Source organism: Pseudomonas sp. Marseille-Q5299 (assembly GCF_943737035.1).
GTDB classification, from domain to species: domain Bacteria; phylum Pseudomonadota; class Gammaproteobacteria; order Pseudomonadales; family Pseudomonadaceae; genus Aquipseudomonas; species Aquipseudomonas putida_E.
The window spans coordinates 1-56,772 of sequence record NZ_CALSFR010000001.1 but is presented as its reverse complement, the minus strand read 5'-3'; the positions used below and the strand labels follow the sequence as shown (position 1 = coordinate 56,772).

At 59.9% G+C, this 56,772-nt stretch carries 51 protein-coding genes, 2 tRNA genes and 3 pseudogenes (1 of these 56 only partly in view); 30 read left to right on the top strand and 26 right to left on the bottom strand.

The annotated features are described in order from the left end of the window. Window positions 1-1,246: the 3' portion of an ATP-dependent Clp protease ATP-binding subunit ClpA gene (gene clpA, locus NGJ21_RS00280; protein WP_039601928.1), read on the top strand. The gene continues 1,025 nt to the left of window position 1, outside the view; the window shows 1,246 of its 2,271 coding nt (coding positions 1,026-2,271); its start codon lies off the left edge, out of view; it ends in the stop codon at window positions 1,244-1,246. A gap of 83 nt (window positions 1,247-1,329) precedes the next feature. Here clpA and infA read toward each other — a convergent pair whose 3' ends face one another. The 3 genes from infA to aat all read right to left on the bottom strand — a co-directional run bounded on the left by infA (window position 1,330) and on the right by aat (window position 3,095). Further along, entirely contained in the window at window positions 1,330-1,548 is a 219-nt protein-coding gene (gene infA / locus NGJ21_RS00275) for a translation initiation factor IF-1 (RefSeq protein WP_002553999.1), read from the bottom strand. A gap of 102 nt (window positions 1,549-1,650) precedes the next feature. Then, on the bottom strand, window positions 1,651-2,358 hold the full coding sequence (locus NGJ21_RS00270) for an arginyltransferase (RefSeq protein WP_046788264.1): 708 nt from the start codon (window positions 2,356-2,358) through the stop codon (window positions 1,651-1,653). 56 nt (window positions 2,359-2,414) lie between these two features. Beyond that, a complete protein-coding gene (gene aat, locus NGJ21_RS00265; protein WP_046788263.1) occupies window positions 2,415-3,095 on the bottom strand; it encodes a leucyl/phenylalanyl-tRNA--protein transferase in 681 nt (226 codons plus the stop codon). Window positions 3,096-3,475: 380 nt separating this feature from the next. Here aat and NGJ21_RS00260 point away from each other — a divergent pair, with 380 nt between their 5' ends. From NGJ21_RS00260 to cysG, 6 genes and pseudogenes are all read left to right on the top strand, one after another. Further along, window positions 3,476-5,935 (top strand): DNA translocase FtsK, encoded by a 2,460-nt coding sequence (locus NGJ21_RS00260; RefSeq protein WP_251961678.1) that lies wholly within the window; start codon window positions 3,476-3,478, stop codon window positions 5,933-5,935. Between the two features lie 62 nt (window positions 5,936-5,997). Further along, a complete protein-coding gene (lolA, locus tag NGJ21_RS00255) occupies window positions 5,998-6,633 on the top strand; it encodes an outer membrane lipoprotein periplasmic chaperone LolA (RefSeq protein ID WP_012315247.1) in 636 nt (211 codons plus the stop codon). Window positions 6,634-6,645: 12 nt separating this feature from the next. Then, the gene (locus NGJ21_RS00250; protein WP_115274336.1) at window positions 6,646-7,971 is read left to right on the top strand and encodes a replication-associated recombination protein A; all 1,326 of its coding nucleotides are present in this window, start codon (window positions 6,646-6,648) and stop codon (window positions 7,969-7,971) included. A gap of 5 nt (window positions 7,972-7,976) precedes the next feature. Beyond that, window positions 7,977-8,174 (top strand): annotated as a pseudogene (locus tag NGJ21_RS00245) (CrcB family protein); the annotation flags it as partial. 30 nt (window positions 8,175-8,204) lie between these two features. Continuing rightward, window positions 8,205-9,485, top strand: coding sequence for a serine--tRNA ligase (gene serS, locus NGJ21_RS00240; RefSeq protein ID WP_046788260.1), 1,281 nt, complete (start codon window positions 8,205-8,207; stop codon window positions 9,483-9,485). Continuing rightward, on the top strand, window positions 9,486-10,880 hold the full coding sequence (gene cysG / locus NGJ21_RS00235; protein ID WP_115274337.1) for a siroheme synthase CysG: 1,395 nt from the start codon (window positions 9,486-9,488) through the stop codon (window positions 10,878-10,880). A 117-nt stretch (window positions 10,881-10,997) separates the two neighbouring features. Here cysG and NGJ21_RS00230 read toward each other — a convergent pair whose 3' ends face one another. The 8 genes from NGJ21_RS00230 to NGJ21_RS00195 all read right to left on the bottom strand — a co-directional run bounded on the left by NGJ21_RS00230 (window position 10,998) and on the right by NGJ21_RS00195 (window position 16,788). Beyond that, window positions 10,998-11,954, bottom strand: a complete 957-nt coding sequence (locus NGJ21_RS00230) for a glutathione S-transferase family protein (RefSeq protein WP_046788258.1) — start codon at window positions 11,952-11,954, stop codon at window positions 10,998-11,000. A gap of 92 nt (window positions 11,955-12,046) precedes the next feature. Beyond that, the gene (locus tag NGJ21_RS00225; RefSeq protein ID WP_115274338.1) at window positions 12,047-13,051 is read right to left on the bottom strand and encodes a glycosyl transferase family protein; all 1,005 of its coding nucleotides are present in this window, start codon (window positions 13,049-13,051) and stop codon (window positions 12,047-12,049) included. Continuing rightward, window positions 13,048-13,383, bottom strand: coding sequence for a TusE/DsrC/DsvC family sulfur relay protein (locus tag NGJ21_RS00220; protein ID WP_174142242.1), 336 nt, complete (start codon window positions 13,381-13,383; stop codon window positions 13,048-13,050). Before NGJ21_RS00220 ends, NGJ21_RS00225 begins: the two co-directional genes overlap by 4 nt. Then, the gene (gene tusB / locus NGJ21_RS00215) at window positions 13,380-13,676 is read right to left on the bottom strand and encodes a sulfurtransferase complex subunit TusB (protein ID WP_119687450.1); all 297 of its coding nucleotides are present in this window, start codon (window positions 13,674-13,676) and stop codon (window positions 13,380-13,382) included. Before tusB ends, NGJ21_RS00220 begins: the two co-directional genes overlap by 4 nt. Beyond that, a complete protein-coding gene (gene tusC / locus NGJ21_RS00210) occupies window positions 13,676-14,035 on the bottom strand; it encodes a sulfurtransferase complex subunit TusC (RefSeq protein ID WP_174142241.1) in 360 nt (119 codons plus the stop codon). The genes tusB and tusC overlap by 1 nt, the downstream gene beginning before the upstream one ends. Before the next feature lies 1 nt (window position 14,036). Beyond that, window positions 14,037-14,429 (bottom strand): sulfurtransferase complex subunit TusD, encoded by a 393-nt coding sequence (tusD, locus tag NGJ21_RS00205; protein ID WP_174142240.1) that lies wholly within the window; start codon window positions 14,427-14,429, stop codon window positions 14,037-14,039. A gap of 85 nt (window positions 14,430-14,514) precedes the next feature. Continuing rightward, window positions 14,515-15,894, bottom strand: a complete 1,380-nt coding sequence (locus NGJ21_RS00200; RefSeq protein ID WP_251961677.1) for a nucleobase:cation symporter-2 family protein — start codon at window positions 15,892-15,894, stop codon at window positions 14,515-14,517. A gap of 222 nt (window positions 15,895-16,116) precedes the next feature. Beyond that, window positions 16,117-16,788 (bottom strand): Bax inhibitor-1/YccA family protein, encoded by a 672-nt coding sequence (locus tag NGJ21_RS00195; protein WP_012315235.1) that lies wholly within the window; start codon window positions 16,786-16,788, stop codon window positions 16,117-16,119. Between the two features lie 134 nt (window positions 16,789-16,922). Here NGJ21_RS00195 and NGJ21_RS00190 point away from each other — a divergent pair. Next, window positions 16,923-17,010: transfer RNA gene (locus tag NGJ21_RS00190), tRNA-Ser, on the top strand. Between the two features lie 128 nt (window positions 17,011-17,138). Here the strand turns inward: NGJ21_RS00190 and NGJ21_RS00185 are convergent. The 9 genes from NGJ21_RS00185 to NGJ21_RS00145 all read right to left on the bottom strand — a co-directional run bounded on the left by NGJ21_RS00185 (window position 17,139) and on the right by NGJ21_RS00145 (window position 25,253). Then, window positions 17,139-17,408 carry a DUF3077 domain-containing protein gene (locus NGJ21_RS00185; protein WP_012315232.1) on the bottom strand — a complete coding sequence of 90 codons (270 nt, stop codon included), beginning with the start codon at window positions 17,406-17,408 and terminating at the stop codon, window positions 17,139-17,141. A 150-nt stretch (window positions 17,409-17,558) separates the two neighbouring features. After that, complete coding sequence (locus NGJ21_RS00180; RefSeq protein WP_231386172.1) at window positions 17,559-17,801, bottom strand: hypothetical protein; 243 nt, start codon at window positions 17,799-17,801, stop codon at window positions 17,559-17,561. Window positions 17,802-18,240: 439 nt separating this feature from the next. Then, a complete protein-coding gene (locus tag NGJ21_RS00175; protein WP_012315234.1) occupies window positions 18,241-18,510 on the bottom strand; it encodes a DUF3077 domain-containing protein in 270 nt (89 codons plus the stop codon). A 150-nt stretch (window positions 18,511-18,660) separates the two neighbouring features. After that, window positions 18,661-18,903, bottom strand: coding sequence for a hypothetical protein (locus tag NGJ21_RS00170; protein ID WP_174142238.1), 243 nt, complete (start codon window positions 18,901-18,903; stop codon window positions 18,661-18,663). Between the two features lie 440 nt (window positions 18,904-19,343). Then, window positions 19,344-19,613, bottom strand: coding sequence for a DUF3077 domain-containing protein (locus tag NGJ21_RS00165; RefSeq protein ID WP_012315232.1), 270 nt, complete (start codon window positions 19,611-19,613; stop codon window positions 19,344-19,346). A gap of 150 nt (window positions 19,614-19,763) precedes the next feature. Beyond that, complete coding sequence (locus NGJ21_RS00160; protein ID WP_046788353.1) at window positions 19,764-20,006, bottom strand: hypothetical protein; 243 nt, start codon at window positions 20,004-20,006, stop codon at window positions 19,764-19,766. 400 nt (window positions 20,007-20,406) lie between these two features. Further along, complete coding sequence (locus tag NGJ21_RS00155; RefSeq protein WP_251961876.1) at window positions 20,407-22,164, bottom strand: OPT family oligopeptide transporter; 1,758 nt, start codon at window positions 22,162-22,164, stop codon at window positions 20,407-20,409. A gap of 535 nt (window positions 22,165-22,699) precedes the next feature. Then, window positions 22,700-24,025, bottom strand: a complete 1,326-nt coding sequence (gene aceA, locus NGJ21_RS00150) for an isocitrate lyase (RefSeq protein ID WP_012315229.1) — start codon at window positions 24,023-24,025, stop codon at window positions 22,700-22,702. Between the two features lie 493 nt (window positions 24,026-24,518). Beyond that, window positions 24,519-25,253 carry a secretin N-terminal domain-containing protein gene (locus NGJ21_RS00145; RefSeq protein WP_251961875.1) on the bottom strand — a complete coding sequence of 245 codons (735 nt, stop codon included), beginning with the start codon at window positions 25,251-25,253 and terminating at the stop codon, window positions 24,519-24,521. Window positions 25,254-25,394: 141 nt separating this feature from the next. Here NGJ21_RS00145 and NGJ21_RS00140 point away from each other — a divergent pair, with 141 nt between their 5' ends. Both NGJ21_RS00140 and NGJ21_RS00135 read left to right on the top strand, forming a co-directional pair. Beyond that, entirely contained in the window at window positions 25,395-26,549 is a 1,155-nt protein-coding gene (locus tag NGJ21_RS00140; RefSeq protein WP_251961676.1) for an ATP-binding protein, read from the top strand. 102 nt (window positions 26,550-26,651) lie between these two features. Further along, window positions 26,652-28,094 carry a SulP family inorganic anion transporter gene (locus NGJ21_RS00135; RefSeq protein ID WP_115274354.1) on the top strand — a complete coding sequence of 481 codons (1,443 nt, stop codon included), beginning with the start codon at window positions 26,652-26,654 and terminating at the stop codon, window positions 28,092-28,094. A gap of 50 nt (window positions 28,095-28,144) precedes the next feature. Here the strand turns inward: NGJ21_RS00135 and fusA are convergent, their stop codons facing one another. Both fusA and NGJ21_RS00125 read right to left on the bottom strand, forming a co-directional pair. Continuing rightward, window positions 28,145-30,256 (bottom strand): elongation factor G, encoded by a 2,112-nt coding sequence (gene fusA, locus NGJ21_RS00130; RefSeq protein ID WP_046785674.1) that lies wholly within the window; start codon window positions 30,254-30,256, stop codon window positions 28,145-28,147. Between the two features lie 73 nt (window positions 30,257-30,329). After that, entirely contained in the window at window positions 30,330-30,755 is a 426-nt protein-coding gene (locus NGJ21_RS00125) for a hypothetical protein (RefSeq protein WP_046785675.1), read from the bottom strand. A gap of 139 nt (window positions 30,756-30,894) precedes the next feature. Between NGJ21_RS00125 and NGJ21_RS00120 the strand changes: the two genes are divergently transcribed. Then, a complete protein-coding gene (locus tag NGJ21_RS00120) occupies window positions 30,895-31,197 on the top strand; it encodes a hypothetical protein (protein ID WP_012315223.1) in 303 nt (100 codons plus the stop codon). 3 nt (window positions 31,198-31,200) lie between these two features. Here NGJ21_RS00120 and NGJ21_RS00115 read toward each other — a convergent pair whose 3' ends face one another. Together NGJ21_RS00115 and NGJ21_RS00110 are read right to left on the bottom strand one after the other, a co-directional pair. Next, window positions 31,201-32,445: a 2-aminoadipate transaminase gene (locus NGJ21_RS00115; protein WP_251961675.1), complete on the bottom strand. Its 1,245-nt coding sequence runs from the start codon at window positions 32,443-32,445 to the stop codon at window positions 31,201-31,203. Between the two features lie 105 nt (window positions 32,446-32,550). Beyond that, window positions 32,551-33,447, bottom strand: a complete 897-nt coding sequence (locus NGJ21_RS00110; RefSeq protein WP_012315221.1) for a LysR substrate-binding domain-containing protein — start codon at window positions 33,445-33,447, stop codon at window positions 32,551-32,553. Between the two features lie 255 nt (window positions 33,448-33,702). Between NGJ21_RS00110 and NGJ21_RS00105 the strand changes: the two genes are divergently transcribed. The 9 genes from NGJ21_RS00105 (at window position 33,703) to NGJ21_RS00065 (ending at window position 40,832) form a co-directional block, all read left to right on the top strand. Continuing rightward, entirely contained in the window at window positions 33,703-35,085 is a 1,383-nt protein-coding gene (locus NGJ21_RS00105; protein ID WP_119687444.1) for an amino acid permease, read from the top strand. 104 nt (window positions 35,086-35,189) lie between these two features. Next, window positions 35,190-35,690 (top strand): PaaI family thioesterase, encoded by a 501-nt coding sequence (locus NGJ21_RS00100; protein ID WP_174142236.1) that lies wholly within the window; start codon window positions 35,190-35,192, stop codon window positions 35,688-35,690. Between the two features lie 73 nt (window positions 35,691-35,763). Continuing rightward, on the top strand, window positions 35,764-36,459 hold the full coding sequence (locus NGJ21_RS00095) for a glutathione S-transferase N-terminal domain-containing protein (RefSeq protein WP_174142235.1): 696 nt from the start codon (window positions 35,764-35,766) through the stop codon (window positions 36,457-36,459). Between the two features lie 134 nt (window positions 36,460-36,593). Further along, on the top strand, window positions 36,594-37,025 hold the full coding sequence (locus NGJ21_RS00090) for a GNAT family N-acetyltransferase (RefSeq protein ID WP_174142234.1): 432 nt from the start codon (window positions 36,594-36,596) through the stop codon (window positions 37,023-37,025). Between the two features lie 153 nt (window positions 37,026-37,178). Then, window positions 37,179-37,568, top strand: a complete 390-nt coding sequence (locus tag NGJ21_RS00085) for a helix-turn-helix domain-containing protein (RefSeq protein ID WP_012315216.1) — start codon at window positions 37,179-37,181, stop codon at window positions 37,566-37,568. Window positions 37,569-37,631: 63 nt separating this feature from the next. Next, window positions 37,632-38,270: a response regulator transcription factor GacA gene (gene gacA, locus NGJ21_RS00080; protein ID WP_012315215.1), complete on the top strand. Its 639-nt coding sequence runs from the start codon at window positions 37,632-37,634 to the stop codon at window positions 38,268-38,270. Between the two features lie 5 nt (window positions 38,271-38,275). After that, window positions 38,276-40,099 carry an excinuclease ABC subunit UvrC gene (gene uvrC / locus NGJ21_RS00075; RefSeq protein ID WP_012315214.1) on the top strand — a complete coding sequence of 608 codons (1,824 nt, stop codon included), beginning with the start codon at window positions 38,276-38,278 and terminating at the stop codon, window positions 40,097-40,099. Between the two features lie 33 nt (window positions 40,100-40,132). After that, on the top strand, window positions 40,133-40,693 hold the full coding sequence (gene pgsA / locus NGJ21_RS00070) for a CDP-diacylglycerol--glycerol-3-phosphate 3-phosphatidyltransferase (RefSeq protein WP_174142233.1): 561 nt from the start codon (window positions 40,133-40,135) through the stop codon (window positions 40,691-40,693). 63 nt (window positions 40,694-40,756) lie between these two features. Continuing rightward, window positions 40,757-40,832 (top strand) — tRNA-Gly (locus tag NGJ21_RS00065). A 272-nt stretch (window positions 40,833-41,104) separates the two neighbouring features. On the opposite strand, the pseudogene NGJ21_RS00060 reads toward NGJ21_RS00065, so the two are convergent. Continuing rightward, a pseudogene (locus tag NGJ21_RS00060) lies at window positions 41,105-41,431 on the bottom strand (ATP-binding protein); the annotation flags it as partial. Between the two features lie 103 nt (window positions 41,432-41,534). Beyond that, a pseudogene (locus tag NGJ21_RS00055) lies at window positions 41,535-41,740 on the bottom strand (helix-turn-helix domain-containing protein); the annotation flags it as partial. A gap of 528 nt (window positions 41,741-42,268) precedes the next feature. Here NGJ21_RS00055 and tssB point away from each other — a divergent pair. From tssB to NGJ21_RS00005, 10 genes are all read left to right on the top strand, one after another. Further along, a complete protein-coding gene (gene tssB / locus NGJ21_RS00050) occupies window positions 42,269-42,772 on the top strand; it encodes a type VI secretion system contractile sheath small subunit (RefSeq protein ID WP_012315105.1) in 504 nt (167 codons plus the stop codon). 34 nt (window positions 42,773-42,806) lie between these two features. Then, window positions 42,807-44,345, top strand: a complete 1,539-nt coding sequence (tssC, locus tag NGJ21_RS00045) for a type VI secretion system contractile sheath large subunit (RefSeq protein WP_115274363.1) — start codon at window positions 42,807-42,809, stop codon at window positions 44,343-44,345. A gap of 23 nt (window positions 44,346-44,368) precedes the next feature. Beyond that, entirely contained in the window at window positions 44,369-45,724 is a 1,356-nt protein-coding gene (tssK, locus tag NGJ21_RS00040; RefSeq protein ID WP_119687439.1) for a type VI secretion system baseplate subunit TssK, read from the top strand. Next, a complete protein-coding gene (gene tssL, locus NGJ21_RS00035) occupies window positions 45,721-46,401 on the top strand; it encodes a type VI secretion system protein TssL, short form (protein ID WP_168216545.1) in 681 nt (226 codons plus the stop codon). Before tssK ends, tssL begins: the two co-directional genes overlap by 4 nt. A 5-nt stretch (window positions 46,402-46,406) precedes the next feature. Further along, on the top strand, window positions 46,407-48,137 hold the full coding sequence (locus tag NGJ21_RS00030; protein ID WP_231386173.1) for an OmpA family protein: 1,731 nt from the start codon (window positions 46,407-46,409) through the stop codon (window positions 48,135-48,137). Window positions 48,138-48,153: 16 nt separating this feature from the next. Next, on the top strand, window positions 48,154-48,657 hold the full coding sequence (locus NGJ21_RS00025) for an Hcp family type VI secretion system effector (RefSeq protein WP_012315100.1): 504 nt from the start codon (window positions 48,154-48,156) through the stop codon (window positions 48,655-48,657). A 149-nt stretch (window positions 48,658-48,806) separates the two neighbouring features. After that, window positions 48,807-51,461 carry a type VI secretion system ATPase TssH gene (gene tssH, locus NGJ21_RS00020; protein ID WP_251961674.1) on the top strand — a complete coding sequence of 885 codons (2,655 nt, stop codon included), beginning with the start codon at window positions 48,807-48,809 and terminating at the stop codon, window positions 51,459-51,461. 2 nt (window positions 51,462-51,463) lie between these two features. Further along, window positions 51,464-53,968, top strand: a complete 2,505-nt coding sequence (locus NGJ21_RS00015) for a type VI secretion system Vgr family protein (protein ID WP_502943484.1) — start codon at window positions 51,464-51,466, stop codon at window positions 53,966-53,968. Between the two features lie 17 nt (window positions 53,969-53,985). Further along, window positions 53,986-56,256 carry a hypothetical protein gene (locus tag NGJ21_RS00010; RefSeq protein ID WP_251961672.1) on the top strand — a complete coding sequence of 757 codons (2,271 nt, stop codon included), beginning with the start codon at window positions 53,986-53,988 and terminating at the stop codon, window positions 56,254-56,256. Window positions 56,257-56,277: 21 nt separating this feature from the next. Beyond that, a partial coding sequence (locus tag NGJ21_RS00005; RefSeq protein ID WP_251961671.1) for a formylglycine-generating enzyme family protein occupies window positions 56,278-56,772 on the top strand: 495 nt, incomplete at its 3' end.

Below are 56,772 nucleotides of genomic sequence, written 5' to 3'. Positions count from 1 at the left end.
ACGGCGCTTCCAGAAGGTGGATGTCAGCGAGCCGTCCGTCGAGGACACTGTGGGCATTCTGCGCGGCCTCAAGGGGCGCTTTGAAAGCCATCACAACATCGAGTACAGCGATGAAGCCCTGCGCGCCGCCGCTGAGCTGGCATCACGCTACATCAATGACCGCCACATGCCGGACAAGGCCATCGACGTGATCGACGAGGCCGGTGCGTATCAGCGCCTGCAGCCTGAGGCGAATCGGGTCAAGCGTATCGATGTGCCGCAAGTCGAGGATATCGTGGCCAAGATCGCGCGGATTCCGCCGAAGCACGTCACCAGCTCCGACAAAGAGCTGCTGCGTAACCTGGAGCGTGACCTGAAACTGACCGTGTTCGGTCAGGACCAGGCGATCGATTCGCTGGCGACGGCAATCAAGCTGTCCCGTGCAGGCCTCAAGGCACCGGACAAGCCGGTCGGCTCGTTCCTGTTCGCCGGCCCTACCGGGGTGGGCAAGACCGAAGCGGCGCGGCAGTTGGCCAAGGCGCTGGGCGTTGAGCTGGTGCGCTTCGACATGTCCGAGTACATGGAGCGGCACACTGTGTCGCGCCTGATCGGCGCTCCTCCCGGGTATGTGGGGTTCGACCAGGGTGGCCTGCTGACCGAGGCGATCACCAAGCAGCCGCATTGCGTGCTGCTGCTCGATGAAATCGAGAAGGCGCACCCCGAAGTCTTCAACTTGCTGCTGCAGGTGATGGACCACGGTACGCTTACCGACAACAACGGGCGCAAAGCGGACTTCCGCAACGTGATCCTGATCATGACCACCAATGCCGGCGCTGAAACTGCGGCACGCGCTTCCATCGGTTTCACCCATCAGGACCATGCGTCCGATGCGATGGAGGTCATTCGCAAGAGCTTCACGCCAGAGTTCCGCAACCGTCTGGACACCATCATCCAGTTCGGCCGCCTGAGTCACGAGACGATCAAGAGCATCGTCGACAAGTTCCTCATCGAACTTCAGGCGCAGTTGGAAGACAAGCGTGTGCTGCTCGAAGTCAGCGATGCCGCCCGCGGCTGGCTAGCGGCTTCTGGCTACGACGTGCAGATGGGTGCGCGGCCGATGGCGCGGCTTATCCAGGACAAGATCAAGCGGCCGCTGGCCGAGGAGATCCTGTTTGGCGAGCTGGCCGAGCATGGCGGTGTGGTGCACATCGACCTGCGCGATGGCGAGTTGGTGTTCGACTTCGAGACTACGGCAGAAGTAGCGTGATGCAAGGGGCCGCTTTGCGGCCCCTTGCAATTTGAAGGTACAAAAAAGCCCGGCACATGGCCGGGCTTTTTCATGGCTGGAGCTTAGCGCGCACGGTAGGTGATGCGGCCCTTGCTCAGGTCATAAGGCGTCAGCTCGACGCGGACCTTGTCGCCAGTGAGAATACGGATGTAGTTCTTGCGCATCTTTCCGGAGATGTGCGCGGTTACGACGTGCCCGTTTTCCAACTCCACGCGGAACATGGTGTTGGGCAGGGTGTCGACGACAGTACCTTCCATTTCGAAGCTGTCTTCTTTCGACATGCAGTTGAGCCCTCGGTGTCCAGTGTTGGCCCGACGCATAACCGCACCGGGCAAAAAAGTGGCGTGGATTATGCCGGAAAATAGTGTGTCAAGCCAATGCTTTCAGTTGAGGGTGACCCAACGCTGGTTGATCAGCAGTTCGATCGGGCGATACTGGGTCTTGTAGTTCATCTTCTTGCAGTTCTTGATCCAGTAGCCGAGGTATACCGCTTCGAGGTCCTGGCGCAGGGCTTCGGTGATTTGCCAAAGGATGGCAAAGCGCCCCAGGCTGCGCCGTTCTTCGTCGGGCTCGTAGAACGTGTACACCGCTGACAGCCCGTTGGGCAGCAGGTCGCACACCGCCACCGCCAGCAGGCGGCCTGCCAGGCGGAATTCGTAGAACCAGCAGAACGGCAAGTCGCGCACCAGAAAGGTGGAAAACTGATCGCGGCTTGGCGGGTACATGTCGCCATCGGCATGGCGGGTTTCGATGTAGCGCCGGTACAGGTCGAAATATTCTTCCTTGAACGCCGGCCGGGCAGCCGTCACGGTGAGGTCGGCATTGCGCTTGAGGATGCGCCGCTGCTGGCGGTTGGGGATGAAGCGTGCGGCCGGAATGCGGGCTGGAACGCAGGCATTGCAGTTCTGGCAATGTGGGCGGTACAGGTGGTCGCCACTGCGCCGAAAGCCCATCTCCGAAAGGTCGGCATACACATGCACGTCCATCGGCTGGCTGGGGTCGAGGAACAGGGTGGTCGCCTGCTCGTTCGGCAGATAGCTGCAGGAGTGGGGCTGAGTGGCATAGAACTTCAACCGCGCCAACTCTGTCATGGTCGACCCCTTCGGTGAGACTTTGCTTTAAGTGTAAGCCAGCTCTCGGAACTCGCCTAGCTGCGCCAGCTGGCACTGTTGGGCTGGTCGAGGTGGTGGGCTAGGTAATCGGCGAAGCTGGCGCGGCTGATGGCGCGGGCGCCCAGGCTATGCAGGTGTTCGGTCGGCATCTGGCAGTCGATCAGCACAAAGCCCGCCTCTTGCAGGTGCTTGACCAGGGTCACGAAGCCGACCTTGGAAGCATTGTCGGCGCGGCTGAACATCGACTCGCCGAAAAACAACCGCCCCATGGCCAGGCCGTACAGGCCGCCCACCAGTTCGCCGTTGTGGCGCACCTCCACCGAATGGGCGATACCGCGCCGGTGCAGCTCGCAGTAGGCGTTGCGCATGGTGTCGGTAATCCAGGTGCCGTCCGCGTAGTCACGCGGTGCCGCGCAGGCGTCGATCACGGCGGGGAAGTCGCTGTCGAAGCTGACCTGATAGCGCCCCTGGCGCAACAGCTTGGCCAGCGAGCGCGAGACATGCAGCTCGTCCGGGAACAGAACGGTGCGAGGGTTGGGCGACCACCAGAGGATGGGTTGGCCGTCCTGGTACCACGGGAAGCAGCCATGGCGATAGGCCTGCACCAGGCGCTCGGGGCTCAGGTCGCCACCAGCGGCGAGCAGGCCGTTAGGATCCTGCAGGGCCTTTTCCAGGGGTGGGAAGGTCAGCGAGTCGCGAGTCAGCCAGGTGAGCATGGTCTATCGTGCGGTGGGGGAGGGGAGGGGCAGCATGGCAAGGAGGGCGCTTTGGGTCAATGCTGGCCCATGTGGGGCCAGGCCTGCCTGCGTGTGCGTTCAGTCAGGCGATATGGTCGGCAATTTCCTACACATTCGTTAGGCTGCAGGCACCATCTGGCACATTTGCTGTCACACCTGTGCAAAAACACAGCATAAGCCTTTGTCACAAAAGAAAATGCATGCTCAAATTGCACCTATACGAAAGTCGCCCCCACCCAAACGCCATAGGGCGTGCCGCCATGGCGGCCGGCGGGCAGTAATGTTAAAAGTAGTGGTTCATTGGCCCGTTATCGGCCAATCACTACTGGACGCGCAGCACGCGCAGGAATAGACGCGTTTTGAAGAAATCCACCGCAACTCCAGCTCCTCTGCCTGTGCCCCTGTGGCGGCAGCAGCTGCATTACCGCCTCAAGGAAGGTGCGTTGATCGCTGTCGGCGCCCTGTGCCTGTACTTGTGGATGGCGCTGCTGACCTACGATACCTCCGACCCAGGCTTCAGCCACACCAGCAACGTCGACCAGGTGCAGAACGCTGCCGGGCGTGCCGGTGCGTACTTCGCCGACATCATGTTCATGGTGCTGGGCTACTTCGCCTACATCTTCCCTTTACTGCTGGCCATCAAAACCTGGCAGATCTTCCGCGAGCGCCATCAACCCTGGCAGTGGAGCGGCTGGTTGTTCTCCTGGCGCCTCATCGGCCTGGTGTTCCTGGTGCTGTCGGGTGCCGCTCTGGCGCATATCCATTTCCACCCCCCGGCGAGCCTGCCGTTCTCCGCCGGTGGTGCCTTGGGCGAAAGCCTCGGCGACCTGGCGCGCAACCTGCTCAACGTGCAGGGCAGCACGCTGATGTTCATCGCCCTGTTCCTGTTCGGCCTGACCGTGTTCACCGACCTCTCGTGGTTCAAGGTGATGGACATGACCGGCAAGATCACCCTCGACCTGTTCGAGCTCGTGCAAGGCGCGGCCAATCGCTGGTGGGAGGCGCGCAACGAGCGTAAACGCCTGGAGGCGCAGCTGCGCGAGGTGGACGAACCAAGGTTCGACGCGGCGCCGGCGGCTGCCGATAAACGCGAACCGGCCAAGGCGCAACTGCGCGAGCGCATCGGTGAGCGCGATGAGCCGCCCGCGCGCCCTGTCGTAGCCCATCGCGAACCCATTGTCCCGCGCGAGACTGTTGTCCCACGTGAACCCTCGATTGCCCCTGTGATCATGCCGCCGGCAGCGCCGGCCAAGGCAGTGGAGCCGAGCAAGCGGGTGATGAAGGAAAAGCAGGCGCCGCTGTTCGTCGACAGCGCCGTGGAAGGTACCTTGCCGTCCATCTCCATCCTCGACCCGGCCGAGCAGAAGAAGATCGAGTATTCGCCAGAATCCCTGGCCGGCGTCGGTCAGTTGCTGGAAATCAAACTCAAGGAATTCGGCGTCGAAGTCTCGGTGGACTCCATCCACCCGGGCCCGGTCATTACCCGCTACGAAATCCAGCCTGCGGCCGGGGTCAAGGTCAGCCGCATCGCCAACCTGGCCAAGGACCTTGCGCGGTCGCTGGCCGTGACCAGTGTGCGGGTGGTCGAGGTCATACCCGGCAAGACCACCGTGGGTATCGAGATCCCCAACGAAAACCGGCAGATGGTGCGCTTCTCCGAGGTGCTGTCGACGCCGCAGTACGACGAGCAGAAGTCGCCCGTCACCCTGGCCCTGGGCCATGACATCGGCGGCAAGCCGGTGATCACCGACCTGGCCAAGATGCCACACCTGCTGGTGGCCGGTACCACCGGCTCCGGTAAGTCGGTGGGTGTGAACGCGATGATCCTGTCGATCCTGTTCAAGTCCGGCCCTGAAGACGCGCGCCTGATCATGATCGACCCAAAGATGCTCGAGCTGTCGATCTACGAAGGCATCCCGCACCTGCTGTGCCCGGTGGTCACCGACATGAAGGACGCCGCCAACGCGCTGCGCTGGAGCGTGGCCGAGATGGAACGGCGTTACAAACTGATGGCGGCCATGGGCGTGCGTAACTTGGCCGGCTTCAACCGCAAGATCAAGGATGCCCAGGAGGCTGGCGAGATCATCCACGATCCGCTGTTCCGCCGCGAGAGCATGGAAGACGAGCCGCCGGCCCTGAAGACCCTGCCGACCATCGTGGTGGTGGTCGACGAATTCGCCGACATGATGATGATCGTCGGCAAGAAGGTCGAAGAGCTGATCGCCCGTATCGCCCAGAAGGCGCGGGCCGCCGGCATTCACCTGATCCTCGCCACCCAGCGCCCATCGGTGGACGTGATCACCGGCCTGATCAAGGCCAACATCCCGACCCGCATGGCGTTTCAGGTGTCGAGCAAGATCGACTCGCGCACCATCATCGACCAAGGTGGCGCCGAGCAGCTGCTCGGCCACGGTGACATGCTCTACATGCCGCCAGGTACCAGCCTGCCGATCCGGGTACACGGCGCATTCGTCTCCGACGATGAAGTGCACCGCGTGGTGGAAGCCTGGAAGCTGCGTGGCGCACCAGACTACAACGACGACATCCTCAACGGCGTCGAGGAAGCTGGCAGCGGCTTCGAAGGCGGTGGTGGCGGTGGCGGCGACGAGGATTCGGAAAGCGACGCCCTGTATGATGAGGCGGTGCAATTCGTCCTCGAAAGCCGTCGGGCGTCGATTTCCGCCGTGCAGCGCAAGCTCAAGATCGGCTACAACCGCGCTGCGCGCATGATCGAGGCGATGGAGATGGCCGGCGTGGTCACCCCCATGAACAGCAACGGCTCGCGGGAAGTGATTGCCCCGGGCGGCCCGCGTGACTGATGAACACCTTGCCGGGCGCCGACGGTGGCGCCCGGCTTCTTCAATGCTCAATGAGGATTAACATGCGCGCGATTCGCATGCTGTTGGTTTCTGCCCTGACCCTGGGTTCGTTATCGGCCACACTGTCGGCTCACGCTGGTGAGCAGGACGTGCAGCGCCTGACCCAGTTGCTGGAAAAGTCGCAGACCATCGAGGCCAATTTCTCCCAACTGACCCTGGATGCCGGCGGCACCAGCCTGCAGGAGACAACCGGCAAGATGACGGTCAAGCGCCCGGGCCTGTTCTACTGGCACACCGATGCTCCCCAGGAGCAGGTGGTGGTGTCCGACGGCAAGAACGTCACCCTGTGGGACCCTGACCTGGAGCAGGCCACCATCAAGAAGCTCGATGTGCGCCTGAACCAGACCCCGGCGCTGCTGCTGTCCGGTGATGTGTCGAAGATCAGCCAGAGCTTCGACATCACCTCCAAGGAGCAGGGCGAAGTGATGGACTTCACCCTCAAGCCAACGACCAAGGACACCCTTTTCGATTCGCTGCGCGTGTCGTTCCGCCGTGGCCTGATCAACGACATGCAGCTGATCGACAGCGTCGGCCAGCGCACCAACATCCTGTTCAATGGCGTCAAGGCCAACCAGGCGGTGCCGGACAGCACCTTCAAGTTCGACATCCCGAAAGGCGCGGACGTCATCAAGGAGTAAGCAGAGCGCACCATGGACCTGTTTCGAAGCGAACCCGTTGCCCAGCCCCTGGCTGCCCGGCTACGCCCGTCCAACCTGGACGAGTATGTCGGCCAGGAGCACCTGCTGGCGCGCGGCAAACCGCTGCGTGAGGCGCTGGAGCAGGGTGCGCTGCACTCGATGATCTTCTGGGGGCCGCCGGGCGTGGGCAAGACCACGCTCGCACGGCTTCTGGCACAGTTTTGCGATGCGCACTTCGAGACGGTTTCTGCGGTACTGGCGGGGGTCAAGGAAATCCGCCAGGCCGTCGAGGTGGCCAAGCAGCAGGCCGGCCAGTATGGCCGCCGGACCATCCTGTTCGTCGATGAGGTGCACCGCTTCAACAAGTCCCAGCAGGACGCCTTCCTGCCCTTTGTCGAAGACGGCACGCTGATCTTCATCGGCGCCACCACCGAGAACCCGTCCTTCGAACTGAACAATGCCTTGCTCTCGCGGGCGCGGGTGTATGTGCTCAAGAGCCTGGACGAGCCAGCCTTGCGCAAGCTGGTCGACCGCGCACTCAACGAAGAACGCGGCCTGGGCAAACGCAACCTGAGTGTGGGCGACGACGCCTTCAAGATGCTCATGGCCGCCGCCGATGGCGATGGCCGGCGCATGCTCAACTTCCTCGAAAACGCCTCGGACCTGGCCGAAGATGGCGGCGAGATTGGCGTAGACCTGCTGCAGAGCTTGCTCGGTGACAGCCGCCGGCGCTTTGACAAAGGCGGCGAGGCCTTCTACGACCAGATTTCCGCCCTGCACAAGTCTGTGCGCGGCTCCAACCCGGACGCCGCGCTGTACTGGTTCGCGCGCATGCTCGATGGCGGCTGCGACCCGCTGTACATTGCCCGCCGCGTGGTGCGCATGGCCAGCGAGGACATCGGCAACGCCGACCCGCGGGCCCTGAGCCTGTGCCTGGCGGCCTGGGACGTGCAGGAGCGTCTGGGCAGCCCTGAGGGCGAGCTGGCGGTGGCTCAGGCCATTACCTATATTGCCTGCGCGCCGAAGAGCAACGCCGTGTACATGGGCTTCAAGACTGCCCTGCGCGAGGCCGCCGAGCACGGCTCGCTGGAGGTGCCGCTGCACCTGCGCAACGCCCCGACCAAGCTGATGAAGCAGCTCGGCTACGGCGAGGAGTACCGCTATGCCCACGACGAGCCCGATGCCTATGCCGCGGGTGAAGATTACTTCCCCGATCAGCTTGAGCCACGCCAGTATTATCAGCCCGTGCCCCGAGGGCTCGAGCTGAAGATCGGCGAGAAACTGCGTCACCTGGCCGACCTTGATCGCAGTAGCCCGCGTCAACGGAGAAAGCCGTGAGCGCTCTGTTCCATGGGCTGTTCCTGCGCTTTGGCCTTATCGTCGGCTTCATCGGTGGGTTGACGACATTTTTTTCTTTTTCGCTCGATACCGTGCGCCTGATGGAAAGTGGGCAAGCGCCCCTGGCCGTGGGCTATACCGGTATTAGCGTGATGGGCGGGCTACTGGCCACCTGGGCCGGCCTGTCCCTGACCCGACTCTGAACCAACCTACACACATAACGAGAGAACGACATGCTCGATTCCAAACTGTTACGCGGCCAACTTCAGGAAGTGGCGGACCGCCTCGCCTCCCGTGGCTTCAGCCTGGATGTCGCGCGCATCGAATCGCTGGAAGAGCGCCGCAAGGCGGTGCAGACCCGCACCGAGCAGCTGCAGGCCGAGCGTAACGCCCGCTCCAAATCGATTGGCCAGGCCAAGGCCAAGGGCGAGGACATCGCGCCGCTGATGGCTGATGTCGAGCGCATGGCCAATGAGCTGGCCGCTGGCAAGGTCGAGCTGGACGGCATCCAGGCCGAACTGGATGGCATTGTCCTGACCATCCCCAACCTGCCGGACGCCAGCGTGCCGGTCGGTGCCAGTGAGGACGACAACGTCGAAGTGCGCCGTTGGGGCACGCCGAGGGCATTCGATTTTGAAATCAAGGACCACGTCGCCCTGGGCGAGATCAGCGGTGGCCTGGACTTCGAAGCAGCTGCCAAGCTGTCGGGCGCCCGCTTTGCCGTGCTGCGCGGCCCGATTGCCCGCCTGCACCGTGCCCTGGCGCAGTTCATGATCAACCTGCACACCGGTGAGCATGGCTACGAAGAACACTACACCCCGTACCTGGTCCAGGCTCCGGCCTTGCAGGGCACCGGCCAGTTGCCGAAATTCGAGGAAGACCTGTTCAAGATCACCCGCGAAGGCGAAGCCGACTTCTACCTGATCCCGACCGCTGAAGTGTCGCTGACCAACCTGGTGGCCGGCGAGATCATCGACGCCAAGCAGCTGCCGCTCAAGCTGGTCGCCCACACCCCGTGCTTCCGCAGTGAAGCTGGCGCTTCGGGCCGTGACACGCGCGGCATGATCCGCCAGCACCAGTTCGACAAGGTCGAGATGGTGCAGGTGGTCGAGCCGTCCAAGTCCATGGAAGCCCTGGAAGGCCTCACCGCCAACGCCGAGCGCGTGTTGCAGCTGCTGGAACTGCCCTACCGCGTACTGGCCCTGTGCACCGGTGACATGGGCTTCGGCGCCGTGAAGACCTACGACCTGGAAGTGTGGGTGCCAAGCCAGGACAAGTACCGCGAGATCAGCTCCTGCTCCAACTGCGGTGACTTCCAGGCGCGCCGCATGCAGGCCCGCTGGCGCAACCCGGAAACCGGCAAGCCGGAGCTGGTGCACACCCTCAATGGCTCGGGCCTGGCCGTAGGCCGTACCCTGGTCGCTGTGCTGGAAAACTACCAGCAGGCCGATGGCTCCATCCGTGTGCCGGAAGTGCTCAAGCCCTACATGGGCGGTGTCGAGGTCATCCGCTAAATGGATTACCTGCCGCTGTTCCACAAGCTGCAGGGCGGCCGCGTGCTGGTCGTCGGCGGCGGCGAGATCGCTTTGCGCAAGGCGCGCCTGCTAGCCGATGCTGGCGCCGCGCTGCGGGTGGTGGCGCCCGAGGTCGACGGCCAACTGGCTGCGCTGGCCCGTGAAGGTGGCGGTGAGGTCCTGGTGCGTGGTTATCAGGCGGCCGACCTGGTCGGCTGTCGCCTGGTGATCGCAGCCACCGACGACCCCGGGCTCAATGCCCAGGTGTCGGCGGATGCGCAGGCGCTTTGCGTGCCGGTCAACGTGGTGGATGCACCGGCCCTGTGCACGGTGATCTTCCCGGCCATTGTCGACCGTTCGCCCCTGGTGGTAGCGGTATCCAGCGGCGGTGACGCCCCGGTGCTGGCGCGCCTGATTCGCGCCAAGCTGGAAACCTGGATCCCGTCCACTTATGGCGAACTGGCCGCCTTGGCGGCGCGCTTCCGGCACAAGGTCAAGGCGCTGTACCCGGATGTCAATCAGCGGCGCGGCTTCTGGGAGACCGTGTTCCAGGGCCCGATCGCCGAGCGTCAGCTGGCCGGGCAGGGTGCCGAGGCCGAGCGGCTGTTGCAGGCCATGGTCGACGGTGCGCCGGTGCAGCAGGGTGGTGAGGTGTATCTGGTGGGGGCGGGGCCGGGTGATCCGGACTTGCTCACCTTCCGTGCCTTGCGCCTGATGCAGCAGGCCGATGTGGTGTTGTATGACCGCCTGGTGGCGCCGGCAATCATTGAAATGTGCCGCCGCGATGCCGAACGTATCTACGTCGGCAAACGCCGCGCCGAGCATGCCGTGCCGCAGGACCAGATCAACCGGCTGCTGGTCGACCTGGCCCGCGAGGGTAAGCGCGTGTTGCGCCTGAAGGGAGGCGACCCGTTCATTTTCGGCCGTGGTGGCGAAGAGATCGAAGAACTCGCCGAGCATGGCATCCCGTTCCAGGTGGTGCCCGGTATTACCGCAGCCAGTGGTTGCTCTGCCTACGGCGGCATTCCGCTGACCCACCGTGATTATGCCCAGTCGGTGCGTTTCGTGACCGGCCACCTCAAGGACGGTACCAGCAACCTGCCTTGGAATGACCTGGTGGCGCCGAACCAGACCTTGGTGTTCTACATGGGCCTGGTAGGGTTGCCGACCATTTGCGCCGAGCTGATTCGCCATGGGCGTGCATCGAGCACGCCGGCGGCGTTGGTGCAGCAGGGGACTACGCGCAATCAGCGGGTGTTCACTGGCACCTTGGCCGACCTGCCAGCACTGGTGGCCGAGCATGAAGTGCATGCGCCGACCCTGGTGATTGTCGGGGAAGTGGTGCAGTTGCGCGAAAAGCTGGCCTGGTTCGAAGGTTCGCAGCAAGACCAGTAATAGCGGGGCCGCTTTGCGGCCCATCGCCGGCAAGCCGGCTCCCACATGTACTGCGCAGCTCACCACCCTGTGGGAGCCGGCTTGCCGGCGATGGGCTGCAACGCAGCCCCAACTTTCTCAGCCCCAGATCCCTTTGCCTGGCAACCGCTCCCGATCATGCGGCAGATTGAAGTCCTGCAGCGGCCCCTTGGGCACGATTCCGTTCGGGTTGATGGTCTTGTGGCTCATGTAATAGTGCTTCTGGATGTGCTCCATGTTCACCGTCGGCGCCACACCCGGCCACTGGTACAGCTCACGCAGCCAGTTTGACAGGTTCGGGTAGTCGCTCAACCGGCGCAGGTTGCACTTGAAGTGGCCGTGATACACCGCATCGAAGCGCACCAGCGTGGTAAACAGGCGCACATCGGCCTCGGTCAGGTGCTCGCCTGCCAGGTAACGTTGGCGGTCCAGCAGCGCTTCCAGGTAGTCCAGCTCGTTGAACACTTCGTCGAACGCAGCCTCGTAGGCTTCTTGCGTAGTGGCGAAGCCTGCACGGTAAACACCATTGTTCACCGCTGGGTAGATGCGTGCATTGAGCGCTTCGATGGTCGGGCGCAGCGGCTGCGGATACAGGTCGAGGGTATTGCCTGTCAGTTCGTTGAAGGCGCTGTTGAAGATACGGATGATCTCCGCCGACTCGTTGTTGACGATGCGCTTTTCCTTTTTGTCCCACAATACGGGCACGGTCACGCGGCCTGTGTAGTGCGGGTCATCTTGGGTATAGCGCTGGTGCATGAATTCTAGGGCGTCGAGGTGATCGCCCGTGGAGCCCTGTTGCTGGTCGAAGGTCCAGCCGTTTTCTTGCATCAGCCAGCTGACCACCGACACATCGATCAGCGGCTCCAGGCCTTTGAGCGCACGCACGATCAGGGTGCGGTGAGCCCATGGACAGGCCAGCGACACATACAGGTGGTAGCGACCGGCTTCGGGGGCGGGCAACTGATTGCGGCGCTGGGCGTTCTCGCGCTTGAAGGCGCCATCCTTGCCGTTTTCGTACCACTGGTCGTGCCAGCGACCGTCGATCAAAAGGCCCATGGTGAGCTCCTCGGAACAAAGTTGTTTGTCGTTGGAGCCCAGTCTAGGGCAAAGCGTTCGAATAAATAGCGCAAAGACTGCGCAAAAATGATCTAGTTATTCGATTGGTTTCGAGCGCCCCAATAGCCGCGTGCGGTCGCGAACGCCTGCTCCCGGTCCTGCCCCAAGCCGCGCAACGCCAGGGCCATGGTCGCCACCACGGCCATTTCCCCATAGCTGTCCTGAGCCTCGCCACGCCAAACCGCCAGCAGTTGTTCGGGCTGCAGGCTTGCAGGTTTTACATGGCGCCGCTCACTCAGCGCCGGCCACTCTTCGTCCCAGTTTTCACCTGCGCTGGTGCCGTACAGGTGGCTGATGACATCCGGGTTGACTTCGATTTCGCCGCCATCGCCCTTGATGACCACCGCATGGTCACCCAGCAGCCGGCTGGCCTCGCGGTGTACGGCCTGGTAGCCGGGGTGGAAGATGCTCTGCAGGCCGCAGCGGGCGCTCAGCGGGTTGAGCACGCGGGCCAGCGAATGGATGGGGGAGCGCAGGCCAAGTATGTTGCGCAGGTCAATCATGCGCTGCAGTTGCGGGGCCCAATCGTGCAGCGGGAAAAACGCCAGGCGTTGCTGGTCCAGTGCTTGCTCGACAGCAGACCAATCGCGGCACAGCGCAATGTCCAGCAGGGCCAACAATTGCTCGGTGTACATGCGCCCGGCGGTGTGGGCGCCACCACCGTGCATCAGGATGCGCACGCCGTTGGCGGCCAGGCATTTGGCGGCCAGCAGGAACCAGGGCAGGTGGCGCTTCTTGCCGGCATAGCTGGGCCAGTCCAGGTCGACAGCGATGCGTGGTGCATGCAGTTGGGCGCGCAGGGCCTCGGTGAAGCCGGCCAGCTCCTCGGCGCTCTCTTCCTTGTGCCGCAGCAACATGAGGAAGGCACCGAGCTGAGTGTCTTCAACCTTGCCTTCAAGCAGCAGGGCCATGGCGGCTCGGGCTTCCTCACGGGTGAGGCTGCGGGCACCGCGTTTGCCTTTGCCAAGGATGCGCACGAATTCGGCGAACGGGTGTTCGGCCGGGGTTTGAAGGGTGAGCGGGCGAGCGTCTGTCATATGCAATTGGTCGGCTTGGGCAGGCCCGCCAGCTTGGCGGCGAGTTTGGCGGGGGTGCCGTTGAACAGGCGGTTGAGGTGCGGGCTGTTGCCCTTTTCAGGGCCCAGCTTTAGCGCTGTGTACTTGATCAGCGGGCGCGTGGCCGGAGACAGCTGGAATTCCTCATAGAACTGGCGTAGCAGTTCAAGCACTTCCCAGTGTTCGGCGGTCAGGGCAATGCTTTCGCGCGCGGCCAGTGCCTCGGCGACGGCGTGGGACCAGTCTTGCAGGTCGACCAGAAAGCCGTCCTTGTCCAGGACGATTGCCTGGTTGTCTATGGTCAAGGTGTTCATAGCCAGCTGTTGACCTTGTCATAGTGCAACGACAACGCGACGAACGCTGGGTAGTCCACGGTCTTTGCCAGCCCGCTGCTGACGCTGCGCGCCTGCAGGTCTTCGTCGAGGGCGAACAGGCGTTGCTCCAGCGCTGCCGCCTGCAGCAGGCGCTGTGGTTCGCTGCCGTCACGCAGGGCATAAACCGCATCGCCGCACAGCAGCAAGGCATCTTCGCCGCCGAGCAGGCGCAGGCAGCTGCCCAGGCGATCATCGCCGAAGGGCGAGTGGGATATCACATGCAAGGTCGGCATCAGAGCGTCACCACTTGGTCGAAACGGGCAATCAGTGCCTTCAGGGCCGCGTCGTCCAGCACCTCAACGGGCAGGGCCAGGGTGTCGGCAGCAAGCCCGCGAAGGGCCAGGCTGTGCTGGCAAGCGAACAGCTCCTCCACACCGAACATCGGCAGTGCCTGCAGGTTGGCGGCCAGATTCTTTTGTTGCACGGCAACCGGTTGCTGATCAGGGGCAAGCTGGAACACGCCGTCATCGAGGAACAGCATGCCCAGTGGCAGATCGAAAGCGCCGCCGGCCAATGCGATGTCCAGCGCTTCGCGGGCAGACGGGCCGGTCCAGGGCGCCTGGCGGCTGATGATCAACAGGGATTTGGCCATTTCAATCGCCTCCAAAGCAGACCAGGCGGTCGGCCAGCTGTGCCGCTTCATGCAATTGGCCCAGGCCGGAGAGCTCCCACGGCTTGGGCAGGTTCACCGCTTGGCGCTGGTAGCGGCTGGCTTCGGTCTCATCGAGCACGCCGCGGCGCAAGGCAGCGGCGATGCACACCACGGCGTCCAGCTGGTGCTGCTCGACAAAAGCGCGCCACTGGGCGGCGATGTCCTGTTCGTCCTGGGGCGCGACCACGTTGGCCGAGGCGCTGTGAACACCGTCCTGATAGAAGAACAACCGGGCAATCTCATGCCCGCCGGCCAGCACCGCCTCGGCGTAGCGCAAGGCGCGCCGCGAGGAGGGCGCATGGGCCGGGGAAAAAACCGCGATAGCGAATTTCATGGGCAACTCGTGTAAAGGAATGCGGCCATGATAAAGCAAAAAGCCCGCGCGGGTGGGCGCGGGCTGGTTGGCCGGGGAGGGGCTATCAGGTGTGTTCCTTGCTCTCTGGCAGGAACCAGTTCAGCACCAGGGCGCAGATGCCACCGGTGGCAACGCCCGACTCCAGTACGTTGCGAATGGCCGCCGGCATGTGCGCCAGGAACTCCGGAACCTGGGCCACGCCCAAGCCCAACGCCAACGACACGGCGATGATCAGCAGTGCACGGCGGTCCAGGCGCGTGCTGGCCAGAATGTTGATGCCCGAAGCGGCCACGGCACCGAACATGACCATGGCCGCGCCGCCCAGCACAGGCTCAGGCACAGCCTGAATCACGCCGGCAACACTCGGGAACAAGCCCAGTACCACTAGCATCACGGCAATCCAGATACCGATGTGACGGCTGGCGATGCCGGTCAGCTGAATCACGCCGTTGTTCTGCGCGAAGATCGAGCTGGGGAAGGTGTTGAACAGGCCCGCCAGCAGCGAGTTGGCGCCGTTGACCAGCACGCCGCCCTTGATGCGCTGCATCCACACCGGGCCTTCGACCGGTTGGCGCGAGACCTTGCTGGTGGCTGTAACGTCGCCGATGGCTTCGAGCGAGGTCACCAGGTAGATCACCAGCATCGGGATGAACAGCGCCCACGAGAAACCGAGGCCAAAGTGCAGCGGCGTCGGTACCTGGAACAGTGCAGCTTCATGCATGCCGGTGAAGTCCAGCCGGCCGAGGTAACCCGCCAGGGCGTAACCCACCGCCAGGGCGATGACGATGGCGCAGCTGCGCATCCACACCACCGGGATGCGGTTCAGGATGACGATGATTGCCAGCACCACGCCCGACAGCAGCAGGTTCTCACCATTGGCGAAGGTGCCATTGGCCATGGCGCCAAAGCCGCCGCCCATGCTGATCAAACCGACCTTGATCAGGGTCAGGCCGATCATCAGCACCACAATGCCCGTCACCAACGGCGTGATCAGACGCTTGACGAAGGGCAGGATGCGCGACACGCCCATCTCGACGAACGAGCCGGCGATCACCACGCCGAAGATCGCTGCCATCACGCTTTCGACAGGCGTACCCTGTTTGACCATCAGCGCACCACCGGCAATCAGTGGGCCGACGAAGTTGAAGCTGGTGCCCTGCACGATCAGCAAGCCCGCGCCAAACGGCCCAAACCGCTTGCACTGCACGAAGGTGGCGATACCCGAGATGACCAGCGACATCGACACGATCAGGTTGGTATCACGCGCCGAAACACCCAACGCCTGGCAAATCAGCAGGCCCGGGGTCACGATCGGCACGATGATCGCCAGCAGGTGCTGCAGCGCCGCCAGCAGGCCGATAATCAGCCGTGGCTTGTCCTCGAGGCCAAGCACCAGTTCGTTGGCAGGCGCATCCGCGCCCGGGCTGTGTTCGTGTGAGCTCATCGGTGAAGCTGCCCCGGAAGAAAAAAGGAGCGCATTCTACGGGGTGAAGGGGGATTGCGGTAGTGGCGCGCACGATGGCAGCAAGATCGGCGAGCATTCGGGTAATAACCTGACTTTTAGGTCAGCTGGCGCGGAAAGGGTGGGCTACAGGATACAGGCCTGCACGTACGCACAAAAAAGCCCGCCGAAGCGGGCTTTTTCAACGGGCTCAAGCAACCGGTATCAGTCGTCGCGACCCATGATGCCGAACAGTTGCAGCAAGCTGACAAACAGGTTGTAGATCGATACATAAAGGCTGATGGTCGCCATGATGTAGTTACGCTCACCGCCGTGGATGATCGCGCTGGTCTGGAACAGGATGCAGACCGACGAGAACAGCACGAAGCCAGCGCTGATCGCCAGTTGCAGGCCGCTGATCTGGAAGAAGAAGCTTGCTACTACGGCGCCCAGCAGGACGAAGAAGCCGGCGGTGATGAAACCGCTGAGGAAGCTCATGTCCTTGCGCGAGATCAGCACATAAGCCGACAGGCCACCGAACACCAGGGCCGTCATGGCGAAGGCCGAGCTGACCACCTCAGCGCCACCGGCCATGCCCAGGTAACGGTTGAGGATTGGGCCGAGGATGAAGCCCATGAAGCCGGTGAGAGCGAAGGTGGAAACCAGGCCCCAGACCGAATCACGCAGTTTGTTGGTGAGGAAGAACAGGCCGTAGAAGCCGATCAGCACGACGAAGATGTTCGGGTAGCCGACACGCATCTGCTGGGCAACGAAAGCCATGACACCGCTGAAGGCGAGGGTGAGTGCCAGCAGGCTGTAGGTGTTGCGCAGGACCTTGCTGACCTCGCGCTGCTCGACCTGTTGGCCGCTGTGTACGGCATAATCCTGTTCGCGCATGGCGACACTCCTTGGTAAACCTGTGGTTTTGGAACGTTCAGATGCTAGGAGTCTATCAGAGCTCCTGCAACCGGCGACATAGAGAGTTTGACAGCGTGTTTCATTACGGTATTATGGCGGCCGCAAAACGAGCTGGAAGCGTGGCCGAGTGGTTTAAGGCAACGGTCTTGAAAACCGTCGATGGGCAACTATCCTAGAGTTCGAATCTCTACGCTTCCGCCATATTCTCAGCAAAAGCCCCGATTATTCGGGGCTTTTGCGTTTCTGGGGTTGGGGATGCCGATAGGCGTGAGCCTTTAAGTTAAAGGCGGGAAATGCTTTGTCTACACATCTCGTGTCGTGCCTCTTTCTCAGCGCATCATGCCCAACTCGGCATCATCCATCAGCGCCTTGGCCAACGCACTCAGGTAATGCGCTGCCCAGACCATCATCGGTTTTTCATCCATCACACCGATGACCGTCAATTCCCGCACATAGCCCATCAGTTCCGAAGCTTGCTCCCGGGCATCCTGGCAGGGAATGCCGGCTTCGATGCGAAACAGTGGATGGGTCTGGTTTTCACCTTGAAAGAACGTGGTCTTGCCTACAGTGGTTTTTACGTTCGGCTCATCGCTAGTCATTGATCTCTCCCAAGCATCCAGGGCCTGGGCGGGCACCTTCGCGGGTAAGCTGCGCCCTTTGTCGCGACACCGGCCTCACTCAATGCCGCGCACCCGTGGCAGCCGGCTTGCCGGCGATAGGGCCAGCCCAGGCAACACAGGGTTGTCGACTTAGTGCAGCGTTCGCGGCTCAGTCGGCATCTGGACCTGAATCAATGCCGCCTCGAGCAGCACACGCAGCGAGTCGAGTTCATGTGTCGACGCCATCAGCAGGGCCGACGCAGGCGACCGCGGCTGAACCAGCATTGCCTGATGCGTAACGGCTAGCGCGCAGTTAGCGAAGTCTGCGGCCTGGATGAGCGTATCTTCGAGAGAGTGAAGGGTGTGGGGTGGATCAGGGACTATCTTTAACATTCCTATATCTCCAAAGGAAGCGCACCTATCCTGCTGTCAAACAGTTTGGGTGGCAGCTGTGTGCAGGTTGACAGACCGGCGGACATAGGAAGTTCCGGCGCACGCAAGCGTGCCCCACACACAGCCGCCATTGAAGGCGCTGCCTACCTACATACCGTTACGGCCTGTCAAAGCCATGTCGCTGACGTGCAGCAACAGGCCGAGACTAGAGCGCCAGCAGGGCGACCGCAACGGAAAACAGGCGGCTGAAGTATGTTTGGGAAATGGACTACAAGAAAGGGAAAAAATCTGATTTTCTGACACAAAGACAAACCGGTATCGCGCCTGGTATCCATTGGCATCTACAGTTACGCTCATTTACAGAGTTTGGGGGCTGCCAATACAGCCATTTCAATGCGGAGGCGGACGCATTTGGCGTACCGCCTGGCACGTCAGGGAATCAGTGCATCATCCCCAACTCGGCATCATCCATCAGTGCCTTCGCCAACGCACTCAGGTAGTGCGCTGCCCAGACCATCATCGGTTTCTCATCCATCACACCGATGACCGTCAATTCCCGCACATAGCCCATCAGTTCCGAAGCTTGCTCACGCGCATCCTGGCAGGGAATGCCGGCTTCGATGCGAAACAGTGGATGGGTCTGGTTTTCACCTTGAAAGAACGTGGTCTTGCCTACAGTGGTTTTTACGTTCGGCTCATCGCTGGTCATTGATCTCTCCCAAGCGTCCAGGGCCTGGGCGGGCACCTTCGCGGGTAAGCTGCGCCCTTTGTCGCGACACCGGCCTCACTCAATGCCGCGCACCTGTGGCAGCCGGCTTGCCAGCGATAGAGCCAGCCCAGGCAACACAGGGTTGTCGATTTAGTGCAGCGTTCGCGGCTCAGCCGGCATCTGGACCTGAATCAATGCCGCCTCGAGCAGCACACGCAGCGACTCGAGTTCATGGGTCGACGCCATCATCAGGGCCGACGCAGGCGACCGCGGCTGAACCAGTATCGCCTGATGCGTAACAGCTAGCGCGCAGTTAGCGAAGTCTGCGGCCTGGATGAGCGTATCTTCTAGAGAGTGAAGGGCGTGGGGTGGATCGGGAACCATCTTCAACATCGCTTATTACCTCTATGGATGCCGTCACCTCGCCGCTGTCAAACAGAAGGGTGGCAGCTGTACGTGGGTTGACAGACCGGCGGAATAAGCAAAGTTCCGGCGCACGCAAGCGTGCCCCACGCACAGCCACCATAGAAGGAAAGCCATGTGCTTAAACCGTTACGGCCTGTCAAAGCCGTGTCGCTGATGTGCAGCAACAGGCCGAGACTAGAGCGCCAGCAGGGCGACCGCAACGGAAAATAGGCGCCTGAAGTATGTTTGGGAAATGGACTACAAGAAAGGGAAAAAATCTGATTTTCTGACACAAAGACAAACCGGTATCGCGCCTGGTATCCATTGGCATCTACAGTTACGCTCATTTACAGAGCTTGAGGCTGCCAATACAGCCATTTCATTGCGGAGGCGGACGCATTTGGCGTACCGCCTGGCACATCAGGATATCAGCGCATCATCCCCAACTCGGCATCATCCATCAGCGCCTTGGCCAACGCACTCAGGTAATGCGCTGCCCAGACCATCATCGGTTTCTCATCCATCACACCGATGACCGTCAATTCCCGCACATAACCCATCAGTTCCGAAGCTTGCTCCCGGGCATCCTGGCAGGGAATGCCGGCTTCGATGCGAAACAGTGGATGGGTCTGGTTCTCACCTTGAAAGAACGTGGTCTTGCCCACAGTGGTTTTTACGTTCGGCTCATCGCTAGTCATTGATCTCTCCCAAGCATCCAGGGCCTGGGCGGGCACCTTCGCGGGTAAGCTGCGCCCTTTGTCGCGACACCGGCCTCACTCAATGCCGCGCACCTGTGGCAGCCGGCGTACCGGCGATAGAGCCAGCCCAGGCAACACAGGTTTGTCGATTTAGTGCAGCGTTCGCGGCTCAGTCGGCATCTGGACCTGAATCAATGCCGCCTCGAGCAGCACACGCAGCGACTCGAGTTCATGTGTTGACGCCATCATCAGGGCCGACGCAGGCGACCGCGGCTGAACCAGTATCGCCTGATGCGTAACGGCTAGCGCGCAGTTAGCGAAGTCTGCGGCCTGAATCAGAGTGTCTTCGAGAGCGTGGAGGGCATGGGGTGGATCGGGGACTATCTTTAACATTATCCAATTCCTTGTAAGTGCGGCGACCTCTCTGCTGTCAAACAGAAGGGTGGCAGCGGTACGTGGGTTGACAGACCGGTGGAATTGGCAAGTTCCGGCGCACGCAAGCGTGCCCACACGTACAGCCGCCATAAAGATAGCTGTATGCCAAATACCGTCGCGGCCTGTCAAAGCCATGTCGCTGATGTGCAGCAACAGGCCGAGACTAGAGCGCCAGCAGGGCGACCGCAACGGAAAACAGGCGGCTGAAGTATGTTTGGGAAATGGACTACAAGAAAGGGAAAAAATCTGATTTCCGAACACAAACAGAAACCAGCCGGACCCAGAACTGACCTTTACTCAGGGCAGCCAAAGGTACAAGCGCTGCCTCATGCCGTGTTCGCGACGCTGTTTCGTACAGCTACAGCGTCCGTAGCATCTCCCAGAACGATGCCCCTACGCCCGTGATACTTTCACCTGCAATCAACCCAGCTGCCGCTGTGATCGCAAAGCGCTCCGTGACGCTCGGCCATCGGCAGTTGACCAGCCAGGTAAGTACTGCGCCAAAACCCATCATCATCGCGATCGACGCCGGCAATATGAATGCCAGCCCCAGTGCGGCGGTACTCGGCAGCCAGCGGGCCACCCGTTGCGGTAGCAGGCTGTCCAGCGTGCCCAACAGCACGCCTACAGCGCTGCCAGCCAAAATCGCCCAGCGAATCTCCGACGACAGCGCTCCCAGCCCAACTGTCAGCGTCTGGGCCACCGCTTTCCAGGTCGCGACAGCCGGCGCAGGCCACTCCTCGGTAAGCAGCATGGCCTGCGGATCCGGTATCAGCATCAGGTAAACCAGCACGCCGACCACGCTGCCGATGAAAATACCGATGCATTGGGCAACGAGTTGCTTGTGCGGGGTCGCGCCGATCGCCAAGCCAACCTTGAAGTCGTTCATCAGGTCTGTGGATTGCCCGGCCGCGCCCCCCGCCGTGTTGGCGCTCATCAGGTTGATGGCCACCTGGCCGGGGGCGATCAAGCCGAAGCCGAGCTGCGACAGTTTGCCAATGGCGCCAATCGGTGCGATGCCGGTGGCCCCCACGACGCGCGCGGCGACGACGGCAAGGCAAATCGCCAAAGGAATGCTCAACAACGCCATCCACCAGTCGATCCCGAACAGCAGCGCCTGCAGGGCGACGACCAGAGCGACGGATAGCAGCAGGCCGGATGCAGGCCCTGGCGAAAACCGTATCCTGGCGCGCGGCGCCCGATGTGCAAGCGCATTTGCAGGCAACCGCCGTGACACTCGGAACAGACGAACTGCCAATGAAGTCAAGGTCGCACAGACCATCAGGCTAACGCCCGGCCACAACAGCCACTCCACCAGCGCGGCGAACTGGGGGCCGCTGGCGTTCGGGGCGATCACTACCAATGCGTGGTCGATCAGCCACGGCGCTAGCCCGCCCCAGGCCAGCGCGGCGCCGAACAGCAACGTCAGGCCAACTCGAATGCCGATGATGCCGCCAAAGCCGATGAGCAACAGCGAAGGATCGACAGTAAAGGTCAGGCGCTCGAGCGCAGGCGTGGGTGCCCAGCGTGGTAGCGCCCAGACGAAGCCGTCAATCCACTTCACCAGCCCTGACAGCAGCGCGGCACTGCACAGAACCTTGATGCGAGACATGGCTTCGCGCCCATGATGGTAGATCTGCTGCAGCGTTTCCAGGGTCGCCATGCCTTCGGGGAACTTCAGATCATGGTCGTTGAGCAAGGCGGGGCGCAGGTACCAGGCGATCCAGATGCCCAGGAAGCTTACGGAGAAAACCCAGGCCATCATCGGCGCCGGGTCCAGTTGGTGGCCGGTGAGCAGCGTATAGGCCGGGATCGGCGCCACCAGCCCGCCGGAAATGATGGAGGCGGCGGCCGACGCCACGGTCTGGTTGATGTTGCTTTCGTGCAGCGTCCAAACGGGCCGCTCCTTCTTGCGGCCCGCGATACCCTGCCACAGGGCGAAGCCGACCAGCAAAGCGATGATCGACATGTTGAATGACCAGCCGATCTTGAGCCCCGCATAGACATTCGATGGCGTGAGCAAAATGCCCAGCATCGCGCCGGTGAGTACAGCCCGCAGGCTCAGCTCACGTTCGATGCGAACCCTTGGGAGGGCGGCGGCTGGAGCATGTCCCATTACAAATCCCTTTCTAGATGGCGCAAGCGTTGTCTGCACAACTGAGCCCGGAAAGCCACGAAGGTTCAGTGGCAGCCAGTGTGACCCGGCTGGCAAAGAGATTTGAAAAATTTTTGGCCCGGTTTGGCTATCTGCCAGTTATTGCGGTGCGCCGATGGGTAGCGCTTTTGAAATGGACGGTGCAATGGGCGATGAGACAAGCCACTGCAAATCGTGAGCAAAAGAAAGCCCGCCGGGAGGGGCGGGCAAAGGAGCGTCTATCACGTAGGGATGGCTTTAGTCTCTGCTTGGCGCCGTGAAAATTGAGTGAAAGAAAAGTCAGTGCGATGTGACGGGCGTCATTCCCATAACGCCTGCTGCACCTGTCATCGCTCTTGGCGCTGCTGCAGCGCAGTGCCAAAACCTCTCTGGCATGAAGGGCCTGTGTGGGCTCATTCGAGCCGGGGAAAACCGACTTTCTGAAAACAACCAGGCTGAACTAAAAAGCCCGGGGCTTTCACAAGCCCCGGGCCCTTTCTTCAGCAGCAAACCACTATCAGTGGAACTGCTCTTCTTCGGTCGAACCGGTCAGTGCCGTCACCGACGATGCGCCACCTTGAATCACGGTGGTCATGTCGTCGAAGTAGCCGGTGCCCACTTCCTGCTGGTGCGCCACGAAGGTGTAGCCTTTGCTGGCGTCGGCGAATTCCTGCTCCTGCAGCTTCACGTAGGCGGTCATGTCGTTGCGGGCGTAGTCGTGCGCCAGGTTGAACATGCCGTGCCACATGTTGTGGATACCAGCCAGGGTGATGAACTGGTGTTTGTAGCCCATGGCCGACAGCTCGCGCTGGAATTTGGCGATGGTGGCGTCGTCCAGGTTCTTCTTCCAGTTGAAGGAAGGCGAGCAGTTGTACGACAGCAGTTGGTCCGGGTATTCCTTCTTGATCGCTTCGGCGAAGCGGCGGGCTTCGTCCAGGTCCGGCTTGGCGGTTTCGCACCAGATCAGGTCGGCGTACGGCGCGTAGGCAAGGCCGCGGGCGATGGCCTGGTCGAGGCCGGCGCGGACCTTGTAGAAGCCTTCACGGGTACGCTCACCGATCACGAACGGCTGGTCGTACGGGTCGCAGTCGCTGGTCAGCAGGTCGGCGGCGTTGGCGTCGGTACGGGCCAGGATGATGGTCGGTACGCCCGATACGTCAGCGGCCAGGCGCGCTGCAACCAGCTTCTGCACGGCTTCCTGGGTAGGTACCAGGACCTTGCCGCCCATGTGGCCACACTTTTTCACCGAGGCCAGCTGGTCTTCGAAGTGCACGCCGGCGGCGCCCGCTTCGATCATGTTCTTCATCAGCTCGTAGGCGTTCAGCACGCCGCCGAAACCGGCCTCAGCGTCCGCCACGATTGGCGCGAAGTAGTCGATGTAGCCTTCGTCGCCCGGGTTCTTGCCGGCTTTCCACTGGATCTGGTCGGCGCGGCGGAACGAGTTGTTGATGCGCTTGACCACTGTCGGTACGGAGTCGACCGGGTACAGCGACTGGTCAGGGTACATGGACTCGGCCGAGTTGTTGTCGGCGGCCACCTGCCAGCCAGACAGGTAGATGGCCTGGATGCCGGCCTTGACCTGCTGCACTGCCTGGCCGCCGGTCAGGGCGCCCATGCAGTTGACGAAATCTTTTTCTGGGCGGAAGGACGGGTGGGCACCCTCGGTGACCAGCTTCCACAGTTTTTCTGCACCCAGGCGGGCCAGGGTGTGCTCCGGCTGCAGGGAGCCACGCAGGCGAACGACATCGGCGGCGGTGTAGGTACGGGTCACGCCTTTCCAGCGCGGGTTTTCGGCCCAGTCTTTCTCGAGGGCTGCAATTTGCTGTTCGCGTGTCAGTGCCATGGAAATAAACCTCGTCGCATCGATCTTGGGGTAATTGTGCTGATGCTCACGAAGCGAATCAGGGGTGTGGCGGCTGTCCTGTTCGGGGGAGTGCGGCGGCGAACGCGAAGGCTCGAAGGGGGAAGGAGTTGCAGTCTGGGCGAGGGCATGCGCCGGCAGGTCGGCTCGTGGATGCCTTGCTGCGGTGCTACGCGATTGCCAGAACTGCGGTGATGCGCTTCCGTCCCTCGGGACAACTTCTTCGTTGCAGTCGCAATCCCGTCGAACCGCCTTGTGGGCCGTATAGACACGAGGTGCCTCCAAGGGTGGGAGGAGGGCGCCTCGAAGGCCCTTGCCAGGGCCCCTGATTAGCGGGAGCGAGGCCATCATGCCCTTGGGAAAAAGAGCCTGTCAAATGTTTTGTAGTGCTTTTTTGGGCTTACTACATCTTTGGTCTAATGCGACTTGCTGGTCAGTTTCAAGGCCTTTGGTCGAGGCCTTGATTTGCCTGGGATCAGTCGAGAAGGTCGACTTTGACACGTAAAGTCATGTTTTCACCCCGTTGGGTGCTGTAAGTGCGGCTTGACGGGCTGAGATCGGCCTGGCTCTGCTGGTTGAACCCAGCCAGGGTAATCCACTCACCGAGCTTGCCGGTGACCGTCGTGTCGGTACTTTGTACTTTCACTACATCAGCACGTTCATGGCTCATTCGGTCATTATTGGTGCTTATTTGCAGGCGAACGGTTTCGCCGATCAGGCTTGGGGTCACGTAGAAACCCTGGGTCACATTACGGTATTCGGTGTTGCTCTGGATGCGCCCATAGCCGTCGGTGCTGGTACTGGTGACCGGGATGCTCTGGCCGACCTGGATCAGCGCCGGTTGGCCTTCGCTGGCCTGGACCTGTTGCAGGCCACCATCCCGGTTGCTGGTGCCGTAATGGATGATGCGCGCATTGTCTCGGTTGTCCTGATAGTTGCTGTCGTTGTTGTCGACGCTGATCATCAGGCGCTTGGGCGCGGTGTCCAGCTGTTGCAGCAGGGCGCGCAGGTCGTCTACGCGTTCGGGGCTGGCAGTGACGATCAACTTGTTCTCGAAGGCGCTGACGCTACCGTCCTTGCCAATGAACGACTGGGCGGCGGGCAGCAGTTCGGCGCTGCTGCGGTGCTGCAGCGGCAGCACTTCGGTGGCGGCTTGGGCGGCCAGGCTGGCGGCCAGCAGCAGGGAAGTTAGAAAGGGGCGTAGCGCCATGTCCATGATCTCCGCAGGTGGAATCAACATGATGGCAAAATTGTGCGACTCGTGCCGGTTGTCCATCACAAGGTGTCTTTTATCCTGCTTTTATTCTATAAGATATAAATTATAGTCATCTGGATAATTCAGGATATTGCCATGAGCCTTGCCCGCCCGATCTTCCGCCGCGAACAGTTGGCTCAAGCCCTGGTACGGGACCTGGCCGGCGAATCGTTCGTCGACTACAGCTCGGGTATGTTCCTCGCTGCACCAAGGCGCACGGGCAAGAGCACCTTCCTGAATAACGACTTCATTCCAGCCTGCCTGGAGCGTGGCTGGCTGCCGGTGTATGTCGACCTGTGGTCTGACCGTGATGCCGACCCTGCCGAGTTGATCAGCGGTGCCATCGGCAGCGCTCTGGCGCGTTTTGAAAGTACCTTGGCCAAAACCGCGAAGAAGGCGGGTATCGACAAGATCAACCTGCTGCGTACGCTCAGCTGGGATTTCACCCGCCCGCAACTGCCCGCCGGTACCACGCTGGCACAGGCACTTGCGGTGCTGCATCAGGTGTGCGGGCAAATGGTGGTGCTGGTGGTGGATGAGGCGCAGCATGCCCTCAACAGCGAGGGTGGGCTGAACGCCATGTTCGCGCTCAAGGCGGCGCGCGATCACCTCAACCGGGGTGACCGCCCCGATGGCCTGCGCCTGGTGTTTACCGGGTCCAGCCGGGACAAGCTGGCCAATCTGGTGCTCAAGAGCAAGCAGCCATTCTATGGCGCCAGCATCACTGCGTTTCCGCTGTTGGGGCGGGACTTCGTCGACTTCGTGACCGGTGTCTGGAATGGCCGTCTGGCGGCCAGCAACCAGTTCAAGGCCGAGGACCTGGAGTATGCCTTTGAGCGTGTTGGCCGGCGCCCGGAGATGCTCGGCAAGCTGCTCACCGAGGTGAGTATCGGGCTGGGCGAGGCAGGCAACCTTGGCGAGCTGCTGCGCACCGGTGCGCTGAACCATCAGGCCGGAGTGTGGAGCGACTACGAAAGCGCCTGGAACGAGCTGTCTGCCTTGCAACAGGCGGTACTGGCGGTGATGGCCGAGCGCACGCTGGCCCGGCAGCCGTTCTCGCCTTTCACCGAACAGACCTTCATCGACGTCAATCGCAAGCTGGAAGAGGCTGCTGCCGAAGCCAACGCCACGACAACTAATGTGCAAAAAGCCCTGGATGCCCTGCGGGAAAAGGAGCTGGTGTGGAAGGCCAATCGCGGCGAGTACGCGCTGGAGGATGTAGCAATGGCCGAGTGGCTGGCGCGCGGCTAGGGCTGGCCCGCTCGCGGTGGTCACTGCCAGACAAATTCCGTAACATCCCGCCCTTCGTTTGTTTTCAGTACCGGCCGCCTGGCCCTGCATCACAGGACACCCATGAAACCCGCCCGACTTCGCGCCGACCTGCTCGCCGGCCTGACCACTTCATTCGCTCTGGTCCCCGAGTGCATCGCCTTCGCCCTGGTGGCGCACCTCAACCCGCTGATGGGCCTTTACGGCGCCTTCATAATCTGTACCCTCACCGCGCTGTTCGGTGGCCGCCCGGGCATGATCTCCGGTGCTGCCGGCTCGATGGCGGTGGTGATCGTCGCTCTGGTGGTGCAGCACGGTGCGCAGTATCTGCTGGCCACCGTACTGTTGGGTGGTGTGGTGATGATCCTGTTCGGCCTGTTGCGCCTGGGCAAGCTGGTGCGCCTGGTGCCGTATCCGGTGATGCTTGGCTTCGTCAACGGCCTGGCGATCGTCATCGCCATGGCCCAGCTGGAGCATTTCAAGACGGGTGAGCAGTGGCTCAGCGGCACGCCCCTTTGGCTGATGATCGGCCTGGTGGCACTGACCATGCTGGTGGTGTACGTGCTGCCAAAGCTGACCCGCGCCGTGCCGCCAGCGCTGGTGGCGATCCTCGGCGTTGGCCTTTTGGTGTACCTGCTCGACCTGCCAACCCGCACCCTTGGCGACATGGCGCACATTGCTGGTGGGCTGCCGACGCTGGCCCTGCCGGATGTGCCCTGGAACCTTGAAACGCTGAAGATCATCGCCCCTTACGCGGTGCTGATGGCCATGGTCGGCTTGCTGGAGACCCTGCTGACGCTGAACCTCACCGACGAGATCACCGAGAGCCGCGGCTACCCGGACCGCGAGTGCGTGGCCTTGGGTGCAGCCAACATGGTTTCAGGCTTGTGCGGTGGCATGGGCGGCTGCGCGATGATCGGCCAGACGGTGATCAACCTCAGCTCCAATGGCCGCGGCCGGCTGTCCGGCGTGGTGGCTGGGGTGATGATCCTGCTGTTCGTGCTGTTCCTGTCGCCGCTGATCGAGCGTATCCCGTTGGCGGCGCTGGTCGGGGTGATGTTCGTGGTCGCCCAGCAGACGTTCGCGTGGGCGTCCTTGCGCGTGCTGCACAAAGTGCCGGTGAGCGATGTGCTGGCGATCATTGCCGTGACGGTTGTCACGGTGTTCACCGACCTGGCCACGGCCGTACTGTTCGGCATCGTCATCGCGGCGGTGAATTTTGCCTGGCAGCATGCGCGGGAGCTGTACGCCGACAGCCATGAGGACGCCGAGGGGGTCAAGCATTACCAGGTGCATGGCACGCTGTTCTTCGCCTCGGTCACGCCGTTTCTAAACCAGTTCGACCCAGCGGGTGACCCGGCCAAGGTTACCTTGGACTGCCAACATGTGAGCTTCGTCGATTATTCGGCAATTGCTGCATTGAAGACCTTGCGCGAGCGGTATGCCAAGGCGGGCAAGCAGCTGCGGGTGGTGCATCTGTCCGAGCGCTGCAAGAAACTGTTGAAGCGGGCAGGCGAGCAGCACTGAGTTCTTGCGGGGGCTGTGCTGGCCCTATCGCCGGCATAGCCCTCGCGGCTTCACTCCCCGCGATTCTTCTTCACAATGCCGTCAGCAATGCTCGCCGGCGCCTCGGCATAACGGGTGAACTCCATCGTGTAGCTGGCCCGCCCTTGGGTCATAGAGCGCATCGAGGTGGCGTAGCCGAACATTTCTCCCAGCGGCACCTCGGCACGGATCACCTTGCCGGCGGGGGTCTCGTCGCCATCCTGGATCATGCCGCGGCGCCGGCTCAGGTCGCCCATGATGTCGCCTTGGTATTCCTCGGGCGTGACCACTTCGACCTTCATCACCGGCTCCAGCAACACCGCTCCGCCTTTTTGCGACAGCTGCTTGGTGGCCATGGAGGCAGCGATCTTGTAGGCCATCTCGTTGGAGTCGACGTCGTGATAGGAGCCGTCGAACACCGCAGCCTTGAGGCTGATCAGTGGGTAGCCGGCAAGCACGCCGTTCTTCATCTGCTCCTCGATGCCTTTCTGGATCGCCGGGATGTACTCGCGGGGTACCACGCCGCCAACGATCTCGTTGATGAACTCCAGGCCTTCCTTGCCTTCATCGCCCGGTGCAAAGCGGATCCAGCAGTGCCCATACTGGCCGCGCCCGCCGGACTGGCGAACGAAGCGGCCCTCGATCTCGCAGGTGTTGCGGATCTTTTCGCGGTAGGCCACCTGGGGCTTGCCGATATTGGCCTCGACGTTGAACTCACGCCGCATGCGGTCGACGATGATGTCCAGGTGCAGTTCGCCCATGCCTGAAATGATGGTCTGGCCGGTCTCCTCATCAGTGCGCACGCGGAACGAGGGGTCTTCCTGGGCCAGCTTGCCCAGGGCGATGCCCATTTTCTCCTGGTCGGCTTTGGTTTTGGGTTCTACGGCCACGGAGATCACCGGGTCCGGGAAGTCCATGCGCTCGAGGATGATCGGTTTGTCCATGTCGCACAGCGTGTCGCCGGTCGTCACGTCCTTCATGCCGATCAGGGCGGCGATGTCGCCGGCGCATACATCCTTGATTTCTGCACGTTGGTTGGCGTGCATCTGCACCATTCGGCCGATGCGCTCTTTCTTGCCTTTGACCGAGTTGAGCACTGCGTTGCCGGAACTGAGCACCCCGGAGTACACCCGGGCAAACGTGAGCGTGCCGACGAACGGGTCGGTCGCGATCTTGAACGCCAGGGCCGAAAACGGCTCGTTGTCGTCGGCGTGGCGCTCCAGGTGTTTCTCTTCGTCGTCCGGGTCGGTGCCCTTGATTGCCGGGATTTCGGAGGGCGCGGGTAGGTAGTCGATCACCGCATCGAGCATCAGCGGCACGCCTTTGTTCTTGAACGAGGAGCCAAGGATGGTCGGCACGATTTCGTTGGCAATGGTGCGCTGGCGCAGGGCGGCCTTGATCTCGTCGATGCTCAGCTCCTCGCCATCGAGAAACTTGGTGGTCAACTCATCATTGGCCTCGGCCGCCGCTTCGACCATGTGCGCACGCCATTCGTCGGCCAGTGCCTTGAGTTCGTCCGGGATTTCTTCTTCGCGGTAGGTGGTGCCATGGTCGGCGTCGTTCCAGTAGATCGCCTTCATCTTCACCAGGTCGATCTGGCCGATGAAGTTCTCTTCGCTGCCGATGGCCAGCTGGATGGGTACCGGGTGATGCCCCAGGCGCTTGTCGATCTGTTTGACCACGCGCAGGAAGTCTGCGCCTTGGCGGTCCATCTTGTTGATATAGGCCAGGCGCGGGACGTGATACTTGTTGGCCTGGCGCCACACCGTCTCGGACTGCGGCTCTACCCCGTCGGCACCGCTGAACACCACCACGGCGCCATCGAGCACGCGCAGCGAACGTTCCACCTCGATGGTGAAGTCGACGTGGCCGGGGGTATCGATGATGTTGAAACGGTACTTGTCGGCGAACTGCTTGGTCGAGCCCTGCCAGAAGGCCGTGGTCGCCGCCGAGGTGATGGTGATGCCGCGTTCCTGTTCCTGGGCCATCCAGTCCATGGTCGCGGCGCCATCGTGCACCTCGCCCATCTTGTGGTTGACCCCGGTGTAGAACAGGATGCGCTCGGTGGTCGTGGTCTTGCCGGCATCCACGTGGGCGACGATACCAATGTTGCGGTACAGCTCGATGGGCGTTGTGCGGGCCATGACGGACTACCTGCGGATGAGCGGATTCTCCCAAGGTAGCAGAGCGGGAGAATCCTGCTTTACCGCCGGGCCGTCAGTCGGCCTGGGCTTGCAGCAGCCACTGGCCGTCCACTTCGCGGGCAACGCCGCTGGCGGGCAGCAGGGCCAGCAGGCGCTCGTGCAGAGCCGCTTCGGTGAAGGTCTTGAGGGTGGTCAGGTCCAGGGCACCGACCGGGTTCAGGTCTGCCTTGGTGTACGACAGCCAGGCTTTTTTCAGTACCTGCGCCACGTCGCTGCCGGCTGTGGTGGCGAAACGGCGGTGCCATTGGCGACCATCGAGGGTGAAGCTGTGGGCGTGGGTATAGGTGCTTTCGTCGCCACCTTCGGTGCAGCGGTGGCAGCGGCACGGGCCTTCGCCGAAGGCGTTGCGCAGGTAAGCGTTGAAATCCACGACGGGCTTGAGGGTCAGGCGTTTGTCGACCTCGAACAGGTCGGCGATCAGGGGTTCTTCGGCGCTCACTCGGTGTCCTCGTGTGGTGTGGCGTGCATCGGCGGGCACCCTAACAGATCAGGGCGGGGGAGGCCATTAGAGACAACTGCGCACAGCTGCCGTACTCTACGCGCCCGCAAGCCTGCATCCAACACCGAGGTAACCCCGCTTGAGCACCCAGTTCCCGTACACCGCCACCGTCACCATCAGCGCCGAAGACCGTGGGGGCGATATCGAGGCCTCGGAAAACCCCAGCATGCGTGTTGGCCTGGAAGCCGTGACCGAAACCCTGAAGAAGGTGCATTTCGTCGGCACGCTCGCGGCTCCGGAAAAGCCGGCCACGCATATCTGTGTGACGCTGGAGAACGGCCTTACCTACTACGGCCCGATCGTCAACGGCCACGCCGAACTCGAAGGCGGCTGGATCGCTTTCGAGTCCGACATGCTCACCCCGGAAGAACTGGGCCTGTAAGCCTCAGTTCAACTCGACCAGGCACTGCTCGAAGATGTTCAACCCTTCTTCGAGCACCTCGGCTTCGATGGTCAGTGGCGCCAGCAGGCGAATGATGTGTCGCGCCTTGCCGCTGGGCATCAGCAACAGGCCTTTTGCCCTTGCTGCATCCATGACCTTGGCCAACTGAGCGGGTGCAGGGCTGCCGTCTGCATTGACGAACTCTATCCCGCGCATTGCGCCGACGCCTGTCAGGCGCCCGATGAACGGGAAGCGTTGCTGCCAGCGTTCAACCCGACGGACGATGGCCTGCTCTTGGCGCTCGCCCCATGTGGCGACGTTCTCATCGGTCATCTGCGCCAGGCTCGCCAGCGCCGCTGCACAGGCAATCGGATTGCCCGAATAGGTTCCGCCGAGGCCGCCCTTGGGCAGCGCCGCCATCAACCCCTGGCGCCCGACCATCGCCCCCAGCGGCATGCCGCCGGCGATACTCTTGGCCAACAGCAGCAGGTCTGGCTCGATGCCCAGCCGCGGGAAGGCGAAGCGCTGGCCGGTGCGGCCGAAACCCGACTGGATCTCGTCGATGATGATCAGGATCCCGCGCTCGTCGCAGAAACAGCGCAACGCCTGGGCAAAGGCCGGGTCCAGGGCGAGGAAGCCACCTTCACCTTGCACGGGCTCCAGGATGAACGCCGCCACGTCCTCTACTGCCAGCTCGACGCTGAACAGGCGATCCATGGCCTTGAGCGCCTGCTCGCAGGTGACGCCGGTGTCGGCGCTGGGGTAGGGCAGGTGGTACACCGGCCCCGGCAGTTCACCGACCCGTTGTTTGTAGGGGGCGACCTTGCCGTTGAGGTTCAGGGTTGCCAGGGTGCGGCCATGAAAGCCGCCATCGAAGGCGATGATGGCGCGCTTGCCGGTGGCACCGCGGGCGACTTTGAGGGCGTTTTCCGCCGCTTCTGCGCCGCTGTTGGTAAGCATGCCGGCCAGCGGGTAGCTGACCGGCACGAACGCGCGCAGGCGCTCCATGAGCTCCAGGTAAGGGCCGTGAGGCGCCGCGTTGAAAGCATAGTGGGTCAGGCGCGTGGCCTGGGCCTGGATGGCCGCGACCACGGCCGGGTTGCAGTGGCCCAGGTTGAGCACGCCGATGCCGCCGACGAAGTCGATGTAACGTTTGCCGTCGGTATCCCAGACTTCGGCATTACGGCCATGGGAAAGTGTAATCGGATGAACGATGGCAATGGATTGGCTGATACTTTCCAGATTCATGGGCACGCGGACCTTGTTCGAGTTTCTTAATATCGAAGCGCGCCGAAGTGTTGTTCCGCAAACGAATTATTCGATTGCGTTCATTCCCTGGATTCGCGAACTTGGTCAATCTCCCTCTGCCACGCGTTCACCAATCCACTGCACGAAGGCCCTGATCTTCGGCACCTCTGCCGCATGCTCGGCATGGGCGATGAAGTGCCGGCCATTGCTCGCCACCGGGTGGTCCCACGCCACTACCAGCTTGCCTTCGCTCAACTCCTCGGCCACCAGATAGCGCGGGATCAGGGCGATGCCGCAACCGGCGATGGCCGCACGGATGCACAGGTAGAACGTGTCGAAGCGCGGCCCGTGGTAGCTGTTCTGGCTGTGCAGGCCCAGCCCCAGAAACCATTCGTGCCAGGCCTCCGGGCGTGATGCGCATTGCAGCAAGCGGTGTTCGGTGAGGGCTTGGGCACTGTCGAAGCGGTGCCTGGCCTGTAGCTGCGGGGCGCACACCGGCACCACCTCTTCGCTGAACAGTTCGATGCAGGTCGCCCCTGGCCAGGTGCCCTGGCCGAAAAAGAAGGCGATGTCGGCCTTGGCCTGCACCAGGTCGAACGGCTCCAGTTCGTTGCGGATGTCCAGGTGGATGCGCGGGTAGCGGTCACCGAAGCCTTTGAGCCTGGGCACCAGCCAGCGCGCACCGAAGGTGGGCTGGGTGGCGATGCGCAGCACTTCGGTTTCGTCGCCATAGCTGAGGATGTAGCGGCTGGAAATGTCGATCTGGTTAAGGATCTTGTTCACTTCGGTCAGGTACAGGGCGCCCGCCGGCGTCAGGTGCAGGCGCCGGCGAATGCGCTGGAACAGCGAGTGCGCCAGCATTTCTTCAAGTTGCGCGACCTGCTTGCTGACGGCGCTCTGGGTCAGGTGAAGTTCCTGTGCCGCCCGGGTGAAGCTCAGGTGGCGGGCGGCCGCTTCGAAGCACTGCAGGGCGGTAGTCGAGGGCATCAGGCGTTTGGACATGGCAGGCGCGTACCGAGCAAAAAAGGAAGGAGTTCATTCCATATTGGAATCATGTGCTTCGAAAAGGTCGTTTGTTGACCTCGCCCTATAGATTAATACTGACCTGGATCAACGATTACAACCGGTACTGCGAAGAGGAGGCAAGTGCACCGCCGGCGACTTCAAAACAAGAAAAAAGAACATCACGACTTACAAGAATTCTGCTCCAACTTTTTCAGCCGTCCCTGCGGCGGCCGACCCATTCGAGGGTTCTCCATGGCTTCGCTAGAAAACAAGAAACAGCGTTCCCTGCAGCACGGCCTGACCTCCCGTCAGGTGTCGATGATTTCCATTGCCGGCATCATTGGCGCCGGCCTGTTCATCGGTTCCTCCAACGCCATTGCCACCGCTGGCCCGGCCATTCTCATCTCCTACGCCATGACCGGCCTGCTGGTGTTGCTGGTGATGCGCATGCTCGGCGAAATGGCTATCGCCAACCCCAACAGCGGCTCCTTCTCCACTTACGCCTCCGAGGCCATCGGCCCCTGGGCAGGGTTCACCATCGGCTGGCTGTACTGGTGGTTCTGGGTGCTGATCATCCCGGTCGAAGCCATCGCCGGGGCTGACATCCTGCATGCCTACTTCCCGGCGGTACCGTCCTGGCTGTTCGCCTTCCTGATCATGTTCTTGCTGTCGGGCACCAACCTGGTCAGCGTGAAGAACTTCGGTGCGTTCGAGTACTGGTTTGCCCTGGTCAAGGTAATCGCGATCATTGCCTTCATCGTGGTCTGCAGCCTGGCTGTGTTCGGCTTCTGGCCGCTGGCCGAAGTCTCAGGGGTGAGCCGGCTTTGGGACAGCGGCGGGTTCATGCCCAATGGCTTCGGTACGGTGCTCGGTGGCGTGCTGATCACCATCTTCTCGTTCTTTGGCGCCGAGATCGTCACCATTGCCGCTGACGAGACCGCCAACCCGAAAGACAAGATTCGCCGCGCCACCAACCTGGTGGTGTACCGCATCGCGATCTTCTACCTGGCCTCGATCTTCCTGGTGGTGTCGCTGGTGGCCTGGAACGATCCGCAACTCAAGGCCGTGGGCTCGTTCCAGCGGGTACTTGAGGTGCTGAATGTGCCCGGGGCGAAACTGCTGGTCGACCTGGTGGTGCTGGTGGCGGTCACCAGTTGCATGAACTCCGGCCTCTACACTGCTTCGCGGATGCTGTATTCCCTGGGTGCCCGCGGCCAGGCACTGAGCATGACCAAGCGTATCTCCGGTGCCGGCGTGCCGACGGTGGCGGTTATCCTCTCGACCCTGGCAGGCTTTGCCGGCTGCTTCGTCAACTACGTATTCCCCGGCAAGGTGTTCGGCTTCCTGCTGTCGACCACCGGTGCGATTGCCTTGCTGGTGTACCTGGTGATTGCCGTCTCGCAGCTACGCATGCGGGCCCGGGCTGATCGAGAGGGGCGGCCGCTGGAGTTGAAGATGTGGTTGTTCCCCTGGCTGACCTGGCTGGTGATCGGCACCATCGTGATGGTACTGGGCTACATGCTGTTCAGTGATGCGTACCGTTATGAGACGCTGATGACGGCCGGGGTGACGTTGTTCATCGTGCTGGTTTCGCTGACCCAGCGGCGTGCCAGGGCGGTGGCGCAGCCTGCCTGACCCTTGCGGGGCGCTTTGCGCCCCGCATTTTCATTGGCCCATGCCCAACGCGGCGCTACCATGCAGCTTGCATCCCTTCCCATTCCAAAAAGCACAGGAAGCGTATGACCGAACAAGCTCTCTCCCTGCAGGCGCTGGCCGCACCCGACGGCATTTGCTACGGCTGCGGCGTTGCCCACCCCAGCGGCCTGCATGTGCAGAGCCATTGGGACGCCGACGGTATCCATCTGCTGTGCCGTCACACGCCCGACACCACCTTCACCGGCTGGCCGGGGCTCGTCTACGGCGGCCTGCTGGCGATGCTGGTCGATTGCCACTCCAACTGGGCTGCCATGGCTTACCACTACCGGGCCGAAGGGCGTACCCCCGGCAGCCTGCCGCGTATCGACTGTGTCACCGGCAGCCTGGGCCTGAACTACCTCAAGCCCACACCCATGGGGGTCGAGCTGCTGCTCAAGGCGCGTGTGGAAGGTGAAGTCGGACGCAAGACACGGGTAGTCTGCGAGGTCTGGGCGGGGGATGTGCTGACCGTCTGCGCCGATTCGGTGTTCGTCCGTGTGGATACCGACAAGCTCAAGCTCAAGGCCCATGGCCAGGTGAGCTGAGGACGGCAGGTGGTGGTCAGCCGCCCATGATGTTACTAAAGTGACAGGTCCATTCCCCTGGCACAGGTTGACCATGACCGATCTCAGCGCATTTCCCGTTACCCGCAAATGGCCTGCGCAACACCCCGAGCGCCTGCAACTGTACTCGCTGCCTACGCCCAATGGCGTCAAGGTATCGATCATGCTGGAGGAGATCGGCTTGGCGTACGAGCCGCACAAGGTCAGCTTCGAAACCGACGACCAGCTGAGCCCTGAATTCATCTCGCTCAGCGCCAACAACAAGATCCCGGCGATCCTCGACCCCGATGGCCCTGGCGGCCGGCCTTTGCCGTTGTTCGAGTCGGGCGCGATCCTGCAGTACCTGGCGGAAAAGAGCGGGCAACTGCTCAGCCGTGACCCGGCGACCCGCTACCAGACGCTGCAGTGGCTGATGTTCCAGATGGGCGGCATCGGGCCGATGTTCGGCCAGGTCGGGTTCTTCCACTTCTTCGCTGGCAAGGAATACGAAGACAAGCGCCCACGCGACCGCTATGTCAACGAATCCAAGCGCCTGCTCGGCGTGCTGGACCGGCACCTGCAAGGGCGGCAGTGGATGGTCGATGAGTACAGCATCGCCGATATCGCCATCTTCCCTTGGGTGCGTAACCTGGTGGAGCGCTATAACGCAGGTGAGCTGGTCGGCTTCGATGAGTTCAATAACGTGCAGCGCGTGCTGGCCAGCTTCCTTGAGCGCCCCGCTGTTCAGCGGGGGCTGAAAATTCCGGGCTGAGGCAGCAATGGGGCGTGACCTCGGCCACTGAATTACCTAGGCTTCAGGCGACAGGCCAATGCAGGAGAGCCCCATGACCCGCTGTAAGTGCGAGCTGCCCGGCCACCGTTGGTTGTGCACCTGGACGGTGTGTGATGCCCATTGAGCTGATACCTGCCACCGACGCCCACCGCACCTTCGCCCGTGACCTCACGCGTCGGGCCATGCTGGCGTACTACCGGGAGTTTGATCTGTTGTGGATCGAAGAAGCGTTCGATCAGGCCTGGGATTGGCGGGAGCAGTGGCTGGTCGTAGACGGGGACCGCGTGCTGGGCTTCTGCAGCCTCAGCAAGGACCGCCAGGCATTGTTCATTCGCGAGCTGCACCTGCTGCCTGAGCATCGCGGGCAAGGGGTTGGCAGTTGGGTACTGCAAGCGCTGGCCGCCAAGGCGGCGCAGCTGAGGCTGCCGTTGCTGCGCTTGATGGTGTTCAAGAGCAACCCGGCGCGGCGGCTGTACCGGCGCGAGGGGTTCGTCGAAATGGGTGAGGATGAGTGTTTTGTGCGTATGCAGAAGGTGATCGGCTGATCTTTGCAGATCAAGCTTGCGGCCCTAGGTGCTGGCTCAATACTGGCTTGCGACCCCGGCGTGCGATGGGCATAGTGACCGAGCAGTCTGCAAGAGCCCACAGGGTTGTGAGCAGTATCCGACGATGGCTAGGGAAGCAGGAGAAACATCAGTATGAATGGGCTCGGTCCGCGTCTTAGGGAAGAGCGTGAACGGCTGGGGATGACCCAGCGGGTGTTTGGTGATATCGGCGGCGTCGAACCCAATGCCCAGGGCAAATATGAGAGTGGCGAACGCACACCGAGGGTCGATTACCTGGCTGCCCTGGCGGCTAGAGGAGTCGACGCGCTCTATGTGCTCAGCGGTGTGCGCACCCCGGCGCCGCTGGAAAGCCTGACGGCGGATGAAACCGGTTTAGTGGCTGCGTTCAGGCGCCTGGCGGCCGACGACAAAGCGGCGTTTGCGCATTTGTTGGAGCGCCTGATGGGCGATGGAGGCCGAAGTGATGCGATGCGGCCACAGTGGCGTGAGCGTAGGACATTTCCTAAGGAAGTTTTGCGCTAGGCCCGTCTTGAAAAATTTTGTTAAGGTGGCGGGATCCAATCGCCCTGTTGACGAGGTGTCTGCTTGATTAGGGTCCTAGTGGTCGATGACCACGATCTGGTGCGAACCGGTATTACACGCATGCTGGCCGACATCGACGGCTTGCAGGTAGTGGGGGAGGCGGACTCGGGCGAGTCGGCGCTCAAGCTGGTCCGGGAGCTCAAGCCGGATGTCGTGCTGATGGACGTCAAGATGCCTGGCATTGGTGGCCTTGAGGCTACCCGCAAATTGTTGCGCAGCCACCCTGACACCAAGGTGGTGGCCGTGACCGTGTGTGAAGAAGACCCGTTCCCCACGCGCCTGATGCAAGCCGGGGCGGCCGGCTACCTGACCAAAGGCGCGGGGCTGGACGAGATGGTCCAGGCCATCCGTCTGGCGTTTGCCGGGCAGCGTTACATCAGCCCGCAGATTGCCCAGCAACTGGCGCTCAAGTCGTTCCAGCCGCAAGGTTCGCCGTTCGACGCCCTGTCGGAGCGGGAAATCCAGATCGCCCTTATGATCGTCGGTTGCCAGAAGGTTCAGCTCATCTCGGACAAGTTGTGCCTGTCGCCCAAGACCGTCAATACTTACCGGTATCGGATCTTTGAAAAACTCTCGGTCACCAGCGACGTCGAACTGACCTTGCTGGCCGTTCGCCACGGTATGGTCGACGCAAGCCTCTGAACCTCATGTCCCAAGTCTTTGATGCCAGCGCGTTCCTGGCGACCTGTAGCGCTCGCCCGGGCGTCTACCGGATGTTCGATAGCGAGACTCGGCTGCTCTATGTGGGCAAGGCCAAGAACCTCAAGAAGCGTTTGGCCAGCTATTTCCGCAAGACTGGCCTGGCGCCTAAAACCGCTGCGCTGGTGGGGCGCATCGCCCAGGTCGAAACCACCATCACCGCCAATGAGACCGAGGCGCTGCTGCTCGAGCAGAACCTCATCAAGCAGTGGCGGCCGCCGTACAACATTCTGCTGCGCGACGATAAATCCTACCCGTATGTGTTTTTGTCCGACGGCCAATTCCCACGGCTGGGCATTCACCGTGGCGCGAAAAAAGCCAAGGGGCGCTACTTTGGGCCATACCCCAGCGCCGGAGCCATCCGCGAAAGCCTCAGCTTGCTGCAAAAAGCCTTCTCGGTGCGCCAATGCGAGGACAGCTACTACGCCAACCGTACCCGCCCATGCCTGCAGTACCAGATCAAGCGCTGCAAGGGGCCGTGTGTGGGGCTGGTCGACGCAGAGGAATATGCCGAGGACGTGCGCCATTCGGTGATGTTCCTCGAGGGCCGCAGCCAGCAACTGGGCAATGAGCTCAATGCCGAGATGGAAAAGGCCGCGATGGCCCTGAACTTCGAGAAGGCAGCCGAACTGCGCGACCAGATCGCCTTGCTGCGCCGGGTTCAGGACCAGCAATATATGGAAGGCGGGTCCGGTGATGTGGATGTGGTCGCCGCCTTCGTCAACCCCGGTGGCGCCTGCGTGCACCTGATCAGCGTGCGCGGTGGGCGGGTGCTGGGCAGCAAGAACTTCTTCCCGCAGGTAGGTATTGAAGAAGAGGTGGCCGAAGTGATGGCCGCCTTCCTGTCCCAGTACTATTTAGGCAATGCCGAGCGCGAATTGCCGGGTGAGTTGATCGTCAACGTGGTGCACGAGGACTTCGCTGCCATCAGCGAGGCGCTGCAAACCCTGCGCGGCCGCGAGCTGACCATCAGCCACCGCGTGCGCGGCACCCGCGCCCGTTGGCAGCAACTGGCGGTGACCAACGCCGAACAGGCGCTCAATGCTCGCCTGGCCAACCGCCAGCACATGGCTGCGCGGTTCGAGGCCCTGGCCGAGGTGCTGGGCCTGGACGAAGTGCCCCAGCGCCTGGAGTGCTACGACATCAGCCACTCCAGCGGCGAGGCCACGGTAGCCAGTTGCGTGGTATTCGGCCCTGAAGGCCCGCTCAAGTCCGATTACCGTCGCTTCAACATCGAAGGCGTGACCGCTGGCGACGACTACGCGGCCATGCACCAGGCCCTGACGCGCCGCTACGGACGTATCAAGGACGGCGAGGGCAAATTGCCTGACGTGCTGCTGGTTGACGGCGGCAAGGGCCAGCTGAACATGGCTCGCGAAGTGATGCAGGAGCTGGCGTTCACCGACCTGACCCTGCTCGGCGTGGCCAAGGGCGTGACCCGCAAGGCCGGTTTCGAGACCCTTTACCTGAATGACGTAGCTCACGAGTTCACCCTCAAGGGCGACAACCCGGCGCTGCACCTGATCCAGCAGATCCGCGACGAAGCCCACCGTTTTGCCATCACCGGCCACCGCGCCCGCCGCGGCAAGGCCCGCCGAGTGTCCAGTCTGGAAGACGTTGCCGGGGTAGGGCCCAAGCGCCGTCGCGACCTGCTGAAACATTTCGGCGGCCTGCAGGAGCTCAACCGCGCCAGTATCGATGAAATCGCCAAAGCCCCCGGCATCAGTAAAAAGCTTGCCGAGTCGATTTATGCCAGCCTGCATAGCGAGTAGAATGCCGGGCTCAACCCGCAGCCAGTCGTACCGATGAATATTCCAAATCTGCTCACCGTTCTACGCGTCCTGCTCATTCCGATCTTCATCTTGCTGTTCTATATGCCCTATCACTGGAGCTATATGGCCGCCAGCACGGTGTTTGCCATCGCCGCCGCCACCGATTGGCTGGACGGCTATCTGGCCCGTCGCCTGCAGCAGAGCACGCCGTTCGGCGCGTTCCTAGACCCTGTGGCCGACAAGCTGATGGTCGCCGTAGCCCTGGTGCTGCTGGTGCAGGTGCACGCCAACTTCTGGCTGACCCTGCCGGCCGCCGTTATCATCGGCCGCGAAATCGTCGTTTCGGCCCTGCGCGAGTGGATGGCTGAACTGGGGGCGCGGGCGCATGTGGCGGTGTCCAACCTCGGCAAGTGGAAAACCGCAGCGCAAATGCTGGCGCTGATCATCCTGCTGGGCAATCCGCCACTGGTGACCTTCTGGGTGATTCTGGGCTACGGGTTGCTGCTGGTTGCCGCTGCGCTGACGCTATGGTCCATGGCCCATTACCTGCTGGCCGCCTGGCCGCACCTGCGTGAAGGTTCGGAACAAAAATAAAACTTTTTTGAATCAAGGGGTTGACGCCGTTTTAGATATCGCTAGAATGGCACCCATCACGACGCGGGAATAGCTCAGTTGGTAGAGCACGACCTTGCCAAGGTCGGGGTCGCGAGTTCGAGTCTCGTTTCCCGCTCCAAATTCGATCCTCAGTGCGTCGCTGGGATCACAAAAAAGAGGCCTAAGGGCCTCTTTTTTTGTGCCTGCGATTTGGCAGGTTACCTGCGTGCCGGCGACAGCGCCCGCTCAGGCGAAACAGGCTTAACGGCCTGGCGCACGGTGCGCGGCTCGGTCGGCATCTGCATGCGGATTCCACGACACTTGGACACCCAGCCCACGATCATTTGGACGCTCATTCCACGCTCGCTTGGACAGGCAGTCGGAGCGCAGCGACGCAGGTTTGAATTGTTCGTCTGAAGTCCCTGCCGCCGTCAATTTTGTTGCGCGCCTGCGCATCGATTCGCCCTTCAGTTCGTTCCGATAAGCGTTTTGCACCAGCCGGTCGAGGATCGCATCGCCCAAGGTCGGATAGCCGATCAACGCATGCCATTTGTCCACCGGCATCTGGCTGGTGACCAGCGTCGAGCTGTTGCCGTAGCGGTCGTCCAGCAGTTCGAGCATGTCGCGACGTTGCGCTGCGGTAAACGGTGCCAAGCCCCGGTCGTCCAGGATCAGCAGGTCAGTCTTGGCGTATCCGGCCATCAATTTGGCGAAGCGACCGTCGCTGCGGGCAAGGCCCTGGCCCCAGGGCGACGCAATCCGGTGTGTACCCATGCTCATTCAGGCATCGGTCGCTGATCGGTCGGCACTGGCGCTGCCGGTGGAAACAGCCGTCGATTCAAAGGTTGCGTTTTCGCCACTTGAACACTGTGGTTGAAGTGATCTCTAACTGCTCACAGATGGCCTTGGGGTCACCCCTTCAGCGAGTAAAAGAAGTATCCGCGCCCGTTGCCCGAGGCTTCGCTCCAGCGTCCTCCTGCGTAACCAATGTTGAAGCGTAATGGCGTCAGCAGGTTGCAGTGAAAAGGAAGCGATGGGTCGGGGCATCCGAGAAACCAGGCGAGGTATGAAGGCAGACAGTATATCAATATTCGTTAGAAAATTAACTAACCGCTCACGGCGCTAGTACATGTTTGCTATTTGCGGCTTTGGTTTGGGGTGGCGCTTTTGAACTTGTAGGAATTTTCTGTTCTGGTGCGGCTTGGTGGAAATAACTTGCATTTTATGCATGTTGATCATTATTTCGTCTGAGGTTGTTTTTGTTGATTTGGGTCAATGCGTCGATGGCGGTCGGGTTGCTCTTATTAAATGCATCAATGTTGGCGCTCTAGTGTGCGGCTTCGAACATTTGTTGTCATCTTAGGTATGCCTTGTAGGACGCTTCCTTATTTTAGAAAGGGGGTGGCGCGGCGCCAAAAGATGCGCCATGGTTATCGGGGAGGCACTTCCGGGTAGCGCTTCCGCCCAAGTAGTCGTACGCAGTGGTTCGACTGGCCTTGATTAATTTTGTTGGGGTTCGGTGGCGCTCATTTGGGCGTTGGCTCCCGCTAGAAATCCCGGTTCGCAGGAGGTGGTATGGCTTCAAATAGCTTTCAGAATGAAGTGCCGAAGGCACGTGTCAATATCAAGCTTGATCTGCATACAGGTGGCGCCCAGCGCAAGGTGGAACTTCCCCTTAAACTCATTCTGATGGGAGACTACAGCAATGGGAAGGAAAAGCGCCAGCTATCAGAGCGGCCGAAGGTAAATATCAACAAGAATAATTTTGACAGCGTGCTGTCCGATCTCTCTCCGAGTCTCAAGGTTATTGTTGACGATACGCTGTCGGGCGAGGGTGGGGAAACACCGGTCGAACTGAGCTTTCAGCGCATGAAGGACTTCGAGCCAGAACAGGTTGCTCTGCAGATTCCTCAGTTGCGTGCACTGTTGGCGATGCGAAATTTGCTGCGCGAATTGAAGGCCAATCTTCTGGATAACGCAACGTTTCGTGCTGAATTGGAGCGGATACTTAAAGATGAAGCACTGAGTGACGAGTTGCGTAAGGAACTTGCTGCCCTTGCACCGCCAAGCGAGCGCTAGAAAACCATCATCTCGACAGACTGGAAGCTAATAAATGTCCGAAGAACAATCTTCTGCGCAATCGCGTGGCGCCACCGTGCAGGTGGAAGAAAACCAGAGCGTCTATCACGCGCTGTTTGAAAGAATAAACCTTGAACCGCTTGATCAGATGGGTGGCATTGAGGTGTTCCAAAGTATCGATGCGTTGTCAGAAGCGACAGCTAATGAGCGCGTTACTGCTTCGGTGAGCGTTTTTCTGGACCGTCTCAAACAAGTCTCTCCGAAGGTGGAGAAGCTGGACAGGGCTCTGCTGGATGAGCACATCGCCTCGATTGACGCTCAGATCAGCAGCCAGCTGGACGCGGTCATGCATCACCCGGATTTTCAACGGGTCGAATCAATCTGGCGCGGCGCGAAGTCGTTGATTGACCAAACGGATTTCCGTCAAAACGTCCGAATTGAGCTGCTCGATATCAGTAAGGAGCATCTGGCGCAGGACTTTGAAGACGCGCCGGAGATCGCGCAAAGCGGTTTGTATCTGCATACCTATACCCAGGAATACGATACGCCTGGTGGTGAGCCTATCGCGGCGGCAGTTTCGAATTATGAGTTTGGGCGAGGGGCGCAAGATATCGCATTGTTGCGCAATGTTTCGAAAGTGGCGGCTGCATCCCATATGCCGTTTTTGTACTCGGTTGGTCCGGCCTTCTTCGGAAAAAACACCATGGAGGAAGTGTCTGCGATCAAGGATATCGGTAACTACATGGATCGTGCGGAGTATATTAAGTGGCACGGCTTCAGGCAAACTGACGATGCTCGTTATGCGGGCGGGATAACACCCCGCACATTAGGGCGCTTGCCTTATGGGCCTGATACGAACCCTGTGCGATCTTTCAACTATGTGGAGCGAGTCAAGGGGCCGGATCACAGCAAGTATTTGTGGGTAAGCTCGACATTCGCGTTCGCGGCGAACATGGTCAAGAGCTTTATTGCCAATGGATGGTGCGTGCAGATTCGAGGGCCACAGTCGGGTGGCGCGGTTACCGACCTGCCGATTCATTTGTACGACATGGGGACGGGTAGTCAAGTCAAGATCCCCTCGGAAGTTATGATTCCGGAGACCCGAGAGTTTGAGTTTGCCAATTTGGGCTTGATTCCGCTCTCGTATTACAAGAATCGTGACTACGCATGTTTCTTCTCGGCCAACTCAGCGCACAAGCCGGCAATCTATGACACGGCGGAGGCCACGGCAAATAGTCGTATCAATTCGAGGTTGCCCTATGTGTTCCTGCTTTCTCGCATTGCACATTATTTGAAAGTTATCCAGCGGGAGAATATCGGTACAACTAAAGACCGTCGCCTGTTGGAGTTGGAGCTCAATAGGTGGGTCAGTGGCCTGGTCACCGAGATGACCGATCCGGGAGATGACTTGCAAGCTTCCCACCCGCTGAGAGAGGCAAAAGTGGTTGTCGAGGACATTGATGACAACCCGGGCTTCTTCAGGGTCAAGTTGTTCGCTGTGCCGCATTTCCAGGTTGAAGGTATGGACATCAACCTCTCATTGGTTTCGCAGATGCCCAAAGCAAAATCTTGATTGCGGTTGCAGGAGTGTATGTCGTGAAAATCGACCGGCCTTTATGGGCGTCCGGAGTGGTGTTGTCTGCGCAGCAGTTTCAACAGCAGGCCCGCTTTGAATCGTGGACCAACCAGAGTATTGCCTCACTGGGCTTGGTCCACCCTTGGGGCATCCGAAATGTGGCGTTTGATGCAGATGCGCTGAGGTTGGGTAAGCTGAAGGCCACTCGGCTTCAGCTGTGCCTACCAGACGGTACTTTGATCGATACCGATCGGCTGGATCGACTACCCAGTGCCCTGGAACTCTCTCGGGTATTGCCCGGAGATATCCAGACGGCAACGGTTGTGATCGCTTTGCCACTGGAACAGGCCAATGGTAACAACTGCCTGTTTGAGGGTGGCAGCGCTGAGCGGCCCGTCAGATATCACCAGGTATGGCGTGATACCAAGGATCTCTACACCAGTGAAATACAGTCAATCAGCGTGCTCGAACATGCGCTGAGCTTGCGTCTGGCTGATGACGATAATGCGGATTATCTGACCTGCCCGGTGGGTCGTTTGCTGCGTGATGGCAAGGATGGGTGGGCCATTGATGATACCTACATCCCGCCGTTGCTGAAGTTTGATGCTCATGCTGGGTTGTTGCTTCAACTCGACAACCTGCTCACCCAGCTGTCCGCCAAGCGTGAGCGTTTGATGGGAATGCGCCGGGAGAGCAACCAGCGAATGGCGGATTTCGCTGTTGCAGATGTCACGTTGTTCTGGTTGCTCAACGCACTGAACACTTATCAGCCGGTGTTGGCAGACCTAAAAGCGCAGCCTGCTCGCCATCCGGAGCAGGTATATCAACAGTTGGTGAAGTTTGCAGGTGGCCTGCTGACCTTCTCGTTAGACCAGCACATAGAGGACATACCCGCCTACCAGCACGCGGACCTTGAGGCGGTTTTCCCGCCCTTGATGCGTACCCTATCCACATTGCTGGAGGCGAGCCTGCCGTCCCGCGTGCTGGCGCTGATCCTGGAGGCGCGCAGCGCAAACCGCTGGCAGGTTTCTCTGAGCGATCCACGTCTGCTTGAGCCTGAAGGGGCTGACTTCTATTTGTCGGTCCGTTGCCGGCTGCCAGCCGTACAAGTTCAAAGCCAATTCCCACGGCTGTGCAAGATCGGTTCCCCCGATGATGTGGACCATCTCGTCAATGCGGCACTCGATGGCGTTCCACTGAAACCTTTGAGCCATGTGCCCGCCGCGATACCGCTGCGGCTGGAGAATCAGTACTTCGCGCTCGACCTCGGCCATGCAAAGGGCCGCGCCATGCTGGCTGATGGGGTCTGTGCCCTCTATGTCCCGAGTGTGTTTCAGGGTGTCCAGCTCGAATTGTTCGCGGTGCTTCGCTCATGAGTCGCACAGTGCAGAAGCACACCGCAGCCAAGGTGGACATCGACGCGTTGCTGCAGGACACCTATCTGTTGGTTGTCGAGTTGCGACACGGTACCGATGCGCACAGTAGTCCGCAGCTGTGGTCAAGGTGCGTGGCTGATGTCGAGCATGTACGAGCCATGCTTCAGCAGGAGGGTCTGGACCGCCGCAGCGTCGATCTGATCAGTCATGCGCAGTGTGCGCTTCTGGACGAAACAGTACTTGCCCGCGCCGAAGGCAGTGCCCATGAGGATTGGGCGATGGAGACCTTACAGGCAAGGTTTTTCAGCAGCCATCAGGCGGGGGAGTCGCTCTACGAAGATATGCGCTCTGCGCTGCAGGAAGCCTCTGTGTCCCCTTGCGTACTCACAGTATTTCATCGAGTCCTGATGCTTGGATTCCTGGGGCGCTACCGAGAGGCAAACCACCCGGAGCGGCAGCAGTTGTTGACTGCCATCTCCGCGCAAGTGCCGCCTCTGGATACAAGTCAGTCGCTGGTCGTTCAGTTAGGCAGTGGCCCACGGATGCCGATGTGGGGTTGGTTGCGATCTCCTCTGCTTCACATCGTGATGGCAGCTGCTCTGTTGGTAGGTGCTTGGTGGGCGCTTGATCACGCGTTAGGCGAGGCAGTGGCCTCGCTCTTGCCGGTGCAGGAATGAGCGCAATGGCGCAGGTACACAAACAGGGGCTTTGGCTATGGGCCGGTGCGCTGTCCTGGTTGTTGATTGCCACGTTGCCGCTGGCTGTAGAGGTTCAAGCCATCGCTACTCTGGTAGTCACTGCCTTGCTGGTGTTGGGCTGGCGCCGGACTCAGCGTGCTGCCAAGAAACATACACCGTTGCAGTGGGGCAGCGGTGTCCGCCTGCCTGCTGGCTCGTATCGTCATCCTGTCGTTCTAGCGGTCGGCGATTGCTTGGCTGAGCTGTTTGGGGCCTCGTCTGCTGAGCAGCTGGCGCCACGGGTAACAGTGGAGGGGTGTTATGTGCCAGTGCCCGATCTCTTGAAGTTGTCCGCAACCGTGGCCGATCTGCTGCTGGAGCGGCCAGAGTGGGACGGGCAGCTCAGTGTCATGTGGCTGGTCAATCCCAGTGCCCATAATGACGGCGCAGTGCTTGCGAACCAGATACAAAGCTTGTGCCATCAGGTTGCGATATTGCGCAAGCGAGGTAGACCGCTGCCGCTGCTGATTGTGGGCTACTTCCCGAGCGCAGTTGGGGTGTCGCCCTGGTTCAGCTGGGAAACTGAAGCATCAAGTGTGCGAACGCGTGAGGTGGGTGAGTGCCTGACGCTGGCCGAATGGGAGCGCAGGGGCACAGAACCTGAGAACCAGGCTGATCGATTCCGAACCACGGTGCAGTTGAGCGCTGCTGTGGGTTGGTTGAATCAAGCGTGCTTGCCGGAAATTGGCAAACGTAATTCCCGCGAGGGGATCGTAACAGCGGACGCCGTTGCGGTTGCATTTTGTCCCAAGTCTGAGGGCGCGCGTGATGGCAACCTCTGGCACCGTTGGCTACAGGAGCGGACTGGCCTTTCCTTCGCAGGTAGTGGGCCTAAACATACAAACGCGTCGTTACCCTTTCCTGATGCACTGCTCCATGTGTTGCCTGGCAGTACTCCACACAGTCGGCGAAGTAGGGCTGTGGTGATTGGAGTCTGGTTGTTCGTACTGACGGCTTGCGTTGCGCTGATTAGTTCGGCGAGGCAGAACACGCTCTTGATCCGTCAGGTCACCGATGATTTGCGACGCTACAGCACGGCTTCGCTGAGCCCCGATTCGGACAAAGTATCGCAACGCCAGGTGGCACTGATGGTGCTTCGCCAGGAGGCGCAGCGACTGGACCGCTACTATCGCCAAGGGGAACCGTGGTCGTTCGGGATCGGGCTCTATCAGGGCGAAAGGCTGCGTCCTTCGTTGTTGGCCGCAATCAACGGCCATCACATCCCGACGATGCCTCAGGGAGTGGCTGACAAGCCACGCACGGTTCGCCTGGACAGCCTGTCGCTCTTCAACAGTGGTAGCGCGCAGTTGAAGCAAGGATCGACCAAGTTTTTGGTGAATGCACTTGCAGACATCAAGGCCCAGCCAGGCTGGTTGATCGTGATCACGGGCCATACGGACGCGACGGGTAATGACGAACAGAATTTGCGTTTGTCGCGAACACGCGCGGCGGCGGTTCATGACTGGATACAACACATGGGTGACATACCCAGCAACTGCTTCGCAGTTCAAGGCTTGGGTGCAAGCGAGCCCGTTGCAAGTAATGACACGGAACAAGGACGGTCGGCTAATCGCCGAGTTGAAATTCGCCTGGTGCCGGAGGCGGGGGCTTGTCAGCCCTCGGCTACGGCCTCAGGAGTGCAACCCAAGTCGCACTCTGCGACTCCCAAAGCTTGAAATGAGGAGCTTCTAAATGGCTATTCCTGTTTATCTGTGGCTGAAAGACGATGGTGGAGCCGATATCAAAGGCTCGGTGGATGTAAAGGGCCGTGAGGGTAGTGTTGAAGTAGTCGGTCAAGATCATGATTTGTATATCCCTACCGATAACAATACCGGCAAATTAACGGGTACGCGTATCCATACGCCTTTTGTTTTTACCAAGGAGATAGACGCCTCCTCTCCTTATCTCTACAAGGCCGTGACGACTGGGCAGACGCTTAAAGAGGCGGAGTTCAAATGGTACAAGATTAATGATGCCGGGCAGGAGGTGGAGTATTTCAACACCAAACTGGAAAACGTAAAGGTCGTGAAAGTTGCACCGAAGATGCACGATGTCAAAGATCCGGCGAAAGAAAAACACAATCACTTGGAACTAGTCGAGCTGCGCTACGAAAAAATTACTTGGGCATTCAAGGATGGGAACATCATCCATTCGGATTCCTGGAATGAGCGCCCTAGCGCCGCTGCCGCTGGATGAAACCGGACTGTCAACCGAGGTTGGTTGACAGCCTCCAGTGTCTTGGGTTGAGCGTCCGTGCGCGGGCGTTCAGCCAAATACACCTCAGCTATTCAGATGCGCTCGCACTTGTGGCGGCATGTTGATTATTGACGACAAGGATGCCCTGTATGGCACACGATCCTACCCGCCTGCTTCGCCGGCTAAACGCCTACTGTACCCAGGCACTCACGGCAGCGGCTTCACTTTGTCAGGCGCGCGGGCACAGTCATATCACTGTTGAACATTGGCTGTTGAAGTTGTTTGAGCAGGGCGAGGGCGATCTCGTGGTCCTCGCCCGCCGATACGAGTGGGATATGGATGCCATCTGGCAAGGGCTGCTTGACCACTTCCATACATTGCCGCGCAGCGTTCTCAGTAAACCTCAGTTGAGCGGTGAGGTGCAGCAGCTGATCACCAATGCCTGGTTGTTGGCATCGCTGGATCGTGACTGTGAGCAATTGCGATCCGTTCACTTGCTGGGGGCGTTATTTGAAACGCCTAACTTGCTCAAATGTTCCGCCGCCTGGCCTCTATCGAGCGTCGGTCCGACGCAGTTCAAGCAAATGGAAACGCTGCTTGAGTTTGACTCGCAAGAGCGTCAACCGGGGCAGACATCACTGTTCAAGCCAGAAGTGTCAGGAGAGGCTAAGGCGGCTGTCGTCTTGAAGGGGGACGAAGCATCAGTCGCTGTCCTCGATCAGTTTAGCCATGACGTCACCACCCAGGCAGCAGCGGGGCAAATCGACCCGGTGTTCGGCCGCGACGATGAGATCCGTCAAATGATCGATGTGCTGAGCCGTCGGCGCAAGAACAACCCTATCCTTGTTGGCGATCCAGGTGTTGGAAAAACCGCTCTGGTCGAGGGGCTTGCTTTACGCATCGCCAGCGGGGATGTCCCCGATAGCTTGAAACCGGTGTGTATCCGTACTCTGGACCTAGGGTTGCTCCAGGCGGGCGCAGGGGTCAAAGGCGAGTTCGAGCAACGGCTGAAGAACGTAATTGATGCCGTCCAGCGGTCAGAGACGCCGGTGCTGCTGTTCATCGATGAAGCGCACACCTTGATCGGTGCTGGCAATCAGGCAGGGGGCGCAGATGCGGCGAATCTGCTGAAACCGGCTTTGGCGCGTGGCGAGCTGCGCACCATCGCTGCCACCACGTGGAGTGAATACAAGCAGTACTTCGAGCGCGATGCGGCGTTAGAGCGTCGCTTCCAGATGATCAAGGTCGATGAGCCGGATGATGCCAATGCTTGTGTGATGCTGCGAGGGCTCAAAGCGCGTTATGCCAGCTACCACGGCGTGCATGTTCAAGACGCTGCGGTGCAGGCGGCGGTCAGCTTGTCTCGCCGCTTTTTGACCGGGCGCCGTTTACCGGACAAAGCTGTGGATCTGATTGATACCGCCTGCGCGCGTGTTCGCATGAGCTTGGACTGCGAACCTCAGGCCTTGGTCCAGCTGAAGTCGCAGAAAATGGCCTTCACGGCAGAGAGGGTGGCGCTGGAAGAGGACGCGCAGCTTACCGGTATTACGCATGAATCTCGCTTGGCGAAGATCACTACCCAGCTGGTGCAGCTGGAGAGTCAGCAAGCCGCGTTGGAGCTGCAGTACCAACAAGAACTCGACCTCACCCACCAGCTGCTCAATGCTCGCCAGGGCGAGCAGGTTGATACAACTGTCTGCGCTCAGCTGCAAGAACACCTCAGCTACGTGCAGGGGAGTCGGCCACTGCTGTCCCTTGATGTGTGCGCACGCAGTGTGGCTGAGGTGATCGCAGACTGGACGGGCGTGCCTCTCGGTAGTCTGCTGAAAGACGAACACGCCAGCTTGTTGAACCTGGAAGATCAGTTGGCCGAGCGTGTTGTTGGTCAAGACCCGGCGCTGGTTGCACTTGCCCAACGGTTGCGCGCCGCCCGAACGGGCCTCACTGACGACAAGGCACCGATGGTTGTCTTCCTGCTGGTCGGTACCAGTGGCATCGGCAAGACGCAGACGGCGCATGCACTGGCCCACAGTCTGTTCGGTGGCGAGAAGTCCTTGATCACCCTCAACATGTCGGAGTATCAAGAGGCGCACACCGTCAGCCAACTCAAGGGTTCGCCGCCGGGTTATGTGGGTTACGGCCAGGGCGGCGTACTCACCGAAGCCGTCCGCCAGCGTCCCTATAGCGTGGTGTTGCTGGACGAAGTCGAAAAGGCCCACCGTGATGTACTCAACCTGTTCTATCAGGTGTTCGACCGCGGCTTCATGCGTGATGGAGAAGGAAGGGAGATCGATTTTCGCAACACGGTCATCCTCATGACTTCGAACCTGGGAAGCGACCTGCTGCAAGGTAGTATCGAGCGGCAGCCAGGCATTGAGGAAGCGGCACTGCATGAACTATTGCGTCCCGTGTTACGCGAGCACTTCCATGCTGCACTGTTGGCTCGCTTCCAGACATTGATCTTCCGCCCATTGGGGGCCGATGCACTCAAGCGCATTGTCGCCATCAAACTCGATCAAGTGGCCAAGCGCTTGCTGCGTCATTACGGCCTGCAATGTGAGGTTGATGACTCGCTCTACGAAGCGCTGGTCGCCGCCTGCCTTTTGCCCGATACCGGCGCTCGCAATATCGATAGCTTGCTCAATCAACAGATCCTGCCGGTGCTCAGTCAGCAGTTACTCCAGCGCCAAGCGCTCGGACAGCCCACCCAAGCCGTGACGCTTGGATACTGCGAAGACGCCGGCATCAGCTTGAGCTTTGCAGATGAACACCACGCAGCCGTGGCGGCTGCCGAGGGGGTTTGATGATGTCGAAGCCAATAATGGGTTTCACCCATAACCACTACCAGCTTGAAGTCGACCAGCTTGCTGTTGAGCTTGATGTACTGTCGTTCAAAGGTGAAGAGTGGCTGAGCAAACCGTTCAAGTACACCGTGGCATTCACTTCCCCGGAGCAGGATATCGAGGCTGTGCAGATCCTCGGGAAGGATGCCAGCTTTTATCTGGGCAAGTCTCAACCCACCGTCCAGCTCTCAATGATCAACGCTGCTTCACGTACGCTGCATGGCGTGATCACCGGTTTCAAGCGTGTCTCCGGTTCCCGGGATGAAGCCCGCTACCAAGTCACACTCGAAGCGCACCTGGCATTGCTCGGGCGTGGCAAGCAGTACCGGATCTACCAGCATCAGTCGGTGCCGGAAATCGTTGAAAGTGTCCTCCGTAGTCGCCACCAGTTCGAAGGGCAGCACTTCTTGTTTGACCTGGCGCGCGAGTATCCCAAGCGTGAACAGGTCATGCAGTACGGTGAGAGCGATCTGGCCTTCATCAGCCGTCTGCTGGCGGAAGTCGGCATCTGGTATCGCTTTACCCACGATGATCGCCTTTCCATCGATGTGGTCGAGTTTCACGACCATCAACGCCATTTCCAGTTTGGACTCACGCTACCACATCGCCCGCTGTCGGGTTTGACCAGCAATGGGCAGGAGGGCGTATGGGCGCTCCAAGTTGAGCATCAGGTGGTGGAGCAGCACATCAATGTGCGGGCTTATCACCACCGGGACGCGGCCGCCTTCCTGGATGGTGAGGTTGATCACAGCCGAGGTGCCACCACCACCTATGGCGAAGGCTATCACTACGGCGAACCCTATACCGCGCTGGGTGACGCCATTGACAAGGATGAGGACCTGCTCAGCGAAAGTGGCTACTTCTATGCGCGCCTGAATCATGAACGCTTTCTCAACGACCAGACGCGTTGCAATGGCGTCAGCAGCAGCGTGACGCTTGCCCCAGGGCAAGTGCTGACGGTCTCTGACGGGGCGCCGCAGGTGTTCGAGCCTGGGGTGGTCATTACACATTTGACCGTCGAGGCAGCACGCGACCGGAGCTTGGAGGCCAGGTTCGACGCGATTCCCTATTTGGAGTCGATAGGCTTTCGGCCTAGATTGCTGGGCAAGCCACAGATCGCCGGTACGGTGCCGGCGCGCGTCACCAGCCCACAGGCTAACGATCCCTACGCGCATATCGACCTGGAAGGGCGCTATCGGGTGAGTTTTCTGTTCGATCGCGACAGCTGGAAAGCCGGTGAGGAAAGTGCCTGGCTACGCCTGGCCCGACCCTACGCCGGCGACACTCATGGCCTGCATTTACCACTTATCGCCGGCACTGAGGTGGCTATCGCCTTCGAACAGGGGGACCCGGACCGGCCCTACATCGCCCATGCCCTGCACGACAGCCGGCATGTGGACCACGTTACCCTACGCAACGACAAGCGCAACGTGCTGCGCACCCCGGCCAACAACAAACTGCGCATGGACGACGCCCGCGGGCAGGAGCACATCAAGCTCAGTACGGAGCACAGTGGCAAGACTCAACTAAATCTCGGGCATCTGGTCGATGCCGAGCGCCGGCCTCGCGGGGAGGGCGCGGAACTGCGCACTGATGGGCATGCCGCGATCCGTGGCGGCAGTGGCATCTTCATCAGTGCTGACGCTCAGCCTCAAGCCCAAGGGACAATGCTGGAGATGGGAGCAGCGTTGGCTCAGCTCAATAACGCTCTGGCATTGGTGAACGCACTGGCGCAAAGCGCAGCTGTGTCGGGAGCATTACCAGCTGATAATCAGGCCCAACAGAGCCTGCGGGAGGCATTGGCGCGGCTCAAAGATGCGGGACTCCTTGCCTCGGCACCTGCCGGGATAGCTATGGTTACACCTGCAAACATCCAACTATCGGCAGAAAACTCTATTACAGCTACGGCTGGTGACAGTGCTGACTTCAGCCTATTCAAACGTTTTAGCGTAGCCGCAGGTGAGGCTATCAGTCTGTTCGCTCAAAAGTTAGGGCTCAGATTAATTGCGGCTCGTGGCCCTGTGGACATTCAGGCACAAAGCGATGCGATGACGTTACAAGCAGACAAGGAACTCGCTTTAAATAGCAGTAATGGCGAGATCGTTCTCAATGCCCAACACGGCATCACTCTGGTTAGCAGAGGTGCCTATATCAAGATAAAAGACGGATCTGTTGAGATCGGTGCCCCGGGTGAACTGCATATCAAGAATGACAATATCGCTTGGGGAGGCACTGCCTCATTGGAAAAGGCCCTGGCACCGATGATTCTGGAAGATCCTGTTTACAGCAGTCCCATGCAAGGTGGCTTTCAAGTTAGAGATAAAGTTAGTGACAAGCCAAAACCTTACGTACGGTATCGAATTGAAGCTGCCGATGGCAGCGTGCTGAGAGGCATGACAGATGGGAATGGTTATACACAATCCCACTATGGAATTGATCTTCAAAGCATAAAGTTATTCTTTGAGTAACTTCGGAGCGATAATCGATGAGCGATGCGGATATCTCAGTAGCAGAGAGCAGGATTTGCAAAAGTAAACCCGTTGTAGTGGCTCACCATCAATCGGCACAGTGTTATTTTTGTCCGGAAACCGAGGAGTTGGTTTTTATTGCTGATAGTGAGGCTGCAGAGTTTGAGGCGCATTGGAAGGAAATGCAGCAGTGCGTAAATGATTTTCATCAGGAAAAAATTAATTACTCCGTTGCAATTGAAGAATATGGAATTGCTGCAGAAGCCACAGCAGCGCCTGAGGCGTCATTTCATGACGCTGTAGTGCGAGCTGAGGAAGATTTGGAGTTGAAGCGGAAAGAGTTAAAAGAAAAAATTGGTGAGTTTTCTATCCAAGGCATGAAATATAATGATGTTGTGGAGCTTGTTCCTGTTAGTGGTCAGTCTGCTAAAAGAAAAGCTGGTGAGAAACGAGCGCCTGTAGTTTATGTAAAAAAAGGTTACTACAGTCAAGGCAAGGATGGCAGAAAACTCCATACTGTGTCGTTGAAAAGTCGTGACAAAAAAGGCGGCGCTGAAAGTATCTTTGAACGACGCAGTGATGGAAAAATTCGTCGCATAGACGACAAAAAGCTTAAAAGGCAACTTGCCGGATTGAATTGGCCAAAAATAAAATTTGATCTGAAGGATGTTGTTAAATGGGCAGGCCTTGGTTTTGATCCTGAGGCGCTGAGTATGGATTGTTCACTTTTTGACTGGGCAGATAGCTGGAATGCTGCCGCACAAGGTGAGGCAAAGTGGGGGGATCATATTGATTTTGAGGGCGGAGCACAGTTTATGCGCTTTGTTTCCAATTTTGGCGCAAATGTTGAAATTGATCCACGTAAGCAACAATTCTCCATCAAAGGAGAGGGTGGCGGCAGCTTAACAGCGGCTGCCGGCATAGCGTCCTTTTCAATTTACGCCCCGGATCGCATCGGATGGGCGCTTACAGTTAACCCCTCTGATGAGAACGAGGTCCCGTTTGATTTAGGAATGATGCGCCTAAGTTTGAACGTTCGCTTGGCCGCATTTATCGGTGCGACGCTTCAGGTGGAGGCTCAATTCCAGGTGGTCAGTAGTGGTGACCAGCAAACCGTCATGGGCCAACCTGGTCGTTTGAGGCGTTTCAGTGAAAGAAGAAGCCGAGCTTACGATTTTCATCAGCAGATGAACAGTGAAGATGAAGGGATAAAACTTTCGGCAGAAGCTTTTGCGGGTGCGAGGGCGGAAGGAACACTGACGGGATCACTGCAATGGTTAAAGCCGACAGCGGCAGGGGAAACAAATGGCGGTATACTGGAGACTACTGGAGAGTACGTCGATTTTTGTAAAATAGGACCCAGTATTGCAGGGTTGGCGGGGGTGGGTGCCGGCTTGAGTTTTCATTGTACTTTTATTAATGGGAAGTTTTGTTTTCGTTTTGCAGCCTCTCTATGCAAAGGGTTGGGGGCCAAAGGTGGCTTTATTTGTGAGGTGAATGGCAATACCTTTCTGGAGTTTGGTGCTTGGTTGATTTATCAACTGAATCAAAGGGATTATGGTTTTTTTAAAGTAATGGATGAGGCCGCATTTAGTGTGTATACGAAGTATTGTGTTATGCAAATGGAGGTCGTTGAAGCTAATGTATATGAGTATTACTCATTCGCAAAGGGGTCGATTGAAAAAGTTGCAAATGATTTCAAAAAAAAGATTGGTGAATTGGCTGATGAGACGAAAAAGAGTATTGATGCTTCGCAACGACGGAATCAGTTAGCTAAAAATATTATCACCCGAGAGTCGGATCTGTTGCGCTACACACCTGAAGCTAAGGGTATATTGCTTTACCTTCTAACGCGGCATGGTAAATGGGATAATATAGATCCAGGGAACATAGAATTTCTCGATCGTTACGGTGAACGAAAAGAAGCGGTGCTTTGTGTGCTTAGAAGTATTCAGACCAAGCCGGAGTGGCATAAAGTATTGTCTCGTGTCAATTCGCAAGGGCATGGCCCATCAGAAGGTTACTCTGAGTTGGATGCCGTCGAGCGGCATGAGCGAAGCTTGGTTGACTTTCTTAGGTTAGGATTAAAGGATCGAGATAGAGAACTCTATAAAATAAAATATGAGCGAGGCGAACTGGCCATAATTTATGATCGGTTGAAGGAGTTTAGTTCTTCTGGTTATGCGCTCGCTATGAATGATACGGTCTATTATAAGCTAAACGTTGGTCGTAATCCGAATTACCCGCGACGCTGCAAGTTTGGTGATTGTGGTGCTGATATTGTCTGAGTAAATCTAATTGGAGTGGTCGTGAAGATTTTTAAGGTGTCTATATTTTTTTTGGTTTTTTTGAGTTTGTCAGGCTGTGACCAGTTGGCGAGTGATATTGATTATAAGGAGCTCAAGATAACTCCGAGAGAGATGAAGCATTTTGTCGAAGAAGTAAAAAGGGACTTGGTGTTTGTTGAGGGTGGTGAGTATTTGATGGGGGATTATGGCTTGCAGTATGGGGCGGAGCAAATGTCTTATGATGGTGATGAAGACAGTCGGCCAGTACATAAGGTCAAGTTGAGCACCTTTTCTATTGCAAGATTTAAGGTCTCAAATAAAGAGTTTGAGATGTATCTTAAAAGCAATGGTCTTGATTTGCGTTCTTTTGAGGAAGGGGATAGACAGGAGGATTGGAAGAATATTCATTCTTTACCTAATTTGCCAGCGCATATGGACTGGTATGAGGCCGATCGCTATTGCAACTGGCTGGCTAAAGTGTCCAATCTTCCTTTCTCATTACCCACTGAGGCTCAG

Excerpts from the sequence above, each read along its gene's own strand:
- infA (WP_002553999.1), bottom strand. The coding sequence starts at position 1,548 with ATGTCGAAAGAAGACAGCTTCGAAATGGAAGGTACTGTCGTCGACACC.
- NGJ21_RS00270 (WP_046788264.1), bottom strand. The coding sequence starts at position 2,358 with ATGACAGAGTTGGCGCGGTTGAAGTTCTATGCCACTCAGCCCCACTCC.
- aat (WP_046788263.1), bottom strand. The coding sequence starts at position 3,095 with ATGCTCACCTGGCTGACTCGCGACTCGCTGACCTTCCCACCCCTGGAA.
- lolA (WP_012315247.1), top strand. The coding sequence starts at position 5,998 with ATGCGCGCGATTCGCATGCTGTTGGTTTCTGCCCTGACCCTGGGTTCG.
- NGJ21_RS00250 (WP_115274336.1), top strand. The coding sequence starts at position 6,646 with ATGGACCTGTTTCGAAGCGAACCCGTTGCCCAGCCCCTGGCTGCCCGG.
- serS (WP_046788260.1), top strand. The coding sequence starts at position 8,205 with ATGCTCGATTCCAAACTGTTACGCGGCCAACTTCAGGAAGTGGCGGAC.
- cysG (WP_115274337.1), top strand. The coding sequence starts at position 9,486 with ATGGATTACCTGCCGCTGTTCCACAAGCTGCAGGGCGGCCGCGTGCTG.
- NGJ21_RS00230 (WP_046788258.1), bottom strand. The coding sequence starts at position 11,954 with ATGGGCCTTTTGATCGACGGTCGCTGGCACGACCAGTGGTACGAAAAC.
- NGJ21_RS00225 (WP_115274338.1), bottom strand. The coding sequence starts at position 13,051 with ATGACAGACGCTCGCCCGCTCACCCTTCAAACCCCGGCCGAACACCCG.
- NGJ21_RS00220 (WP_174142242.1), bottom strand. The coding sequence starts at position 13,383 with ATGAACACCTTGACCATAGACAACCAGGCAATCGTCCTGGACAAGGAC.
- tusB (WP_119687450.1), bottom strand. The coding sequence starts at position 13,676 with ATGCCGACCTTGCATGTGATATCCCACTCGCCCTTCGGCGATGATCGC.
- tusC (WP_174142241.1), bottom strand. The coding sequence starts at position 14,035 with ATGGCCAAATCCCTGTTGATCATCAGCCGCCAGGCGCCCTGGACCGGC.
- tusD (WP_174142240.1), bottom strand. The coding sequence starts at position 14,429 with ATGAAATTCGCTATCGCGGTTTTTTCCCCGGCCCATGCGCCCTCCTCG.
- NGJ21_RS00200 (WP_251961677.1), bottom strand. The coding sequence starts at position 15,894 with ATGAGCTCACACGAACACAGCCCGGGCGCGGATGCGCCTGCCAACGAA.
- NGJ21_RS00195 (WP_012315235.1), bottom strand. The coding sequence starts at position 16,788 with ATGCGCGAACAGGATTATGCCGTACACAGCGGCCAACAGGTCGAGCAG.
- NGJ21_RS00185 (WP_012315232.1), bottom strand. The coding sequence starts at position 17,408 with ATGACTAGCGATGAGCCGAACGTAAAAACCACTGTAGGCAAGACCACG.
- NGJ21_RS00180 (WP_231386172.1), bottom strand. The coding sequence starts at position 17,801 with ATGTTAAAGATAGTCCCTGATCCACCCCACACCCTTCACTCTCTCGAA.
- NGJ21_RS00175 (WP_012315234.1), bottom strand. The coding sequence starts at position 18,510 with ATGACCAGCGATGAGCCGAACGTAAAAACCACTGTAGGCAAGACCACG.
- NGJ21_RS00170 (WP_174142238.1), bottom strand. The coding sequence starts at position 18,903 with ATGTTGAAGATGGTTCCCGATCCACCCCACGCCCTTCACTCTCTAGAA.
- NGJ21_RS00165 (WP_012315232.1), bottom strand. The coding sequence starts at position 19,613 with ATGACTAGCGATGAGCCGAACGTAAAAACCACTGTGGGCAAGACCACG.
- NGJ21_RS00160 (WP_046788353.1), bottom strand. The coding sequence starts at position 20,006 with ATGTTAAAGATAGTCCCCGATCCACCCCATGCCCTCCACGCTCTCGAA.
- NGJ21_RS00155 (WP_251961876.1), bottom strand. The coding sequence starts at position 22,164 with ATGGGACATGCTCCAGCCGCCGCCCTCCCAAGGGTTCGCATCGAACGT.
- aceA (WP_012315229.1), bottom strand. The coding sequence starts at position 24,025 with ATGGCACTGACACGCGAACAGCAAATTGCAGCCCTCGAGAAAGACTGG.
- NGJ21_RS00145 (WP_251961875.1), bottom strand. The coding sequence starts at position 25,253 with ATGGCGCTACGCCCCTTTCTAACTTCCCTGCTGCTGGCCGCCAGCCTG.
- NGJ21_RS00140 (WP_251961676.1), top strand. The coding sequence starts at position 25,395 with ATGAGCCTTGCCCGCCCGATCTTCCGCCGCGAACAGTTGGCTCAAGCC.
- NGJ21_RS00135 (WP_115274354.1), top strand. The coding sequence starts at position 26,652 with ATGAAACCCGCCCGACTTCGCGCCGACCTGCTCGCCGGCCTGACCACT.
- fusA (WP_046785674.1), bottom strand. The coding sequence starts at position 30,256 with ATGGCCCGCACAACGCCCATCGAGCTGTACCGCAACATTGGTATCGTC.
- NGJ21_RS00115 (WP_251961675.1), bottom strand. The coding sequence starts at position 32,445 with ATGAATCTGGAAAGTATCAGCCAATCCATTGCCATCGTTCATCCGATT.
- NGJ21_RS00110 (WP_012315221.1), bottom strand. The coding sequence starts at position 33,447 with ATGTCCAAACGCCTGATGCCCTCGACTACCGCCCTGCAGTGCTTCGAA.
- NGJ21_RS00105 (WP_119687444.1), top strand. The coding sequence starts at position 33,703 with ATGGCTTCGCTAGAAAACAAGAAACAGCGTTCCCTGCAGCACGGCCTG.
- NGJ21_RS00100 (WP_174142236.1), top strand. The coding sequence starts at position 35,190 with ATGACCGAACAAGCTCTCTCCCTGCAGGCGCTGGCCGCACCCGACGGC.
- NGJ21_RS00095 (WP_174142235.1), top strand. The coding sequence starts at position 35,764 with ATGACCGATCTCAGCGCATTTCCCGTTACCCGCAAATGGCCTGCGCAA.
- NGJ21_RS00090 (WP_174142234.1), top strand. The coding sequence starts at position 36,594 with ATGCCCATTGAGCTGATACCTGCCACCGACGCCCACCGCACCTTCGCC.
- NGJ21_RS00085 (WP_012315216.1), top strand. The coding sequence starts at position 37,179 with ATGAATGGGCTCGGTCCGCGTCTTAGGGAAGAGCGTGAACGGCTGGGG.
- uvrC (WP_012315214.1), top strand. The coding sequence starts at position 38,276 with ATGTCCCAAGTCTTTGATGCCAGCGCGTTCCTGGCGACCTGTAGCGCT.
- pgsA (WP_174142233.1), top strand. The coding sequence starts at position 40,133 with ATGAATATTCCAAATCTGCTCACCGTTCTACGCGTCCTGCTCATTCCG.
- tssB (WP_012315105.1), top strand. The coding sequence starts at position 42,269 with ATGGCTTCAAATAGCTTTCAGAATGAAGTGCCGAAGGCACGTGTCAAT.
- tssC (WP_115274363.1), top strand. The coding sequence starts at position 42,807 with ATGTCCGAAGAACAATCTTCTGCGCAATCGCGTGGCGCCACCGTGCAG.
- tssL (WP_168216545.1), top strand. The coding sequence starts at position 45,721 with ATGAGTCGCACAGTGCAGAAGCACACCGCAGCCAAGGTGGACATCGAC.
- NGJ21_RS00030 (WP_231386173.1), top strand. The coding sequence starts at position 46,407 with ATGGCGCAGGTACACAAACAGGGGCTTTGGCTATGGGCCGGTGCGCTG.
- NGJ21_RS00025 (WP_012315100.1), top strand. The coding sequence starts at position 48,154 with ATGGCTATTCCTGTTTATCTGTGGCTGAAAGACGATGGTGGAGCCGAT.
- tssH (WP_251961674.1), top strand. The coding sequence starts at position 48,807 with ATGGCACACGATCCTACCCGCCTGCTTCGCCGGCTAAACGCCTACTGT.
- NGJ21_RS00015 (WP_502943484.1), top strand. The coding sequence starts at position 51,464 with ATGTCGAAGCCAATAATGGGTTTCACCCATAACCACTACCAGCTTGAA.
- NGJ21_RS00010 (WP_251961672.1), top strand. The coding sequence starts at position 53,986 with ATGAGCGATGCGGATATCTCAGTAGCAGAGAGCAGGATTTGCAAAAGT.